This is a genomic window from Streptomyces sp. NPDC002845, assembly GCF_053591955.1.
On sequence record NZ_JBSFUU010000055.1, the window covers coordinates 1 to 57,671 of the forward strand.

Consider the following 57,671-nt stretch of genomic DNA (forward strand, 5'->3'; position numbering starts at 1 on the left):
CAGGAAGATCTTCGTCGATCCCCTGGATAGCAGAGGCCCCTCCCGCATCCCCCACTCTTGACACCGCCAACGGGTCCTTAACTTCGTGGCATTGGTCCAGCATCACGCGGTGGCAATAGCCCTCCGGCCGTCCGCCCCGCCCCTGAAGCCACGCCGGAACGGGCAGCAACGGCCGCAGGACCTGCCACTCGGCCTCCGTCAGGTCGGAGCCGTAACACCGCACCCGGTCCGGTCCGTCCGCCGCGTTGCCGAACCTGTGCGCGAGACAGTCACACGCAGGAGACGGCGCGTTGGACTCCACAGACGCAAGCGCGACAGACTGCGACAACAGGGCCTCCTGGTACCGCTCGGTTGGGATCGCAACCCCGAGCTACCAGAAGGCCCTGCCGCTATGCCCCGACCACCGAGAGATCACCCGAACAGGAACCCTGTTCGACTGATCAAGCCTGCCGAACGGTAAGCGGATGGCGTCTTAGTACTGCGATTGCGCTTGAGGTGACGAGGTCAGAGCTCCAGGGGGCTGTGACCTTGGCGTTGACTGAGGCGGGCTTGGTACTGCTGGCGTCGGCGCGCCCGCCCCGGTGAGGCGGCTGGACGGTTGAAGCGGCTCCTCGCCCGGACGCCAGTCCCGAGCGTCGAAGCTGTCACCGGACCTCGCGCAACCTGCCGGTGCGGACTTCGTAGACAAAGCCGCGGATAGCGTCCTTGTGGACAAGCAACGGGCTTTCCCGGATGCGGGCCATGGAGCGACGGACCTGCTCCTCCAAGTCGCTGAAGGCATGGAACTCGAACGGCACCTCAGTCCCTGTCTCGCTCTCTACCTGCCATTTCAGCGCGTCATCCTGGAACGTGAGCATCCCGCACTCAGTGTTGTGCATGAGCATGATCTCTCGCGTTCCCCCGACACGCTGGGAGATCACGAGCGACCGGATCATGTCCTCCGTAACCACCCCTCCGGCGTTCCGGATGATGTGCGCGTCGCCCTCTTCCAGGCCGAGCATTTTGTAGATGTCGAGCCGAGAATCCATGCAGGCGATGACGGCCAGGCGCTTTCTCGGCGGCCGCGGAGGATCGAGGTCCTCGTACGCCGCCGCGAACGCAGCGTTCTTCTCAAGCGCGTCGTCGATGGCACTCATCGCTCTTCCTCCAGGCGTACGCCTCGACACGGGCCCGGCCGTGCGCGGCACGGCCTTGGAGCCGGTCGTCACCAACGCCACGGCCTGCATCGCGAGACAGTAGGTGATATTCCACCCTATAAGGGACGGCCGGTGTGGCACTCGTACGTGGCGGCGACGTGCCGGGTGTGGGGTCCGCGTCGGTGACCTCGTGCGGGCCCATCTCAGTCACGGCCCGGTCCATCAGGCCGAGGCCGGGCACGAACAGGGGCCGGAGATCAGCCGTTGCTGGATGGCGCGGGCGAGGCGCCTCGCCTCGGCTCGGGTGGCGGCTGCGGTCTCGATGTCGATGCGCGGCCGGGTCGTGCGGCCGTCGTCTCCGCCGCCCAGACGGCGGATGCGTACGAAGGGCAGGCTCTCGGCGAGCTCACGGCCGGGCGGGAACCGGCTGCCGCAGGTGCCGAAGTCGGCGAGGGCGGCGAGGGCGGCGAGGGCGGCGAGGGCGGCGATCAGAAGATCTTCGATGGCGGGGAACGGCGCCAGATCGGGAACGAGACCGGCCACGGGTGGACCCTCCCCCGTTCCTCGTCACTGTGCGTAGAACGCCCGGAAAAAGGGCGAGGCCGGGTTCTGCCGGGTCCAACCCCGGGGTGAGTACTGTGTATCGACCCCGGCCGGACCGTCCTTCCTGCCGGTCAAGGCACTGATCGCGGTTTGCTCTCTCGGTATGTGAGAGGGGCTGAACCGGCGTGATCGCGGGGAGGTGCTGCAGACCCGCAGGAGTGCGGTGACCGGCGTGCTCGGCCAGCTGCCGACTGTTCTTGCGACCCACCGGGCCGATCAGGCCGTGCACGTAGGCGCGCATCCTCCGCCGCAAATCCACCCGGCCGAACCGGTGGCCGACCTCTCCCCCGGCCTCGGCACCGGCCCCCTGACCTGGCTCCTGACCATCCTGCACAACCACCTGCCGGACGGGCCCCTGGATGCCACCCTCCACGAGCAGCTCGTGGCCCTGTGCGGCAGCGACATGCTGTCCGTCCCGGCGGAAGCATCCGCGATCCTCGCCCGCGCCGGACACCAGCCGCCCTCCTCTCCGGGAACCGCGGCGCCATCCGACACTCGCACGCGCCATGACCGCCGTCTCCAGCACCGAGGACACGGCATGAAAGACCCTCGGCGATACGTGGCCCACCTCGTCGACCACTGTCTGGGCGCCCGCCTCGACGCCGCCGGCCACACTCCCGGGCTCCGCGAGACCGTCATCGACCTCGTGGCCGACGCCCTCCCCGAACACGTCGAGACGCTGACGGGCACGCAGCTGGACCTGCTGCCTCACCCAAGCCGCGCCCAGCTTCCCGACGCCTACCTCGCCGACCAGGCCGCCGCAGAGGACGCCCTGCAGCACGCCGCGGCAGGCCTGCGTGCCGTGCTCGCCCAAGCGGGACCTCGGCAATGCCCAGACCTTCGAACGCAACTCCGCCACGCGGCTCCGTGAGGATCCCCACGCAGCACTGCGGGCCGAACACCGCAGGATGGTTCGGGCTGTGCGTTCTCAAGGGTCACCGACGGAACTCTCTGGCCTTGGGCGATCCCACTCATAGCGAAGATCGGTTCCCACGCTGTCGCAGATCGCGCCCACTGTTCCGGCAGGGGTGGCGTCAGCCCAAAGCCGCCGCCACCAGCCTGCTGATGTCCTCATGGGACACGCTTCCACCGTTGACCAGCCTGTCGAAGACCAGGCCGTCCACACAGGTCAGCAGCGTGACGGTACGGTCCTCGGCGTCTGTGACACCTTGCCCGGCGAGGAAGTCGCGTACGGCTTGTCGCGCTGCGTTCTCGCGAGGCACCAGGATCTCCCGCAGCTCGGGGTGGCACACGCTGTCGATGGCGCACGCGTAGCGCGCGAGAGAGCGCCGCCGCCCGTCTCCTGCGAGCCGCTGCTCGACGAACGCGGCGATCCCAGCCGCCAGTTCCCCGCCGTCCCTCGGCACGGGTGTCTGCTCCCCGATCGCCTGGAGTTCGGCCTGGTCGAGTTCGACCAGGCGCCGGACCAGCGCGGTGAGCAGCGCCTGGCGTGTGCGGTAGTAGGCGGACGTGGTGCCGGGTGGCAGGTTCGCCGCCCGGTCCACCGCGCGATGGGTCAGTCCTCGCATCCCGGTCTCGGCAAGCACACCAATGGCCGCGTCGGCGAGGACAGTACGTCGGTCGGTGACCATCCCCCTTTTCTACACCCGTAGAGGCGCGGAGTACTCTCCTTCTACATGTGTAGAAGGATTGTGGCTTGGTGGACGGAGGAGGGCCAGGTATGGGCGGCAGTGCGGTGATTGTCGGCGGAGGCATCGGCGGGCTGGCAGCCGCGATCGGCCTACGCCGGATCGGCTGGGAGGTGACGGTTGTCGAACGCGCCGCCGCGCTCGCCGACGCGGGCGCGGGTATCTCCCTGCACGCCAACGGCATCCGCGCCCTGGACGTCCTCGGCGTCGGCGAGGCGGTGCGCGCAGCCGCGCGGCCCCAGTACACCGGAGGCACCCGCGTCCCGGGCGGCGGCTGGCTCGCCCGGATGGACGGAGCCGCGCTGGAGCGCGAGCTGGGTACGCCGATCGTCGGTATCCCCCGAGCCGTGCTGCACCACCTGCTGCGGGCGTCGCTGCCGCCCGAGTGCCTGGTCGTGGGGGCCGAGGTGACATCCGTCGACCGCTTTGACCCGCGCCGGGTGCGGATACCTCTCGGCGACACCGTCCTGGAGGCGGACCTGGTCGTGGCCGCCGACGGAGTGAGCAGCCGGCTGCGCACCCAGCTCTTCCCTGACCACCTCGGCCCGGCCTACAGCGGATCGACCGTCTTGCGCGCCATCACCGAGCGCCCGGTCGAGCTGGACACCGACTTCGAGCTGACCTGGGGGAAGGGCGCCGAGTTCGGTCACATCGCGTTCACCGACGGCCGGGCCGAGTGGCACGCGGTGCTCAACTCGCCGCCCGGCGTGCGGCATGCGGACGCCCTCGACGCGATGCGCCGCCGCTTCGGTGACTGGCACGATCCGATCCCCGAACTGCTGGACGCGACTGAGCCGGATGACGTCCTGCACCACGACATCCACGAGCTGGCGACACCGCTGCCCGCCTTCACAGCGGGCCGGACCGCCCTCCTCGGTGACGCCGCCCACGCCATGACCCCGAACCTCGGCCAGGGCGCCTGCCAGGCACTGGAGGACGCAGCCACGCTGGCCGCCGCACTCGCCACCGAACCCACCGTCGAATCGGCACTGGCCCGCTACGACGTCACGCGCCGTCCGCGCAGCCAGTCCGTCGCACGCGCCGGCCGCCGGGCCGGCCGGATGGGCCAGCAACTGACCCACCCCCTGGCCATCGCCGTGCGCAACACCGCCCTCCGGCTGGCCCCGTCCCGCGCGACCGTCCGCACCATCCTGCGGCACGCTGACTGGACGCCGCCGAGCCTGGGCTGACCGATCCCCCAGGGCTCGCCCCTCTGCCACAACGGAGGAACCTCCACCCGGCCCTGACCGCCGTCTCGTCTTCTCGTTGCCTGCGAGGCAGCGCAGTCCATGCGCCAGCACACAGGATGAGCACGTGCGTCGGCGCGCCTCCCCCAACCCCAGTGGGCCGCATCCGTCATGGCGAGCCATCGGTACTTGCAGACGATGGGCGACGGTCCTCGGAGCGGGGCTGTGATCCCCCTGAGGGCGCCGGGCCTCATCGACGACGCGACGCCCCGACCCGCGCGGTCGGCGTCATCGCGTTCTGCCTGGCCCTCCTTCGGCATCCCCACCGCGACCTCGGACGTCCGCGAGTACACCGAAAGCGCTCTTGCCTGATGGCCACCTCACTTCGCACCGTTCCCGGCTCGGGCGGCGACCCGCTCGCCGAGGCCATAGTGCTGACTCGGCGGCTCAAACTCCTGTACATCCGCCGGTCGTTGACCGACATCATCCCCACCGCCAGGGCACAACGCTGGGACGGCCGAGGTCGTCCGCGTCCTGCTGGCCGAGGAAGCCGCCGGACGCGACCGCGCCAACCTGCACACCCGCCGCCCCAGGGGGTGACGTTCGGCAGTTTCAGCTTGCTGACGAGGCGGACGTTCTGGCCGGTCGCCGGGAGGTGCCCCTCTGCGCCGACGTGCTGGTGGTCGTGGTCATGGGGAGGGCGCCGCTGTCGGCAGCGTCGTCCGCGACGAGGACGCCGTGTCCGTACGCGGTGCCGGTGAGGGCGATCGCCGTGACAAGGCTGGTGGCGACCCGTCCGTGGCCGTTGTACATGGTTCCCTCCACTCGGAGCCGGCCAGGTCCCCCGAGGCGCACGCCGGTTCGAACGACCGGCATCGCGCAAGGCACTTGATACTTGAAGGGAGCAAAGGCGGTCTTCGATGTGCCTGTATCGCAGGGAAGTTGAGGAGAGGACGTGCAGGGGAGCCCCGGGTGAGCGAAGAGCCGCAGCCCAGCCGCTCGCCCGACTGCCTCTTGCCGGACTCACTGCAGACGACCCGCGCGGTCAGCAGCCGGGCAGGGCGAACACGGACCACCCGGCACGCCCACCGAAGCGGTAATCCACCACGCTCATCGCCGACCGTGCCGCGGCCACTGACCGCCGACAGCATCGACACCGTCTACGAATCCGCCGACGACTGGAACCCACGAGGGCCACAACGGTCACGCCTCCGCGGCCTCCCGAGATACGGCGGCGAAGGCGACGCTGCACTGCCTGACGGGGTACGCGATCGGCGAGATCCTCGGCATGGTGATCGGCACCGTTTCTGTTCGGCTACTCGTTCACGCTGTTCGCCGTGCGCCGGGCCGGTCTGGACTTCAAGACCGCGATCAAGGTGGCGCTCGCCGCCGACACCGTTTCCATCGCCGTGATGGAGCTGGTCGACAACGGCATCATCGCCCTCACCCCGGGCGCGATGGACGCCCACCTTTCCGACGGGCTGTTCTGGTCGGCCCTCCTGGGCGGCTTCGCAGTCGCGTTCCTGATCACCACGCCCGTGAACAAGTGGATGATCGGCCGCGGCAAAGGCCACGCCGTCGTCCACGCCCACCACTGACAACCTGCCCGACCAACGCATCTGGGTGCGGCGAGAAGCCGACCGGTGATCATGCCATGTCCAGCTCGGCCACCGGGTCCGTCGCCAGGGTCTGGGCAGTCGACAGCGGGTCGAGCACATCCGCCGCGAAGTGAACACCCGGCTTCACATGGCCGGCGAGGACGTGATGGGCGGCGGTGGCGGCCAGAAAGCCGCTGAGTTCGTAGGAGTCCTCGGCGCGGAGGGTGAGGGTGCGGGTGGGCGGGCCGTCGTCCGTCCCGTTCCAGAGGCGGAACTCCTGCCCGTACCAGGAGCCGTGGCGGCGTACGTCAGCGTCCGCGGCCCGGACCAGGCCCGCCGTTTCCCTGCCGTCCAGGGCCCATGACATGGCCAGTTCTTCGGCGAGGTGCTCACCGCCGAAGACGGTGTACCAGTGCACCCGGCGGAGCCCAGCGGTCTGCGCGAGTCGGACCGCCTCGGTGGACAGGAAGGGGAAGGCGGTGACCGGCTGGGGGAAGGCGGGGAGCCTCAGGCCGCGCCGTGGTTCGAGAGCACGGTCGCGGGTCTGTCCGTCTTCCCAGGCCGCGGAGGGGATCCCGTGTTCGGGACCTCGGGCGAGCAGCACGTCTCCCGCGGCGGCTGGGGTGAGCGCTGCCACGCCGCCGAGGTATCCCTCCAGCCGGACCGGCCGTGCCGCCCGGCCCAGCAGGACGCGCGGAAGGAGCCCGGACAGTCCCGGCAGCGCTCCGGCGGAGAGGACGGCGGTGCGGTGTGCGGCCGCCCACTCATCGGCGTCGCCGTCCTGTGCGCTCAGCCGGGCATGGAGGGGGTCGTCGCCCGCCGCGTCCACGTAGTCCACGCCGTGGCGGAGTGCGGCCCGCGCCACCGTGTCCAGCACATGGTAGGACGGGCCCGCACAGTTGACGACGAGCCGGCAGCGGGCGAGGAACGAGTCCAGTGACGCGTCCCAGAGGTCGACGGCTCGGACACTGACAGCCGCCCCGGCCGCGCCGAGCGATGCGACGGAGGCTTCGGCACGGGCCCGATCCCGGCCGGCCACCAGGAGCGGGCCGATACCCGCGCGGTACAGCCGGCGTACTACTGCGGTTCCGACGGCTCCGTAGCCGCCGAGGATGCCGATGGCCGCGGTGGAGTCCATGAGTTCGCCCTTCGTCGTGGAAAGTTACACACCATCACATACAAATGAAAACTATTATCATTAAGCTCGGGCAGTGGATCCTGATCACTCTGGGCAGAGGAGAACGATGTCGTACGACGTAGTCGTGGTCGGTGGGGGCCCTGCCGGGCTCAACGCAGCACTGGTGTCGGGCCGTCAGCGCCGCAAGGTGCTGCTCCTGGACAGCGGTGAACCACGCAACGCACCGGCCGCCGAGATGCACATGTTCCTCAGCCGTGACGGCGCATCCCCGGCCGAGCTGCGCCGCACAGGCCGTGAGCAGCTCGCGGCCTACCCGAATGTGGAGATCCGAGAGGCGCTGGTGGCCACGGCCGCGGCGGAGGAGACGAACGGATTCACGCTGACGCTCGCCGACGGCACCAGGGTCGCGGGCCGCAAGTTGGTCCTTGCGACCGGACAGGTCGATGTCCTCGACCAGGTGGAGGGAGTCGACAAACTCTTCGGCCGGGGTGTCTACCACTGTCCCTTCTGCCACGGCTGGGAGACGCGGGGCATGAGCATCGCCGTTCTGGGCCGCGAGCTGCCGCAGGTGATGCAGGCGCTGTACATCGCCGACCGGTTCAGCGACGACGTGGTGGTGTGCACCGACGGGCATCCGGTGCCCGAGCAGGCGGCGAGCAGGCTCGCCGCCGCCGGGATCGTCGTCGACGAGACCCCGGTCTCCCGGATCGAGGGCAAGGAGGGCGAGGTGCGGCTGGTGCTGGAGGATGGACGGGTGCTGGAGCGCCAGGCCGTTTACCACCGGGCCCCCACCAGGCAGCACTCCGCACTCGCCGAGCAACTCGGCTGCGAGATGCTGCCCGACGGATGCATCCACGTGAACGAGTTTCAGCGCACGAGCGTGCCCGGCGTCTACGCGGCTGGTGATGCCGCCCGTCTGGAGGCACTGCCGGATGCGCTGACCTTTGTGATCACGGGGGCCGCCGACGGAGCGCGCGCCGCGATCTGGCTGGACCAGGAGCTCTTCCGCGAGGATGCGGGGCTCGCCGGCTGACCCGCCCCGCGGCGGGAGCGCCAGGGTGCTCCCGCCGCGGACGGTCGTCCGCCGGCAGCCTTCGCCGCGTGCGGTCATCCCGCGGCGGCCGGTCCGCCGTCGCGTACCGCATCGGCGAGACCGGCCACCGTGGATCGTTCGAGGAAACGGCGCGGCGTCACCCGCCCGACACCCTTGCGAGCCAGTACGCCGAGCATCCGGACCGCCAGCAGCGAATCCCCGCCCAGTGCGAAGAAGTCCGACGCTCTGTCGGTCACCGCGCACTCGAGCAGTTCGGCCCATTCGGCCGCGACGGCCAGCTCCAGTTCGTCGCGGGGAGGCCCGGGCTCCTCACCGGACACGTCTTGGGGCGGCGGGACGGACAGCCGTCCGCCGGGCGCCGTACGGACGGTGTCCGACTGCGGTGCGTCCCATGTGGTGGGCAGTGTGACCGGGGCCGACCACGCCTCCTTCTCCACCAGGGATTCGACGGTGCTCACCACGTCCTGGAACATACGGTCCACGTTCTCGGCGGCGAAGAGCTCCTCCACCAGCGAGAAGACGACGACGAGTTCGCCGCGCAGCTCGAACAGCCGCAGCTCCAGAGCAACCTGAGGGGTCCTCAGCTGCTGATGATGGCTGAGCAGATCGATCCGGCCGAGCGGACCTGCCTCATGAGGGACCTCGCTGCCCAGCGCCGCATCCACTCCGAGGGTGCTCTGGAAGACCACAGGGGCGACCGGACGCCGGGTGCCACGGCGGCGGCCCAGCTCCCTGGAGACCTCGACTCCCGAGACCAGGTGGTGCGCGAGCGCGTCCGAGACGGCCTGCTGGGCGCTGAACGCCAGATCGGAGAAAACGGGGTTCTCGGGCAGCTCGACCGGCATGAGCATGGTGGACGAGAAGGCTCCCACCAGCCGGGGCACGTCCGGATGCAGGGGCAGCCGGTTCAGCTGAAGGGTGTTGAGCAGGAAGCGCCGGTGTCCGCAGGCGCGGGCCACGGCGGCGGAGAACACGGCGAACATGGCTGCGGAGGGGGTGACACCGTGCTCGGCACAGTGAGCGCGCAGCGCGGCCCACCGCTCGGCGTCGAGCACGGCCTGCCGCGTGCCCATCAGCGTCGGCCGCACATCGGCCGGATCGGCCACCAGGGGCAGCGCCGGAGGCAGGGGGAAGTCGTCGAGGCGGTTCCACCACCAGTCCCGGTCCTGGCGCCACTCCTCGGTGCCGGGCAGGTCGCGCAGGCTCGTGACGTAGTCTCCGAAGTCGACCTCCAGCGGGGCGAGTACCGCGTTGTAGTCGGAGACGAGGGCGAACAGATCCCGGTAGAAGACTCCGGACGACCAGCCGTCGATGATCAGCAGACTGGTGGAGGAGTGCAACCGGGCGCGGTTTCCGGGAAGCAGGGTGAGCCGCATGTCGAGTCCACAGCCCACGGCCGGGTCGGGGCCCTCGGTGCTCATCTCCCGCCGGATCGCCGAGAGCGCGGTGGCGATCTCCTCCTCCCCCGCGGTGCTGAGATCGGTCACGCGCAGCCGCGGCATGGCCTCGGGGTCGTCGAGGGGCAGGATCCGCTGCCTGCCGTCGGGCAGGATGCGTGCGCGGAGCACCGACTGGTGTTCCGCGAGCCGCTCCAGCGCGTCCTGGAGTGCCTCGGCGATCTCTTCGTTGTCGATGTCCTCAAGGCCGATGTCCACATAATGGTGGGCGGAACGGTAGGACAGCTCCCAGGCATCCTGCTGGCCGACGAAGTAGCCCTGCTGGAGCGGCAGGAGGGGGAAGGGTGCGTCTGGATCCTTTCGCCGCTCAAGGTTCAGAGACAGACTGCGGGGAAGTCCGCCCGCGGTGCCGCGCTCGTGGAGGAGCGCCGCCAGATGTGCCGCGGTGTGTTCGACGCGTACGTCCGACAGGGCGAGGTTCACGCCCAGCCGCTTGCGGATCAGCGCTGCCATGCGCACGGCGAGCACGGAGTCTCCGCCCAGGCTCAGGAAGCTGATGTCGGCCGGTATGGACTCGGTGTCCGTCTCCAGGACGTCGGCCCAGACACCGCGCACGGCCTGCACGAGGTCGTCAAGGGCGTCAGGTGCGGGAACTGGGGGTGAAGAAGTCAACGGCTGGCTCCAGACGTGGTGGTGGACAGGACGCGGTCCACGGCGTGGACGCGTGCGGGACGGGCCGTTCCGGGCAGATGGGCGAGCGCCCGTGCGACGTGGCCCGGGTCGGGCCGGCCGTTGCCGGGTCGGGGGCGGCCCGCGACGACGTGCTGGCCCAGGACGGTCAGGGGATGCCCGTCGGGCGGCAGGGGCGGCAGGGGCCGGAATCCGGCCGCGTCCAGCTGCCGCACCCACTCCCCCTCGGTGAGGAAGACCCGGTCCTGACCGGCCCGCAGGTCGGTGAACCAGCCCTCCTCGTCCGCCTGCGGCGACATGAGCAGGTACATCGAGGTGAGTGCCTGGTAGTGCTCCCGGCAGGACTCGACGAGCACCAGCAGGCCGTCCGGCACCAGCAGTTCCCGCAGGGCGGCGAGAGCACGGCCGACGTGGCGCGCGTTGTGCAGGACGTTCGCCGCGAGGATCACATCGTGGGAACCGGGGGTGAAGCCCTGCGCCGTCGGGTCGCGGTTGATGTCGAACAGCGCCTGACGCAGGCCGGGACGGGTGCCGAAGCGGGTACGCGAGGTCTGAAGGAAGAACCGGGACACATCGGTGAACAGATAATCGACCGGAGTGGAGCCAAGGGCGCTCAGCACCGCTTCCGTCGTGCCGCCCACCCCGGCCCCTGCCTCCAGAACACGCAGCGGCCGACTGCCGCTTTCCCCTCCTTCTCGTCTGCGGGCCTCGCGCGCGATCAGGTCGGCGGCGGCGTGGTTGGCCCACCGGCTTGGCACGTTGTCGCGGTAGTTGCCTTCGGCCGTGTCCGTCTCGCCCTGAGGGAAGAGCACTTCCTGCAGACTCGTGCGGTCCTGGAGCAGGAGGGGGAGCCGGTCGGCCGCGGCGAAGAAGAAACGCGTCATGGACTCCGGGTAGCCCATGCCGCGGCGGGCCTCGTCGAGGGTGCGACGGGCACGGGCGTACTCCGCACGGCCGGGCGCGGTCAGGTCCCGGTAACGGCCCCTCGTCGGGTCCAGGGCGAGTCGGCTCTCGGCGGCCAGGGTGCGCAGCCAGCGCCGTACGATCCACGCGTGGCGGGGCGCCGTACCCAGCGCCGCCACGACCTCGGCGGCCGTGTGCGGTGCTCCGTCGCGGAAGAGACGGGTGCGGTCCAGCACGCGGGCCATGGTCAGCAGCGCGGTCTCGTCCAGCAGGCGCATCAGGGCCGGGAGTTCCGCGAGAGCGGTACCGGTCACGGCGGCGTCTCCGGAGGCGGCGGCGTCGACCACGGCCTGCTCGGCCCAGCCGGTGTCCGTGGCCCGGCCGTCTCCCCGTTCGCCGTCCACCGGACCGGCGACCAGCAGGGTGCTCCCCGCGCCTCCCGGCACGAGCTGCCAGGCGGCGACCTCGGGCAATGCGGACAGGACGTCGGCCATATCCGTCACCCTCATCGCGTCATCCCCGCCGACGCGTCGTCCACCACGATCCTCGGCGGCACCGTGCCGGGTGCGGAACGGCGGACATGGTCGCGCAGGACTTCCGGCAGCCGGCGCCGTACGAACGCGGGCAGCGGCTCGTGGGCCAGGCGGCCGACCGGTGCTCGGACCGGGCCGTGGGACGCCGCCGTGGCGCAGTCGGCGGGCGAGGACACGGCGAGCATCCGGGGGTCGCCGGAGTCGAGCAGTACAGCAGCGTCCGTACCGGCCAGTGCCTGTCGCAGGTCATACGGGGTGATGGCGTCCGGGGCCGTCACGAGGAGGGCGTTGGGGATGCTGTGCAGGACGACCGGCCCCGGCGCCAGCGCCGCGCGCAGGACCGTCGGCAGTTCCTCTCCCGCGAGCCCCTGCCACGGCAGCCGACGCGCCTCGGAGGCGTCCGGGAGGCCGGAGGCGGAGCCGACATGCAGGACGAGGTCGTAGCGGTACCGGGTGAGTTCGGTGTCCTCGGCCATGGTGCGGGCATGGACGCTCATCCGGACGGTCCGGGGCCGGCCGACCAGGATCTCGCGCACGGCCTCGGGGGCGAAGGACAGTTCCTCGTCCCCCGCCACGGCCGAGGCGACCCGCGCGGCGATGTCCGCGTCGGCCGCTTCGGGGTCGCGGGCCCTCTCCACCCGGTCGAAATGGTCTTCGAGCAGCCCGGAGTGGCGGATGTCGCCGACGATCACCGTGCCGCCGTCCTCGACCGCGGCCAGCGCGTGGTGCAGGAACGCCGTCAGGTATACGAGGTTGGGGAAGCACTGGGTGACGGAGTTCAGCAGGACGCAGTCGGGACGTACGCCGGGGGCGAACACCTGGTCCATCGCCCGCCGGACTGCGGGCGCCTGTGCCTCGTGGGCGGCCGCGCGCACGAAGGCCGTACGGGGCAGTCCGGCGGCGTGCAGCCGGTCGACCGCCACCTCGGTCACGTCGGTGCCGACATAGCCGTCCAGCCGAGTGTGCAGCCGGTGGGCCAACAGGCCCGTACCGCACCCGAGTTCGAGCAGCCGACGGGGCCGCTGGGAGAGGACGAGGTCGACCGTTCGGTCGACCCAGTCACGCATATGGGCGGCCGACAGCGGCTTTCCGGTGTCGGAGGAGCGCCAGCCGGACAGGTCCAGGTCATCGGCGTGCCGGCCCTCTCCCGTCTCGTACACCCATTCGTACACCTCCGCCCAGTGCGCGAGGTGCTCGCGGACCAGGGGTCCCGGCTCGGGAAGAACGGCTGTCGCGCTCGGATGGGGGGTGACCAGCAGGACTCCGCCGGGTGCGGGGCGCGCGTCGGCCACCCAGGGGTGGTCGGCGATCACAGCGGTTGTCCTGACTGCGTCGGTGGTGGGGTCAGTGGTCGCTTCATCGGACAACGGGAGGCTCCGTTCGTTCGGTGCTGGGTCGCGCGGGCGCGGCGGGCAAGTGGGCGGAAGGAACCGGAGAGCCGAGGGATGCCTGGGGAATCGCGAGGAGGCGGCCGTCCCGCAGCGCCAGCACGTCATCCGCACGGGCCGCCACGGCCGGGTCGTGGGTGACGGCCAGGATCGCGGTCCCTGTCGCGCGAATTCGGTCCAGCAGGTCGAGCACGGACCGGGCGGTGTCGGAGTCGAGGGACGCGGTGGGTTCGTCGAGCAGCAGTACGTCGGGGTGCGCGGCCAGGGCCCGGGCGAGAACCGCCCGCTGACGCTGGCCGCCGGAGAGCATGTGCGGGCGACGTGCCGCACTGCCGGGGGGCAGCCCGACGGCCGCCAGCACCGCCCGGGCCTCGGCAAGGGCAGCGGCCCGGTCCAGGCCGTGCAGCACGGTCAGCGGTCGGGACACAGCCCGGCCGACGCGCTGGGCGGGGTTGAGTTCGTCGACGGCGCTCTGTCCGACGAGTTGCACGGCGCGCAGCTGGTCCCGGCTGCGGTGCCGGGTGGCGGTCGGCAACGGTGTGCCGTGCAGCAGCAGCGTCCCGGCGGCCGCGGGACGGCGGCCCACGAGGGCGTGCAGCAACGTCGTCTTGCCGACGCCCGAGGTCCCGACCACGGCGGTCGCACCTCCGGCGGGCAGGTCGAGATCGCCGTCCTCCAGCAGCACCGCGCCATCAGGGGTGGTCAGCAGCAGGCCCCGGGCCGACAGGACCATGGCCTGCCTAGGCGCTGCGGTGACATGGGGCGCCCGTTGCCGCTCGGCGCTCCCGGCCCCGGAAGGTGCCTGGGTGGGGGAGCCGTCCCCTGCGAGAGGCGAGGATGTGGCCACAGGATCGCCGAGGCCGGCATGCGACAGCGTGGGAGGCACCCCTGGTGCAGACCGACCGGCCTCCAACGGCGTGCAGGGCTCACCGGCCGTTCGGGCCGGTGTGACGCGGACGGTCACGTCCGCCAGTTCGTCGAAGAGGCGCTCATCGTGGGTCACCAGGACCACGCAGCGCCCCGGTGAGCCGCGCCGGGCCGCGACGGCCCGCCTCACCAGGGCCGCCGTGGCCGGATCCATGGCCGATGTCGGCTCGTCGAGGACGAGGAGAGCCGGGTCCGCGACGAGCGCGCGGGCCAGCGCCACCCGCTGGGCCTGGCCACCGGAGAGTTCACCCGCGCGGCGGGAAACGATCTCGGGCGGCAGCCCCAGGAGGTCGAGTTGCTCAGCGACGCGTGCCGCTCGGGCACCGCGGTCGCCGACGAGGTCCTCGCCGATCAGGCGTCCGACGCGCCACAGCGGATGCAACGCGGCGCCGGGGTCCTGACCCAGTCGGCCGCAGCAGGTACGGCGCCATCTACGGGCGGGGCGGCCCTCCTTCAGGAGCGTGCCCTCCCAGCGCACGGTTCCGGCCGACCTGCGCAACCCGGCCGGGAGGGAGTCGAGGAGAGCGTGCAGCAGAGTGGTCTTGCCTGCCCCCGAGTGGCCGGTGATGACGACGACCTGTCCGGATTCGGCCCGCAGATCGGTCGGTGGCAGGACGAGGGCACCGTCCGTCGCCCGTTGCACGGTCAGCCCGTCCGCCGCGAGCAGCGGTGATTCGCTCTCTGGGGTGGTCATGGGCTTCCGTCCCTTCCCGGCCCTGCCCGGTGTGCAGCGGCGGCCAGGGCCCAGGCACAGCCGGCCAGCAGCACGGCGGGTGCCAGCAGCGCCACGGGATTGAGCGCGGCACCCGGAAGGTTCTCGCTGAGCATCAGCGCCCAGTCGGGTTCCGGCGGCTGCGGGCCCAGTCCGAGGACAGCGAGCGCCGCGGCGATCTGCAGTGCGGTCACCAGCCGGAGTCCGGCGTCCGCCGTCACCAGGCCGCGCAGTGCGGGCAGCACCTCGCGGGCGAGGACGGACGGTACCGTCTCGCCCCGCTCCAGGGCCGCGTGCACATGGCCGCTGGTGCGCAGCCGGGCCGATTCGCCGGCCACCACACGGGCGGTGAGCGGCGTGCCGCTGAGCACGGACGCTGCCACCACCGCCGTCCCGCCCGGTAGTGCGACGGCCAGCACCAGGGCAAGGACGAGAGCGGGAACCGCCAGCAGCAGGTCGCAGAGCCAGGCCACCGCGCGGGCGGTGCGCCCGCCTGCCCACCCGGCGGCCAGGCCGAGCACGGTGCCGCAGCTCACGGCCACCACCGCGGCGAGCAGCGAGACGGTCAGCAGCTCGGTGCCCCCGTGCAGCACCCGCGACAGCACATCGCGTCCGAGGCCGTCCGTCCCCAGGGGAGCCGCCGTGCCCGGCGGTGACCAGGGCAGGCCGATCTGCTGTTCCGGGTCGTGCGGGGCGGCGTACCGCCCCAGCAGTACCAGGAGTGCGACGACCCCTGCTGTGACCGGGGCAGCGGCAACCAGGCCGGTCATGAAGGAGCGCATCAGGCTCGCCCTCCGACAGCCGCCGCGACGGCTGGGCCCCTGCCGTAATCGGTGGAACCGCTCCGCCCCGAGTGGCGCACGGACAGGCGGTCGGCGACGAGCATGCACAACAGCAGGACGACGACCGGGGGCAGCGCGGCGGCCTGCACCACGGGTACGTCACGCACGGTGACCGCGGACACCAGCAGGCTGCCGGTACCGGGATAGCCGAACATCGTCTCCACCAGAGCCGTACCGGCCATCAGTCCGCCGGCCACCAGAGCGGTCACCCGCATCGCCGGAATCAGCAGGAAGGGCAGGACGTGCCGGACCAGCACGAGGGTCGGCGGCACGCCTCGCATGCGGGCGTCGCTCACATGGGGCCGACGCAGGGTGTCGACGAGCGTTCCCCGCAGCAGCGCGGTGGCGTACGCCGCCGAGGGCAGCGCCAGAGTGACGCCGGGCAGCACCAGCGCCTGAGGCGCGTCGAACGGCGAACCGCCGGGCGGCAGCAGGGACACGGCCGGCAGCCAGCCCAGCATCCCGGCGAAGACCGTGCCGAGTACGGTCGCATGGACCGACTGCGGTACGGCGGCCAGCCCGGTCGCGAGGGCACCACCGCGGCCGCCGCGCAGAAACGCGACGGTCAGGGCAGCCACCGTCAGCAGCACGGTGACGGCCAGTGCGAAGACGACGAGGGCGGCCGTGGCGGGAAGCCGCTCGGCGAACAGGCCGGTCACGGTGCGGCCGCTCACCAGGGACCGTCCGAGATCGCCGCGGACCGCACCGTACAGCCAGTCGAGATAGCGGGCCACGGCCGGCCGGTCGAGGCCGAGCCGGTCGCGCTCGTCCGCGATGTCCTGCTCGGACGCCCGTCCCGCGCGCCGGATGTCGCCCGCGTCGCCGGGCAGCAGCGCGGTGGCGGTGAAGACGACAGCCGTCGCCGCCACGGTCAGCAGGAGCGGCCGCAGAAACGGGCGGAGGGTCACTTCGCCATCCACACCTGGTCGATGAACATCCGCTGAAAGCCGGGGCCGTCGGGCAGTCCGGCCACGCCGCGGGCGGCGAGATCCAGCCCGTCGCCGGTGCCCCACACGACGTAGCCGCCGTCCTTCCACAGGTCCCGCTGGATCCCGGCGAGCAGAGTGTTGCGCCGGTCGGCGTCGAGCGTTCCCATGGCCCGTGTGAAGCCGGCGTCGAACTTCTTGTTCTTCCAGGCGATTTCGTTGGTCGGGGAGGTGGAGAGCAGGCCGACCCGCACCAGGTCGGGGAAGGAGATGCCGCCGTAGTAGCCGGTGTAGAACGCCTTCTTGGCGTACACGGCGGTCCAGTAGGTGTCGGCCGGTTCGACCTTGACCTCGGCCTTCACACCGATCTCGGACAGCTGCCGCGCGTACAGGGTGGCCGCGGTGTCCATACCGGGGTAAGCGGTCGTGGTGTGCAGGGTGATGTTCAGCCCGTCGGCGTGACCCGCCTGCTGGAGAAGTTCTTCGGCCTTCGCGACATCGCGGCCGCGCTGCGGCAGATCGCCGGGGTATGAGGGGTCGTACGGGGTGGGCAGGTCGTTGGCGATCTGCCCGTAGCCGAGGAAGACCGTGTCGACGAGGGCCTTGCGGTCCGTGGCCAGACGGAACGCCTCCCGGACCCGCGGATCGTCGAAGGGCTTGGTGTCCATCCGCATGATGAACGGATACTCGGTGACACCCTTGCGCCGTACGACCTGGAGGCCGCCGCTGTTTCCCGCGCTCTTGACGGCGGCGGGGCTGACGCTTCCGGCGACGTCGGCCTGCCCCGAGGTGACGGCGTTGGCGCGGGCCTGGGGGTCGGCCACGGCCTGGATCTCGATACGGTCCAGATGCGGGCGCGGCCCCCACCAGCGGTCGTTGCGGACCAGTACGGCCGTCTGTGCCCCGGAGGTCCGCACCTTGAAGGGACCTGAGCCGGGGACCGTCTTCGAGAAGTCCTTCGTACCTTCGGGGACGATGAAGCTGACGGATTCCAGGGCCTTGGCCGCCTGAGCCATGGGCGCGCGCGTGGCCAGGACCACGGTGTGGTCGCCGTCGGCGCTGGATGCCTTCATGTCGAAGTCGGCGAGACGGCCGTAGTTCTCGGCCGACTTGTCCGCGATACGCCGCAGGGAGTACAGCACGTCGGCGGCTCGCACCGGGCGGCCGTCGGTGAACCTCGCGTCGTCCCGGAGCGTGAACGTCCAGCGGTTCATGGCCTTGTTCGGTTTCCAGGAGACGGCCAGTCGTGGCTCGGGTTCACCGTCCTTGCCGGGGACGGTCAGCACGTCGTAGGCGAGGGCGAAGCGCAGCAGGTCGGATTCGTTGCCGAGACCGCCGTGCGGGTCGTCGCTCGCCGTGGCGGGCGAGCCGGTCACGGCGTAGCGGAGGGTTCCGCCGTCGACGGGCTTCCCCGTGGGCGCGGCCGCGTCACCGGTGTCGTCGGACGACGAGCATCCGGTCAGCAGCAGGGCCCCGGCCGCGGCCACGGCGAGGAAAACGCGGCCCGGCCGGATCGCGTGGAGGAAATCCGGTGTCCGCAAGGGCGTGGTGAGTCTCATCGTTCGTTCCGTGCTTTCCGTGTGAGGAGGCGGGATGTCCGACGCGGCCGGCCGGCTCAGCTGTTCGCGAGCGGCCCGGCGGACACGGCGGCGAGCGCCCTGTCGGTCAGGGCGGCGATCCGGGCTGCCGCCTGCCCGGTCAGCAGCGAGTAGTGGTGTCCGTCGACGGCCACCTCGTCGACCGGGCCGGACACATGGGGCCGCCAGCCCAGGCAGGCGAGGTCGGGGACGTCGTCGACTCCCATGCCGACTCCGGCGTTGCTCGGGGACGGCTGGGTGGCGCGGAACAGCAGCAACCGGGTGTCGGGGTCGGCGAGCCGGCCCGCCTTGTGATCGCCCAGGGCACGGAGGTGGCGTTCGAAGACCCCCAGGCGTACCTCGGCGGTCTCCCGGGGGCCGACCAGGCCCGCCTCACGCAGCCGTGCGGCCACGACGGACCGGGCGTCGGGGGACGGCGTACGGAGCAGCCGCACGGCTTCGTCCTGACCGAGGCCGAGGTCCATGTCGAGGAACGCCTCCAGCGACCGCAGATACCGCACGGCCGCGATCGTCGCGTCCTCGTCGGGTCCCGCTCCGCCGAGTGGCGTGATGCGGTCCGGCACATTCGAGTCGATCATCAGGAGGAGATCGGTGCGCTCTCCCCGGCGTTCCAGTTCGCAGGCCATGGCATGGGCGAGGGTGCCGCCCATGGACCAGCCGCCCAGGAGGTACGGCCCGTTCGCCTGGTACGGGCGCAGGGCCGCCAGATACCGGTCGGCCATACCGGCTATGTCCTCGGCCGCCGTTCCTCCGGTCAGTGCCGGATCGGCGAGCGCCACGACGCGCCGCCCGTCCGTGAGCAGCCTGGCCAGTTCGCTGTAGCACAGCACGTCGCCACCGGACGGGTGGACCAGGAACAGCGGCCGGTCGGTGTTGCCGTCGCGCAGTAGCAGTGCGGTGTCGAGATCATCGGGACTGTTGTCGGGACTGTTCAGGAAAGCGGTACCGGCCGGCTGCCGCCTCGGTGGCTGCGTCGCCGCGCGACGTTCCGGGGCGGCGGGCGCCTGCCGCCTGCCTGGTTCGGCACCCGCCGGCCGCCGCGCGTCGGCTTCCCAGGCGGCCCGGCTCTGTGCCAGGCGGCGTATGCGTGCGACGTACGAGGAGAACGCCCTGTCCGCCTCGTCGGCGGGCAACTCGCTTTCCAGCACGTCCCACTGGAGCAGCAGCGCGCCGTGCTGTTCGAGCACCTGATGGTCCAGCCAGGTCTGCGGGGTGCTGCTCACCCCGTACACCGGAGTGCCGGCCCAGTCCAGGTCGTGGCCACCGCCGAGCGGACCGGACAGGCCGAGGGCACTGGTGAACACGACGGGCACGGATTCGGTGCGCCCGGTGCGGGTGGACTTCTCGGCGAGCAACTCCAGCGCGGAGAACTCCCGGTGGTCCAGATCCTCGAAGAGCGAGCGCTGTGCACGGGTGGCCGCATCGGCGAAGGAGGTGTCGTTCGACCTGTCCACCGTGTGGAGCATCAGGGAGGTGAAATCGCCGACGACCTCGTCCGCGCCGGGCAGATCGGACGGCCGGTCGAACAGAGTGAGCGTGAGGGCGAACCTGTCCTGTCCCGACCAGTCGGCGAGAGCGTCCCCATAGGCAGCGAGCAGGACGGCGGTCGGGGTCAGGCCGCGCCGGGCCGCCTCGGCCTTGAGTGACGCCCAGTCGTCCGGTTCGAGCCGTGCGCTGCGGCGCCCGAAGCGGGGACGCGTATCGGCCTCCGGGGCGTGCAGCGGCAGCGCGGGGGCACTCGGCATGCTGTCGATCCGTGCCCGCCAGTAGGCCGCGGCGCGGGCGCGTTCCGGGGACTCGGCGCGCTGCTCCAGCGCGGCCACACACTCGGCGAACGTGGTGCGTACCGGTGGGAGCCGGAGTTCCGGGTCCCGGTAGAGGGAGCACAGTTCACGGTCCCAGATCAGGTAACTGGCGGTGTCGCACACGAGGACGTCCACGTTGACGAACAGGCGCACGATGTCGCCGGGCAGGCGGGCTGCCCTGATGTCGACCAGTGGCCAGCGCCCGGGACGCGGCTCCCGGCGGACGAGGCGGGTACGGATCTGTTCGAGCTTGTGGGCGCGCTCCTCCTCGCCCAGCGCGCTCAGGTCCTGGACGCGGATGCGGTAGCGGGGCACCCGGTCCAGTACCCGATTGCGTCCCTCGGGGGAGATGACCGCGCGGAGCATCGGGTGGCGGGCGATCACACGGTTCCACGCCTCCTCGTAGCGCGCGGTGTCCAGGCCCGGGCAGTCGTACTCCAGGTGGAACGAGCACGGCACGTCGCCGAGCCGGTAGCCTCCCGAGCCGCCGACCCAGTAGGCGTGCTGCACCCGGGTGAGCGGGAACTCGCCCGCGGCACCGGTCGGTTGCTCCGGCGCGGTGCGGGTTTCGTCCTCCGGTGGTACGGCCGACGCTACTGGCTCCTCGCCGGCGGGGTCCGCCGCTCCGCCGGGCGCGGGTATCAGGGGGGCGAGTGCCGCGACCGTGGGACGCGTCAGAAGGTCCTGCAGACGCAGTCCGGCTCCCCGTTCGTCGCGCAGCCTGGCCAGCATGCGGGTGGCCAGCAGGGAATGACCGCCGAGGGCGAAGAAGTCGGCGTCGCGGTCGGTCACGGGGAAGCCGAGCAGCTCGGACCACAGAGCGGCGAGCAGCTCCTCGGCGGCGCCCTGGGGCGCGGACCCTCCCTGCTGCGGGGTGCCGCCCGGTGCCTCCCCGCCCGGTGCGACGGTCGGGACGCCTGCGGTACGGCCGGCCAGATCCGCCGGAGAGACCGCCAGGGACGCGGGGGCGCGGCCCTCCTCGGCGAGATCGAGCAGCCGGTCCACGGAACGCATACCGTCCCGCAGGCCGATCGAGTGGCGTGAGGCGACCACCCGTTCGGTGCCGCCGGGGCCTATCCGCCAGCCGTCCCACGCCACACTGATCCAGCGGGTGCCGTCCCGCTCGCCGACTGCCTCCTGCTCGGCGTCCTCCCGTTCGGCCAAGGCGTCGAGAAAGCGGTTGACCGCGGCGTACGGGGCCAGCCCCAGGCCGCCGACGAAGGTGGTGGCCGACGACATCAGCAGGACGTTCGCGGGGCGCAGGTCGTCCGGCAGCCCGCGCAGGGCGGACCGCAGCGCCATCGCCGCCGACACCTTCGCCCGGGCGTGCGCTCGCACGGTCTCCTGCTCCACGGCGCGCAGGGGGGCCACCGCGGCGGAGGCCACGACACCGGCCGCGTGCACGACCAGGTCGAGTGGGCCGTACTGCTGTGACACGTTCCGCAGAAGGTCGGCCGTGGCGTCGGGGTCCGCCGCGTCGACGGCCCGTACGTCCAGTTCGACGCCGTCCTCCCGCAGCCGTCGTACGGCCTCGGCCCGCTCGGCCTGCGGGGTTCCCGGCGCCGGGTCGGACGGCAGTCCGTCACGGCCGGTGACCACGACCCGCCAGCCGTTGCGTACGAGATGGGCGGAGAGGGCCATGCCGACGTCGCCGAGTCCGCCGATCACAACGGCACTTCCGCCGGGCCGCGCCCGTTCGGGTGCCGACGGGTGCCAAGGCGTGACGCCGCGGACCCAGCGGTGTCCGCCGCGGTATGCGGCCTCCACACCGCTCGGCCCGCCGTGAGCGAGGGCACCCGCCTCCGTGCACACCCTCCGGACATCCTCGCCGCGTGCCGGTCCGGCCGGAAGGTCGAGGGTGCGCCAGCGCAGACCTGGAAACTCCTGGGCGAGGACGCGGGGCACGGCCAGCGATGCGGCGCCCTCCGGTATCGGACGGTCGCCGCTTTCCACACAGTGCGCGCCCACGCTGACGTGGAGCAGGCATGCGCTGCCGGCCCAGGGGGCGGCGGCCCGGGCGAGCCGCGCGTACCGCAGCACCGATTCGGTGACCTGCCCGGCCGGATCGGCGGACGCCTCCTCGTGGGCCCGGTCGTCCGTGTGCTCGCCGTCCTCGCCGTGTGAGTCGACCAGGACCAGGCCCACACAGGGCAGCGACGGTTCGGCGGCTGCCTGCGCGAGGGTGACGGGCCGGGCCCCGGCGGCCGCGAGCTCCTCGCGGACCTTGCCCAGCAGCGGGGAGTCCGGGGCGCCTTCGACGAGCCAGCGGCCCTCCAGTCGCGGGGATATGCCGACGGGCGACGTCCGGTGCCACACCGGCATCTGGAACGGCTCCTCCTCGTCGGGCTCGGCAGCGGTCGCGTACGGCACGGGCGAGTGACCGGGTCGTACGTCGTCGGGCTCGTCGATCCACAGGCGCCGCCGGTCGAAGGGCAGACCGGGCAGGGCGATCCGGCGCCGGCCGGGCCGGTGAAGGGCCTCGGGGTCGAGCCGGATGCCATGGGTCCACAGTTCGCCCGCGGCCGTGAGCAGGGCGGACCGTGCTCCGCGGCGCTCGTCGCGCCCCGGCACGGTGGGCAGGGTGGCGACGACGTTCGCCGCCCCGTGCTGGCGGACGAGCTGCAACAGGCCGCTGCCGGGACCCACTTGGACCACGACCGCCGGTCCCGTGCCGAGCGCAGTGGTCAGGGCGTCGGAGAACCTGACGACGGACCGCAGATGGGGCACCCAGTGCTCGGCCCCGGGCGGGGTCAGCAGCAGTTGTCCGGTGAGCGTCGTGGCGAGCGGCACGGCCGGTACGCCGGGTACGGTCGCCTCGGCGGCGGCGCGCAGCGCCGGAAGCACCGGATCGACCAGCCGCGAGTGGGCGGCCGCGTCCAGGTGGAGCCGTACGGTGTGGACGCTCTCGGCGGCCAGCCGGCGCTCGAGAACTGTCACCGCCTCGACGGGTCCGGAGACCACACAGGACCGCGGGGCGTTCACCGCGGCCAGGTCCAGCTCCGGATGGTCGCCCAGCAGCTTCACGACCCGGTCCTCGGGCAGCGCCACGGTCAGCATCGCGCCTCCCCCGGCGGTACGGGACATACCGCGGGAGCGCACGTCGACCAGGGTGACGGCATCCGCCAGCCGGAGCGCTCCGGCAGCGACGGCGGCCGCGTATTCGCCGAGGCTGTGGCCGATGAGCGCGTCCGCCTCAATGCCCCAGGAGAGCAGCGTGCGCGCCGTGGCGAGCGAAACGGTGAACAGAGCCGGAAGCCCGTGCACGGGATCCCGCAGCAGCTTCCCGGCCTCCTCGTCCGAGGGAGCTGCGGCCAGGAGCGGGACAAGACCGGGGCCGGTGCCGTCGCCACGCCCGTCGAAGAGCGCGGCACACTCCTCGACCGTGCGGGCGAACTCCGGCTCTTCGGTGAGGAGTTCACGCCCCATGCCCGGGTACTGGGCGCCGCCCCCGGGGAAGGCGAAGACGATCCTCGGCCTCGTGGGCGGGACGGCGCGCCGAGGTGCGGAGGCGATGACACGGGGCGTGTCGCCGGGCGTCTCACCGAGCACCGCGGCGGCCCGGTGGGCCTGTTCACCGCGGCCGGTGTGCAGGGTGTACGCGGCGTCGGCCGTGTCGACGTCCCGCTGGTCCAGGGCGGTGGCCGTGGCGTCGGCCAGGCGTTCCAGAGCGTCGTCGCGATGCGCGGACAGCAGGACCAACTGGGGACGGCCGTCCGCGGGGGCCACGGGGCGCTCCGGCGCACTGCCCAGCACGGCGTGGCAATTGGTGCCGCCGATACCGAAGGAGCTGACGCCCGCGTAGCGCGGTCCCGCCCACGAGTCGGCCTTGTGCTCCACGGTGAACGGGGAGTTCTCCAGTTCGAGATCGGGGTTCAGGGGCAGGGCTCCGAGGGAAGGGGGAAGCACTCCGTGGTGCAGCGCGAGCACGGTCTTGGCGAATCCGGCGATGCCGGCCGCCGAGTTGGCGTGCCCGATGTTGCTCTTGACGGAGCCGAGGGCGCACCACGCGGGGCCGGTCTCGCCGAAGACTTTCTTCAGAGCTGCGAGTTCGACCACGTCGCCGAGTCGGGTGGCGGTTCCGTGGGCCTCGACGTAACTGATCATCCTCGGTGTGACGCCGGCGAGGGCGAGGGCCTCGAAGATCGCGCGTGCCTGTCCGCGCGGGGACGGCGCCGTGAAACCGGTGCGGTCCCCACCGTCGTTGTTCACCGCGGACCCGTGCAGGACGGCGAGGACCGGGGCGCCGTCGGCGAGGGCGTCCGCGAGGCGGCGCAGCACGGCGACGCCCACGCCCTGGCTGTGCACGATGCCGGTGCCCTCCGCGGAGAACGGACGCACCCGCCCGTCGGCCGAGAAAATGCCGTCGGGGACGTGGAGGTAGCCCCTGCCCTGCGGGACGATCAGCGAGGAGCCGCCGGCCAGGGCGGTGTCGCACTCCCCCGCCAGCAGGGACTGCGCCGCCAGATGGACCGCCACGAGCGAGGTGGAGCAGGCGGTGCCGACCGAGATCGCCGGTCCGGTGAGGGCCAGCCGATGGGCGACGTGCAGCGGCAGGTAGTCGCCCACGCCCGAGATCGCCGCCTGGAGGCTGCCCACCGGGTCGGCGGCGGAGTCGGCATAGCGGCGGGCGAGGTGATGCGTCAGGTAGTCGCTGTGGGCCGCACCGGCGAAGACTCCCACGGCACCTGCCCCGACGCCCGATCCGTGCCCGGCCCGTTCCAGGGCCCGCCAGCACGCCTCCAGGAACAGCCTCTGCTGAGGATCCATCAGGGCGGCCTCGGCATCGGTGAGCCCGAACGGCTCCGGGTCGAACAGGTCCTGGCCGTCGATCAGTCCGCTCACCGGCACATGCGCCGGATTGCGCCGCAGCCGGGCCGGCAGACCGCTCTGGGCGAGTTCCTGCTCGGTCTGCCGGGTCAGCCCGCTGCGTCCCGCCACGAGCAGGTCCCAGAAGGACTCGGTGTCCGGGGCACCCGGGAAACGGCAGTCGAGGGCGGTGACGGCGATCAGTTCGTCGTCTCCCCGGTCCACCGCCTGCGACGGGTAGGTCCGATCAGGGGACTGGGTCATCCGGCGGTCTCCCGGGCAAGGGCACGCGCGGCGACCCGCGAGGCCCGGCGTGTCTGGGGTACGAGGTCGGCGGTACCGGCGTCCGAGGGCGCCGTTCGACTCGCGCCGTCCCGGGGGTGCGGGGCGAGTGCGCGGGGGTGCGGTCCCTGCGCGTGCAGTTCGCCGATCCGGGCGGCGAGTGAGCCGACGCCGGCGTGCGCGAACATGTCGCCCAGCGCCAGGCGTGGGGCGGTGCCCTGGCGGAGCCGGCGATGCGCCAGAACCAGGGTGAGCGAGGTCGCGCCCAGGGCCGTGAAGGTGCTGTCGGCCTGGACCGGGGATCCGGTGAGATCCGCGAAGACGGACATGACTTCGTCGAGCACGGCCTGGTCCCGCGCCGGGTCGGCATGATGCGCGACGGGCGGGAGGGAGACGTCGGCGTCCCGCACGGGGTGGGCAGGGGCGGTGGAGGCCGTGGCGCCCGGAGATGGGGCCGGCCCGGCGACTGCCGTGGCCGGGGCAGCCGGACGGTGGACGATCTCGGCCAGTCCCCCGGCAGCGAGCCTGGCTTCGAGGCGGGACGGCCCGGCGAGTCGCCGCACCCGTCGCAGCCAGTACGCGGTCGCCTCCAGCGCCTGGTCGGGGGGAAGCACGCCGGGCCTGAGGACGATCGCGGCTTCGAGTCCGAGCGCGGCGGCTTCGTCGAGCGCCTCGGCGGCCCACCCGGTACCGGTTTCTTCCGGCGGCGCCTCGGCTGCGACCACCGGTTCCGCGGTCTGGGACCGGCCGTCGCTCCGGTCCTCCTGCACCGGGTACGGGCTCGTGAGGGCCGCATGGTCGATCTTGCCGTTGGCGGTGACCGGCAGCTGGTCCAGGACGACGAACCGGCTGGGGATCATGTACTCGGGCAGCCGCTCACGCAGCGCGGCCGCCAAGTCCTCGGGAGACGGAGCCCGGGCGGTTCCCTTCGGTGACAGATGGGCGACGAGCCGCGGCCGCCCGTCAGGTCCCCGCACGGACGAGGCGACACACTGCCGCACGCCGGGATGCCGCCCCAGCACCGCCTCGATCTCGCCCAGCTCGATGCGATGCCCGCGGATCTTCACCTGCCGGTCGGCGCGGCCGAGGAATTCGATGGTCCCGGCCACCGTCCACCTGCCCAGGTCACCGGTGCGATAGAGACGCTGCCCGAGAACCGGGTGAACCGCGAAGCGCTCGCCGGTCTGGACGGGATCGCCGACGTAGCCGCGTGCCAGTCCGTCACCGCCGATGAACAGTTCACCGGCTTCACCGACCGGGCACGGCGCACCCTGCTCGTCCAGTACGTGGAAGGACTGGCCGCGCAGGGCCCGGCCGTAGGGAATGCTGCGCCAGCTCGGGTCGGTGCGTCCGACGGGGTAAGTGATGGACCAGATCGACGCCTCGGTGGCGCCGCCCAGGCTCATGAACTCGGCCTGAGGGGCGAGCCTGCGCAGCCGCTCGGGCAGGGTCAGGGGAATCCAGTCGCCGGACAGCATCACCAGGCGCAGGGTGCGCAGGGCCTCGGCGGCTGCGTCCGGTTCCAACTCCGCGTACTCGACCAGCATCTCCAGCAGGGCCGGGGCGGTGTTCCACACGGTGACACCGTGACGTCCCGCCTGCTCCAGCCAGTGCTGCGGGTCACGCTGCCGGGCGGGGTCGGGGAGTACCAGGGAGCCGCCCGCGCCCAGGACTCCGTAGATGTCGAAGACCGAGAGGTCGAAGCTGAGGGCGGACAGGGCGAGTACGCGGTCGTCGGCGTCGATGCCGAACCGGTCCACGATGTCGTCGATGGTGGTGCGGGCCGCGCGGTGCTGGATCTCGACACCCTTCGGGCTGCCCGTGGAGCCGGAGGTGAAGATCGTGTAGGCGAGGTCGTCCGGACTCGGCGTCTTCGAGGCGACGAGGTCTTCGGGGACGGCACGGCGTGCGGGCGTGCCCATGGCGGTCAGGCGGTGCACGGTGACACCCGGTGGCCAGGCGATCTTCACTCCGCGGCCGACCAGCGCGTGCCGGACACCGGCCCGTTCGCAGACGGCGGCGACCCGGGCGTCGGGCCAAGTGGGCTCGATGGGCAGGTAGCCCGCCCCGACGGTGCTGACCCCGAGGACGGCGGTGATCTGCGCGACGCCCTTCTCGCAGGCCACGGCCACAAGATCACCGGGGCCGGTCCGATGGGCGGTCAGGAGCGCGGCCGTGGTGGCGGCGTTCTCCGCGAGCCGGCCGTGCGTGACGGCACCGGATGCCCCGTGCAGGGCGGGCCGCTGCGCGTGTCGGCGGGCGGCTTCCTGAACCGGCGAGTGCAGCAAAGGGCCCGCGTCGGGGAAGGGCGCGACGTCGAGGGGCTCCTCCGGACGGAAGGTCGGGTCCCAGCCCAGTGCGGGATCCCGCCACGCGGCGCTCTCCGCCAGTCTGCGCAGCAGCCGGACATGGGCGTCGAGCAGGGCCTGTACATAACCGGCCGGGAACGCGCCGTCGACCCAGTCCCAGGCGAGCCGGAGCCGGCCGCCCTCATCCCACACGATGTGGTCCAGGAGGACCTGAGGGGTCTGGGAGATGCCGTAGACCTCCTCGCCGATCCACGCGGCGGGCGGCTCGTCGTCACCGCAGAGGCCCACCCCACTGGTGAACACCACCGGGTAACGGGGAGCGGGAGCGGTGCCGGAGCTCCGTGCGGGGACGTGGTCCCTGAGCACCTCCACCCCGGAGACGGAGCGGTGGTCCAGGTCTTCCCAGAAACATCTGTTGACCTCTGCGGCGTAGCCCGCGAATCCCTCCCAGCGGCCGGGCGTGAAGGGAGGTGTGCCGACGAGGGCGGTGGTGGTGAAGTCGCCCACCGCATCGGCCGCCTCACCCGATGTCTCGGGCCGGTCGAACAGGGTGGTGTTGAGGCATATTCGGTCACCGGCTCCCCAGCGGCCCAGCAGGGCGGCGAAGGCGGCGAGCAGGGTGGCGGTCGGGGTGACGCCGAATTCGGCGCTGCGGGCGCGGACGGCGGCCCACGTCGGCGCGTCGAGGGCCGCGGCGCTCCGGACGAACCGGGGAGGCGTGGTGTCCTCCCCCTCGCGCAGCACAGGAAGGCGCGGGGCGTCGGGGAGTCGGGGAGCCCGCTCCGACCAGTAGGCACGGTCGCGTGTCCGCCGTGCGGCCCATTCCGGATCAGTCGTACGGGCCCGCTGCATGTGCGCGAAGTCCGTTTCCGGAACCGGTAGTTGTGCGGTGGGATCGGTGACGAGCCGGCCCCACTGGCTCATCAGGAGCATCCAGCCCGCGAGGTCGGTGACGAGCACGTCCACACCGACGTGGAGCCGTGTCCTGCCGTCCGGCAGCAGCGCCGCGTGGATGTCGAAGAGCGGCCAGGTGCCGGTCGGCCTCACCTGGTGGGAGCGCTCGTGGCGAAGGCGGGACAGCGCGAGGTGGGCGTCGTCCGGGGAGGCGTTCCGCAGGTCGGTGGTGCCGATCCGGTAGGGGCCGACGTCGGCCAGGATGCGCTGCCGGCCGCGTTCGTCCACGGTCATACGGAGCATCGGGTGGTGCTCGATCAACCGGTTCCAGGCTGCTTCCAGGCGCCCGAGATCCGCGAGGGGGTCCTCGGCGACGCGGTCGTACTCGTAGTAGTAGAAGGTGGCCACCCCTCCGAGGGGCAGCCCCTCCTGTCGGCCGACGAAGTAGGACGCCTGAATGGGCGTCAGGGGGAAAGGCCCGCCGTCGTCCTGCGGACTCCCTGCGAAGGCGTCGGCTTGTGTGCCGCCCGGGGCCGCTCGCTCCCCCGGTCCTCCAGCCTGTTCGTGAGCAGGTGCCTCCTGCACTTCGGCGGCGAGCCGGTTCGCGATGTCCTGAGCAGTGGCGCCGTCGAGGAAGGTCGTGAGGGGAAGGTCGGCGTCGGTGCGCTCGCGGATCCGGCGCCGCAGCCGCACAGCGGTGAACGACTCCAGTCCCAGAGCCGACAAGGGTGTGTCCGGCGTGATCAAGTCGCTCTGCATGCCGAGGACTTCGCCGATGCATTCGATGGTGCTTGCGAGGACGTCATCGGCAGGGACGAGCTGACTCATCCGGCCTCCGCTCCGTGGAAGATGTGGACGGTGTGGTGGGTCGTTTCGGACAGCAGGCGTTACTCACCCGGGCGCGTGAGGAGGTGCAGCCCGAGGTCGGGCTTCCCTACGGGCCGCATGGCCAGCCCGGCTTGGGCGGCCTCCTCGGCCAGTTGGTTCTCGCTCGCCACCCACCAGCGGTAGTCGACCGTGACCTCGGACAGCGGCCGGCCGTCCCGCAGGACGCGGTAGTCCATGCGCCAGGTGATCTCGTCCTCCCCCGAGGGCTCCGCGGTGGCCCACCCCTCGTAGTGGAGGGCGCCCACGTCCGCCGAAGCCATCCGGGTGCGCGGAACCTGCTCGGGTGCGAAGGGCGGAGTGATACTGACGATGAGTGCGCCGCCGGGTGCGAGACGGCGTGCGGCGCTCCCCCACAGGGCCCGCCGTTCGGCCGGCGGCAGGTGTCCCAGCACGTTCACCGCGACCATCGCGCGCAGCCCGTCAGGGAACGAGGCGTGTACGGCATCTTCCGCCAGCACCGTGACCCGCTCGCGCAGTTCAGGGTCATCGTGGACGCGCGCCAGCAGCACGGCGCGCATGGCGGAAGAGGGCTCGACGGCCAACACGGGGTGATCGCCCGGAAGGGCTGCACAGATCACTTGCACTCCCCGGCCGGTACCGGCCCCGACATCGACTACCGGTCCGGGCCCCGCTTTCACCTGCTGGAGCGCTTCGGCCAGCGCCGGGCCAAGGGACTGCCATGTCCCGGCGATCATGAGGTCGAGGTACTCGGCCGAGCGTTCGTACGGATCCAACACGGCAACTCCCGGAACTAGATAAATACGATTGTCATTTTCATCTAGGTCGCGACGTGGGCGCAAGGCCAGGCGTGCTGTCACTCTTGACCGAAACACAGGACAGGCGCCCATCACGGCGCCAACTACGCCACATACGCACCTTTTGGTCGCTCTACGGCGGGGCGCATGACGAATTTTTTCAGACATAAGAGCGACTACGGACCGGGAGCGGATGGCTGAAAATCGACCCAGCGGCAGGAACATCGGCGGCCCGACGGCACCAGCCCGCCGCCACTCTTCGCCGAGCTGCGAGACGGGCCGCCTCGTCGCGTCCGGCTCCCCTACGGATCCGAGCCTTGGCCACTGACCCGCCACACGGACGTATGGGCCGCCCTCGCGCACCCGGGCCTCAGCCCCGACTCCCACAATCCGGGTCCGCCCCGGGTTTCGCGGCTGCCGCCCGGACCCAGTCAGGTGTCGTTCCTGCGCATGGACGATCCCGACCACGGACGCCTCCGGCGCGCTGTCACCCCCGATCAGGCCCGCGATGAACACCCCGGCGATGAGGAGGTTCTGCACGACCAGACTCCGGGCGCGGCGGGAGAAGGTGATCACGGGAACGGTGGCGAGTTCATGGCGGGCGATCACCGCGTCGGCGGTCTCCGAGGCGAGGTCGGATCCCGCGCGGCCCATGGCGACGCGGGTGTGGGCGCACCGTTGACCCCGTCTCCGACGACCACCACCTTGCGTGAACTGCCGACGGCCGCCCGACGGGAAGTCGGGCGGCCGTCGACATGGCGTCGCATCGCGAGTGCGGCACGTGGGGGTCCTTGCACTATGAGCGCAAGGACCCCCTATTCCTGCTTATTCCTGCGCGTGCCGGATGGCGTCCAGCACGATGTGTGCCACATGGTCGTCGATCAGGCTGTACTGCGTCTCACGGGCCTGACGCCGGGCCGTGACGATCCGGGAGGTCCGCAGCACCCTCAGATGCTGAGAGACCAGCGGCTGACTCACGCCCAACGCTGTGACCAGTTCATGGACGTACTTCCCGCCCTCGGCCAGTTCACGGACAATGCCCAGCCGCACGGGTGAGGCCAGGGCGCGCAGCAGGTCACTGGCGGCCTGCAAGGTCTCCAGCGGCTCGCCCGCAGGGGGAGGGGAAGTCATCGCCACATGCACACATTAGCATATGACAATGATTCCCAACGGCGTTCGCCTGCCGCAGCGCCACAGGAACGTGCCGTCAGTGGTCATCCCAGTGTCCTTCATGGGCGGCGTGGCGGTGGCCGTCATGCAGGTAGTCGGTGTGGTCCTCGTGCGGCACGGCAGCATGCCCACAACCTTCGCCGTGCTGGTGGTCGTGGCCGTCGTGGGTGGCGTGACCGACAGGGGTGCACTCGTCGACATGGTCGCCGTGAACCCGGTGGATGTGACCGTCATGCGCGTAGTCGGTGTGGTCGCCGTGCGGGAAGGCGACGTGGCCACAGCTCTCGCCGTGAGCGTGCGTGTGACCCTCGTGGGTGCGGTGATCGGTGGCGGTGGTCATAGGGGGACTCCTTGCTTGCCTCTCTGGTCGCCCATGGCTCTCGTCTCGGACGACGTATTGCGACATTAGCATATAGCGATTCCTGCATGGATCGCGGAGCCCCCTCCACCGTCCACACCAGACCACCACAACTCCACTTGAGCCCCATCCCAAGTGGGCGACGGGCGCGCATCCGCCGCTCAGCTCATCGCAGGACGCCGCCGAGAACCACAGCGCCTCGGCGTTACCCCTGCCATTGCGGTACGACACCGGCGCCTCGGGGCGTAAGAGAGCGCATGGGAGGGAAAGGTGCTATACGGCGAACCGCGGGACGAAGTGTCGGCCGCGCTCGGCATGCCGGACCTTGGCATTCTCAGGGAAGGGACACGCATGGGCAGGCCCTTGTATCTGGAACCACGACTCGGTCCCCGGTTGCAATCCCTGCTGCAGTCCCCCGACTTACTGCACATGCTCACCGACGCGCTGGGATCACCGCTCAACGTGCTCGTGCCCGACCAGATCGCGGAGAACCTCGAGCGGTTCCGGTCCGTGTACCGCAGGCACCACCTGTCCGGCCAGGTCTTCTTCGCCCACAAGGCCAACCGGTCAAGTGCCCTGGTGCGGCGGCTCGCCGCCACGGACGCGGGCGTGGACGTGGCGTCGCTGGGCGAACTGCAGCACGCTCTCGGCGCCGGTTTCGTGTCCGACCGGATTCTGGCCACCGGGCCCAAGAACCCGGAGTTCCTGTGGCTGGCCGCCCGCGCCGGGGTGACCGTCAGCGTCGACTCGGTCGGCGAGCTGGAGCAGCTCGCCGGGCTCGTCCGCAAGCACGCCCTCCCCCGGGCCCGCGTCCTGCTCCGGTTGTCGGGGTTCGAGGCATCCGGCGTGCGGGTGCTGAGCCGGCGCAGTCGCTTCGGCTCGCCCGTACCGGAAGTGGACGGCCTGTTGGAGGCGGTCGAACGGCACGGCGACACGGTCGAACTGCACGGCGTGGCCTACCACTTGGACACCACCAGTCTTACCGAGAAGGCAACCGCCCTGGAGGGCTGTCTGACTGTCCTGGAGGCGTGCCGGAGCCGTGGCCTGCGGCCGCGGGCCGTGGACGTCGGAGGCGGATTCGGCGTCAACTACCTCGGCGACAGCGAGCAGTGGGAGCGGTACACCACAGAGCTCACGGGCGCCGTTCTGGGCAGGCGACCTCCCCTGACCTGGCGGGGGCACGGCTACGGGCTGCGCAACGAGGGCGGCACGCTGCGCGGGACACTGGGGTTGTACCCGGCTCACCGGCCGGTCGCCGGGGAACGGTATCTGGACGAACTGCTGGCGCACCCCGCCGCTTCGCTGAATGGCCGGCCGCTGGCCACGCTGCTGCTGGAGCACCTGTACGACCTGTATGCGGAACCCGGGCGAGCCCTGGTGGACCAGTGCGGGATCACGCTGGCGACGGTCCTTGAGGTGCGCGACCCCGGCACGGGTGGTGCCCTGCTGGTACGGCTGGCGCTGAAGGCCGACGACGTGGCCCTCGAAGAGCACGGGGTGCTGATGGACCCCGTGGTCATCCGCGAGGACGGCGCCGGGGTCCGTGCCGACGCGGCACCCGTCGGTGTCCATCTCTTCGGCAGTCTCTGCCTGGAGACCGACATGATCACCCGGAGGACGGTCTTCCTGCCACACCGGCCCGAGCCCGGCGACCTGATGGCCTTCGTGAACACCGCCGGCTACGCCATGGACTTCCACACCGGCCACGCACAACACCAGCCCGTCGCCCGCAAGGTCGCCGCCTGGCAGGACGGCGGCTCATGGCGTTGGAGCCTCGACGAACAGTACTGGCCGACGACGCCCTCGGGGGGACACCAGTGAGGTACGACAGCATCACCGAGGTCATAGGCAACACCCCCCTGGTGCGCGTCGACCCGGCCGTCACCGGTCTGCGGAACATCGACCTGTTCGCCAAACTGGAGATGCTCAACCCCTTCGGCTCGGTCAAGGACCGGACCGCCTGGAACATGGCGCGCCCCCACCTCGCCGACGCGGCCGAACACGCAAGCCAGATCGTCGAACTCTCCAGCGGCAACACGGCCAAGGCCCTGGCCGTCATCGCCGGAATGCACGGACTGACCTTCAAGAGCGTCACCAACCGCATGCGGGTGCCGGAGATCAAGGAACTGCTCCTGCTGCTGGGCGCTCAGATCGAGGAACTGCCGGGACAGAGCGAATGCCTCGACCCGACCGCGACCGACGACCCGCTCACCCTGTTCCACCGCACCCTCGCCGAGGCCGGCAGCGCCTGTCTGCACACCGACCAGTACTTCAACCCCCGTAACACCGAAGCCCATCTGACCGGCACCGGCCCGGAGATCGTCAAGGACCTGGACGGCCGGGCCCCGGACTGGTTCATCGCCTGCGTGGGCACCGCCGGCTCCTCCACCGGCGTGGCCAGGGTGCTGCGCGAGCACGACCCGAACGTACGGGTCGTCGGGCTGGTCGGGGCCAAGTCCGACTTCATACCGGGCATCCGCACGATCGACGAGGTCCACGAGGTCGGCCTGTTCGACCCGGACACGTACGACACGATGGAAACGGTGAGCGCCGACGAGGCCATCGAGGGGATGCTCACCCTGGTCCGCCGCTGCGGAATGCTCGCCGGGCCCACCGGCGGGGCCGCCTACTACGGGGCGGTCCGTCATCTGCGCGAGGTGGACGCTCAGCTCACGGAGCGTCAGACGGCCGTCTTCATCGTCTGCGACCGCGTCGAAAGCTACCTGAGCTACGTCCGGCAGCGGCGGCCGGACCTGCTGGGCCGGCCCCGCCGGAAGAACTCCGTGGCCGACCTGTCCCCCGCCGAAGTGAGCGCCGCCCCGGCCATCGGTGTCGAGGACGCCCAGCGGTGGATCGCCACCGACGGGCCGCTCGTGGTCGACCTGCGCAGCCCGTTCGCGTACGCGGCGCTGCACATCGACGGGTCGGTCAATATCGTCGACGAGCTGTTCGACGATCTCCTGCGGGGCGGCCTTCCTTTCAGCCGGAGCCGGCCGGTGCTGCTGGCCTGTCCGGTGGGCGAGAAGTCCGCCCGGTACGCGGCCCTGCTGACCCGCATGGGGCATCCGGACGTCCGCAGTCTCGCCGGCGGCATCGTCGCCTGGCGCGACCACGGCGCGCCGCTGGTAAGGGACTGACATGACCGTCACCTCGGCCCGGGGCAACGGCATGGTACTCCCCGACGACCTGCGGGACTGGCAGGACGAACTGCGCGCCCAGTTCCCGATCATCACGGCCCATCCGGAGCTGGCCTACCTGGACAGCGCGGCCACGGCCCAGAAGCCGCAGGCCGTGCTGGACGCCGCCCAGACCTACCTCACCACCACCAACGCCAACGCGGGCCGCGGCACCTACACCTGGGCCAACCGCACCACGGAACTCGTGGAAGGAACCCGGGACCGAGTCAAGGAGTTCCTGGCCGACCCGGCTCCGGAGCGCTCCGTCGTGCACTTCACCAGCGGCACCACCGAGGGACTGCGCACCATCGCGCGCGATTGGCTGGCCTCGTACCTCACTGACGGGGACGAGATCGTCGTCCCTGTGGCCGACCACCAGGCGAACATTGCGCCCTGGCTGGAGACGCAGCAGATCTTGGCCGGTCAGGGGGTGCGCATCCACGTCCGTCCGATGCCCTACCAGCCCGGTTCCCACGACTACGACCACGTCGCGCTCGAACAACTGGCCGGACCCCGGACCCGGTTCGTCGCCGCCACCCATGTGCACCACGTCTACGGCGGGAACATGAACGTCCACCGCATCCGTCAGGCAGTCGGCCCGGAGGCGGTCATCTGCCTCGACGCCGCCCAGAGCATCGGCCATCTGCCGGTGTCGGTGGCCGACCTGGACGTGGACTTCGTCGTCTTCTCCGGGCACAAGGCACTGGCCCTGCCCGGTACGGGCGCGGTGTGGGCCCGGCAGGCGCGCGGACCGGACTTCGCACCCGGCGGATGGAACGGCACTCCGAACACCATCGGCATCGTTTCCCTGGCCGCCGCGGTCGACTGGCTGGAGGCCGCCGGCACCGACCGCATCGAGCGATGGACGGTGGCCCTGGCGGCTCGGCTCACGGAAGGGCTGCGCCACCTGGACGCCTACGAGATCCTCGGCTGCCACCTCAGCCTGGCCGCCGACTCACCCGTACAGCAGCGCCAGGGCATCGTCACCTTCCGGCACCGCGACATCGATTCCGGAGACCTCGGCTTCATCCTTTTCAGCCACGGCTTCATGGTGCGCTCCGACAACCACTGCCAGGGCAGGGCGGGCGAGAAGACCGGCTCGGTGCGCGTCAGCCCGCACGTGTACAACACTCCAGAGGAAATCGATCGGTTGCTGTCCGTACTCGCCACGCTGCAGTAACACGCAAGTAGATGTGAATGGGAACCGTTTTCACCTGTAGGGTGCCGTGTTCAGGAAGACAGGTGCGAACGACGAGGGCGGCGCGACCGGATGGGACTGAGCATGGCGACGGCCGAGCTGTGGGTGGAACGCTGGGAACGCCAGCAGCAGCGGTACGCCGTCGGCCGGGAAGAGCGGTTCGCTGTGATCGCCGACGTTGTCGACCTCGTCACGGCCGGCAGCGCGGCCAGGCCCCTCGTCCTCGACCTGGGCTGCGGGCCCGGCTCGCTGGCAGCGCGCCTGGCGCGGCAGTTGCCGGACGCGGACATCGTCGCAGTGGACATGGACCCGTTGCTGCTGGAACTGGCCCGCACCCACCACGGGACCGCCGCCCGCTACGTCGAGGCGGTCATCGGCGAGCCCGGCTGGATCCAGGCGCTGGACCTGGACCGCCCGCTGGACGCGGCCGTCTCCACGACGGCCCTGCACTACCTCGCTCCGGACGCCCTGAGCCGCACGTACGAACAACTCGCCGCGCTCCTGCGCCCCGGCGGCGTCCTCGTCAACGGCGACCACCTCGCGCCCGAGAACGACTCAAGGACCGCGGAGATCGCCGACCACATCGGACTGCGCTGGGCGCAGCGGCAGAGGGTCTTCGCCCACGAGGACTGGCACGCCTGGTGGGCAGCCGTGGCCGACGACGCGGAGCTGGCCGACCTCCTCGCCGCACGCCACCACCGGCCACGCAATGGCACGGGCGGTGGAAACGGCCCCGGCCTGCCCCTGTCCGCGCACGTACGGCTGCTGCGGCAGGCAGGGTTCACGGACGCCGGTCCGGTCTGGCAGTACGGCAACAGTTACGTGGTGGTGGCCACCCGTTAGGCAACGTGACCCGCCGGGTCGGCCCCATCCGGGCGTTGGACCAGCTTCGTGAGGAGCCCGTGACGGGGAGCCAGGCGCCAGGTGACGGCGAACAGACCGGTGCGGACCACGACCACCGAGCCTCCCGCGGCGAGGTCGCAGGCGTACGAGACGTACAGGCCGGCGGGGGTGATGAGCAGGGCGAGGACGAGGATGTTGCCGACCGCCTCCGGGGACATCACGATCGTCGTGGTCACGACGACATACAGGGTCAGCGACTTACCGACATCACCAGCAGAGTCGTGGCGATGTCGGGCAGCGGGTCGGCGGGCAGCATGATGCGGATCGTCGCCTCGTCCGGGCCGTAGTGCAGCCGGATGGTGCTGCGCGATGTCTTCGGCGGAGAAGCCCAGGCGCAGGACATTGTCGGCGTAGGGCGGCAGGTCGAGGTAGCCGCGCAGCCAGTCGGTTCCGACGGCCCGCGCCTCCTCCGCGTCCGCGCAGAGGATCACCGTCTGTTCCACGAGTACGCGCGCGCCGTCGCCGACCTCTTCGCGGGTACGCCGGGTGTGCTCCGGGGTGATGAGGTACGGATGGACTCCCAGGGCCCGCTTGGCCGGCACCGGTGGCCGCGCGGTGTCGACGCCGTCGAGGAAGGTTTCCATCGCCGCCGGCGGCCGGCGGTAGCGACCGGGCTCGGACGCGTCGACCACGGAGGCGTTGCGTGGACCACGGCACCCGTACTGTCCACGCTGAGCTCAGGCGTCGCGAGCGACGCGGAAGCCGGTGTTGCCGCTGGTGCTGTCCGGGGTGTTACTGGTCCGTGCGGCCACCCGGTACCGGTTGCAGTAGCTGTGGTGGCACAGGTAGGAGCCGCCGCGCACGACGCGGGAGCCGCCCCGTTCGGTGTCCCGCTCCGGGCCCCGCGGATTCACGGCGCATCCGGCGCCGGGGTACTCGATGCTCCACCAGTCGGCGCACCACTCCCAGACGTTTCCGACCACGTTGTACAGGCCGAAGTCGTTGGGCCGGTAGGCGTCCACCGGTGCCGTCCCGCGGTGGCCGTCCTCGGCGGTGTTCTTCACCGGGAACCGGCCCTGCCAGATGTTGCAGCGGTGCTCGCCGCCCGGGGTGAGCTCGTCACCCCACGGGTAGACCCGCTGTTCCAGGCCGCCGCGCGCGGCGAATTCCCACTCGGCCTCCGTGGGGAGCCGGGTGCCCGCCCACTGGCAGTAGGCATGTGCGTCGTGCCAGGACACGTGGACCACCGGGTGGTTCTCGCGGCCTTCGACGGAACTGCCCGGCCCTTCTGGTGCCGCCCACAACGCGCCTTGGACGCCGCACCACCAGGGCGTGACCTCCGGTCGTGGGGAAACGCGGCGCAGTTCGGCAGGCAGGAAGCCTGCGAACACGTACGACCACCCGAACCGCTCGGCGTCGGTACGGTAGCCGGTCTCGGTGACAAAGGCGGCGAACTCGGCGTTGGTGACCGCGTGGGCCGACAACTGGAACGCATCCACCCGCACCGGGCGGACCGGACCCTCACCGTCGGTGGGAAACGCGTCGGAGCTGTCGGTTCCCATGAGGAACTCCCCGCCGGGAATCGGCACCAACACCGAGCACGGTCGATCCCGCACGGCCGGAGCGAGTGTCGGTCGTGGCTGGTCCGTCGTGACCTGGCCGCGGGGAGGGGCGCAGCATCGAGCTCTCTTCACCGCACGCCTCCTTCCACCAGTGATCGCTTGTCCGGGACCGCGTCGAGGCGCTCCCGCACGTACGACCCCCGGTGAGTATCGCCCGGCTGCGTGCCGCGTTCCCGGAGCCAAGTGGTGCCGGCGAGCGGCTCGCGCAGGAACACGGTCACGGGTTCGGGGGCGAACAACTCGGGCTCGATCTGGTCGCGTTCGGCGAAGACGGTCCGCTGTGCCATCTGCGCTTCCCTTCGGTTGCCGGACAACGGCCGATCAGCCGACCCGCTCGGACCGCACGGGCTCGCCCGGCGCGGGCAGGTCGACTCCGGGGATCCGGGGGTCATCGCGTTCCGGCAGGGTATCCGCCGTTTCGACGAGCCACCGCAGCAGGGCTTCCGACAGCCCGGTCTCGACCTCGGCCGACTCCGGACGGCCGGCGAGGTTGTGCGCCTCGTCCGGGTCGGCCGCCCGGTCGTAGAGTTCGGCCGGCTCGTACAGCCGCCAGACGTAGGTCCAGCGCTGGTCGCGGACCGCGACGGCCTTGCCGACGGCACGGGGCCGGTCGTGCTGCAGGGCGCACTTGCGGTCGTAGGGGAACGGCGAGTGCTCGAACTTCGGCTCCTCCTCCGCGAGGAAACCGCCCTCGGTGAACGCGTACTCGCGGTGGCCCGCGGCCGGGTCGTGCAGCACGGGCAGCAGGCTCCGGCCGAAGTGCCCGTAGCCGGGGTCGATCCCGGCGATGTCGAGCAGGGTGGGGAAGACGTCGATCAGCTCGGTCATCGCGTCGACCGTTCCGGCCGCGGGCAGGCCGCCGCCACTGATGATCAGCGGGTCGCGCGTGATGCAGCTCTCCAGCCCGGACGGCCACTTCTCGATCACGCCGAAGTCGCCGAGGTACTCGCCGTGGTCGGAGAAGAACACCGTCACGGTGTCGTCGGCGGCGCCCGCCCGGCGCACCGCGTCGAGCAGCCGCCCGACGTGGTGGTCCAGCCGCGAGACCATGCCGTGGTAGGTGGCGGCGACCTCGCGCCACATGTCCGGGGTCACGCGGTCGGTGCCGTAGTAGTCGCGGATCCCCTGCAGATAGGCGGGTTCGGGACCGGTGCCGGACACCGGCTCGGGCATCGCGTCCCGGTCGTGCAGGGAGAACCACGGCTCGGGTGCCTGGAATGGACAGTGTGGCGCGACCAGCGGGGCGAACAGCACCCACGGCTGCCCGGGTGGCTCGGCGAGCCAGTGCTCGGCGGTGCGCACGGCCGCCTCGTCGAAGTCGATGTCGTCGGGGTCGAGGATCTGTCCCCGGTAGAACAGCCGGCTCCACACCTCGTCGTCGGCGCCGGGCAGCTCAGGCCGCCGGGCCGCCGCCGGGGCCGCCGCCCAGCGCCCGCTGGTGGGCTTCGTCGTGAACCCGTGCTCGTGCACGGCCAGTTCGGTGGCGCCGGGGCCGAAGGTGTCCCCGCGGTCGCCTGCCCACGTCACGTGGTAGCCGTTCTCGCGGAACGCGCGCAGGAAGTTCGGCTCGTCGGCCCGCAGGGGTGTGCCGAACGAGCGGTGGCCCGCCGTGTGCGGGTACCAGCCGGAGAGGAACGACGCACGGCTGGGCGCACACACCGGGTGCTGCGCGAACGCGTTGGTGAACACCGTGCCCTGCTCGGCGAGCCGGTCGAGGTGCGGCGTGCGGGCCAGGGTGTTGCCGAACGCGCCGAGCGCGTCGGCCCGCAGCTGGTCGGCCACGACGACCAGGAAGTTCGGCCGGTCCCTCATCGTTGTCTCCTCGTCTTCCTGCCATCTGAGTCTTCCTGCCACCTGACCAGGTGATTCGCCACTCGGCCCGATCGACTGCGTCCAACCCCTTGCACCTTACTGAGTACTCGGTAAGGTAACCGCCATCACATGGAGTGGCAAGGAGGAGCTCGTGTCAGAAGCGCCGTCGGTGCGTAACCGCCGACCCCCCGGAGTGCGGCGAGAGCAGATCCTCGCCGTCGCCACCGAGATGTTCGGCGACAGCGGCTTCCGGGGCGTGGCTCTCGCCGACATCGCCGCGCGCGTGGGCATCTCGCAGCCTGGCCTGCTTCACCACTTCAAGAGCAAGGAGGAGCTGCTGATCGCCGCGCTGGAGCGGCGTGACGCCGACAGCAGCCAGTACGTCGCGGAGATGTTCCGCACCTCCTCGGTGGTGGACGCGTGGCTGTCGCTGTGCCGCCACAACATGGAGAACCCTCAGTCCATGCGACTGTTCGCGGTGGAGTCCGCCGAGAGCATCGAGCCCGGCCACCCGGCCCACGAGTTCTTCCGGCGCCGGTACGACCGGCTCCGTGAGGCCACGGCCGGCCGCGTCCGCCGCGACCAGGCCCTGGGCCGGCTGCCGGCGGAGCTCGATCCGGCGGCGTTCGCGGCCGAGCTGCACGCGGTCATGGACGGGTTGCAGGTCCAGTGGCTGCTGGACCCCTCCTTCGACATGGCCGGGGTCCTGGCCGCCTACCTCGAGCGGTTCCGACGTCCGGAGGGCGAGTCGCGTTGAGCCGTCATCTCGAAGAGCACCTCGACGCGCTGGTCGGCAAGCTCGACCTGTCGCGGAAGGTCCGGCTACTGACCGGTGCCACGCACTCGCACACCTGCGCGGAGCCGGCGGTGGGACTGCGGGCGATGACGTTCTCGGACGGCCCGGCAGGGGTCCGCGGACCCTCGTGGGACGACGAGGAACCGTCGGCCTGCCTGCCCTGCCCGACAGCCATCGCGGCGAGCTGGGACACCGGCCGCGCCGCGGACGCGGGACGGCTGCTCGCGGCCGAGGCCGTGCGGAAGGAGGTCGACGTGGTCCTCGCGCCCACGGTCAACCTGCACCGCAGCCCGGTAGGGGGCAGGCACTTCGAATGCCTTTCCGAGGATCCACTGCTGACCGGCCGGATAGGCGCCGCGCTCGTCGGCGCCCTGCAGGAACACGGCGTGGCGGCGACGGTCAAGCACTACGTCGCCAACGACTCGGAGACCGACCGGTTCTCCGTCGACGTGCGGCTCGGCGAGCGTGCGCTGCGGGAGCTGTACCTCGCGCCGTTCGAGGACATCGTCCTGACCGCGCGGCCGTGGCTGCTGATGGCGGCGTACAACGGTGTCAACGGCATCACGATGACCGAGCACGAGCTGCTCGGCGACCCGCTGCGCACCAAGTGGGGCTTCGACGGTGCGGTCGTCTCGGACTGGCGCGCCACGCGCTCCCTCGCCGCCGCCTCGGCCGGGCTCGACCTGGCCATGCCAGGGCCGGAGGGACCGTGGGGCGACGCGCTGCGAAAGGCCGTCGAGGACGGCGCGATCCCCGAGTCCACCCTGGACGTCAAGGTCAAGAACCTGCTGCGGCTGGCGGCGCGCGTGGGCGCCCTGGAGTCCGTGCCCGCCGAGCGCCCGGCCCCTGTGCACACAGGGGGCGACGTGCGCGCACAGCTGCGCGCCGCCGCGGCCGACGGGACCGTACTCCTGCACAACGCGCGCGCCGCCCTGCCCCTGCCGCTGGACCGCATCCGGCGCGTCGCGGTGATCGGCGAGCCGGCCGAGCACCCCCGTATCCAGGGCGGCGGCAGCGCCGAGGTGTGCCCCGCCCAGGTGGTGTCCCCGCTCCAGGGGCTGAGGTCCGCGCTGCCCCCGGAGGTCGAGGTCACCTACACCGCGGGCAGCTACCTCGACGGCGACCCCGGTCCGCTGCCCGCGGCATCCCTGCGCGGGGAGAACGGTGACCGGACCGTGCGGGTCCGGTGGCTCACCGACGCCGGTGAGGAGTTGCGGACCGAGAGCCGGGACACCGGCGAGCTGGTCCGGTTCGGCAGCGACGTGCCGCAGGGCGCGGCCGCCGTCGAGCTGACCGCCACGATGTGTCCGGACCTGACCGGTTCCTGGCAACTCGGCTTCCGCGGCGCGGGCCGGGTCACGTTCGAGGCCGACGGGCGGACTCTCCACGACGGGGACGTCCCGTCCGAGCACGACGGGCCGGGCGCGGACCTCCTCACCCCGCCCGTGCGGACGTTCGAGGTCGAACTCACCGCAGGCCGTCCCGTGGAGCTGCGCGTGCGGCAACGCATCCCGGCCGGCGGCTTCGCCCTCTCCTTCCGGGCCAGGCGTCCTCGCCGGTCACCCGCCGACGAGCTCGCCCGCGCGCGGCAGGACGCCCGGGCCGCCGACGTCGCGATCGTGGTGGTGGGTACGAGCTCGCAGATCGAGAGCGAGGGCTTCGACCGCGCGCACCTCTCCCTGCCCGCGGGCCAGGACGACCTGGTGCGGGCCGTGGCCGAGGAGAACCCGAACACCGTGGCCGTGGTCAACGCCGGGGCACCCGTGCTGCTGCCGTGGCGCGGCGACGTCGCCGCCGTGCTCGTCACGTGGTTCGCCGGCCAGGAGGCCGGTGCCGCGCTCGCCGACATCCTCACCGGCACGGCCGAGCCGGGTGGGCGGCTGCCGATGACGTGGCCCGCGCGCACCGAGGACGTGCCCGTGCTCGACACCCGGCCCGTCGACGGCCGCCTGCCGTACCGTGAGGGCATCCACGTCGGCTACCGCGCATGGCTTCGCGAGAGCGTCGAGCCCGCGTACCCGTTCGGGCACGGCCTCGGCTACACGACCTGGGAGCTGGTGGACCTGCACCCGCCCGCGGCCGTCCGGCACACGGACGACCCGGGCAGGCCCGCGACGGTGATCACCGCAAGGGTGCGCAACAGCGGCGGCCGACCGGGAAAGCAGGTCATCCAGGTCTACCTGGCACGCCCCGGATCGGGCGTCGAACGGCCCGTCCGCTGGCTCGCAGGGTTCGCGACCGCCCACGCCGGTCCCGGCGAGACGGTCGAGCTGGACATTCCGGTGCCGTGGCGCGCGCTGTGGCACTGGGACTCGCAGGCGGGCGAGTGGGCCGTCGAGACGGGGACCTTCGACGCCCTCGTCGGCTTCTCCTCGGCCGACCTCCACAAGACGACCACGGTCGACGTGCCCGCCGGCACGGAGGCCAACCCTGGGGGAACAACCAAATCCCAGCACGCGGGGTCAACCCGCGACCAGTAAGTAACGAGGTGGTCCAAAGATGTACCCCACAAGACGATCCTCCTTCGACTCGGCAGTGTCGCGTCGGGCACTCCTCGGCGGGCTCTCGGCCCTCGGGCTGGCGACCGTGGTCGGCTGCCGCTCGGCGGCCGAGGAGGCCGAGGAGGGTGGCGCGGGCAGCGGAGCGGCGACGCCGGTCCGCGGCGGCACTCTCGTGACGACGGTGAACGCGGCGCCGGTACCCGGGGCCTACTTCACCGGCCGGCCAGGCAACATCTTCTGGTGCCGCAACGTCCTCGAAACCCTTCTGCTGATCGACACCGACGGCAAGAGCCGGCCGCTGCTGGCCACCGACTGGTCGCTGTCCAACGGCAACAAGACGTTCACCGCCCAGCTGCGCGAGGGCGTGACGTTCCACTCCGGACGGCCGTTCACGGCCGACGACGTCGTGTTCTCCCTCGAACGCAACATCGCGGGTGACGGCCTCGCCTCCCTGAACGGCGCGATGAAGGACTGGCAGATCAAGGCGACGGGCGAGCACGAGGTGACGATCGCCTCGCCACGGCCCCTGCAGGAAACAGTGCACAGCATCCTCGACGCCACACCGATCATCGACCGGGAGAGCCAGAAGGGGCTCGAGGACGGGTCGAAGGTCGTCGGCACGGGCCCGTTCGTGTGGTCCGGCTACCAGGCCGGCACCAAGATCGAGATGAAGCGCAACGACTCCTACTGGGCGGACGGCCTGCCCTACCTGGACGGCATCGAGATCACGGTGATCGCCGACTCGACCGCCCAGCTGGCGGCGCTGCGCTCGGACCGGGTCCAGATAGCGAACGGTCTCAGTACCCAGGACGCGAACACCGTCGTCGACGACAAGAAGTTCCACCTCGACCTCAACCAGGGGCTGGTCTACGGGCTGGGCCTCACCGTCGACGAGGCACCGTTCGACCAGGTCGAGGTGCGCCAGGCAGTGGCCTACGCGATCGACCGCGAGCGGATCAACAACCAGGTCATGGGTGGCCTGGCGACGACGGCGAGCCTGCCGTGGGGCGAGGGGGCGACCGGCTACCCGGCGGACCTGGCCAAGACGTACACCTACGATCCCGACCGGGCCCGGCAGCTCATCAGGTCCGCCGGGGCCACGGGCGCGCAGTTCCGGATGGCGATCCACAACCTGCCGATTCCGCGCAGGGTCTACGAGATCATCGCGCGCGACCTGTCCGATGTGGGCCTGAAGCCGTCGCCGCTGGAGCTGTCGATCGCGGACTACGGGCCGCGCCGGGCCGCGGGCCAGCTCGGTCCCGCGTTCCTCAGCTGGACCGCGGTGGGCGACATGCCTCCCGCGCTCATGCTCGACGCCCACCACGAACTGCGCCCGGCCAACAACGCGGAGCACTACACGGACAAGGAGTACCAGCGCCTCGCGCAGGCGCTGATCGAGAGCCCGGACAAGAGCACCACCGCAGCGCGGTTGCGATCCCTGTCGCAGAAGCTGATCGACGACGCGTTCTTCCTCCCCTTCGCCATCTCGCCCTCGACCTCGGTCCGCGCCGACTCCCTGCGGGGCGTCGTCACGGGCCGCTACGGCCGCACCATGCGTGCCGCCTACATCGCAGAGTGAGCCTTCGATGACCCGCTTCCTCCTACGACGCCTGCCGTCCGTCGCGCTCGTGCTGCTGGCGACCACGGCCATCGCGTTCCTGCTGCCGCGGCTCGCGCCCGGCGACCCCGCGGCTGTCGTCGCGGGGCCCGAGGCCACGGCTCAGCAGATCGCCGCGATCCGGGTCGAGATGGGGCTGGACCGGCCAGTGGTCGAGCAGTACCTCCACTGGCTGGCCGGCCTCGTCACCGGAGATCTCGGCGAGTCGTACCAGTTCCACCGCCCGGTCTCCGAGCTGATCGGAGACCGGCTGGAGAGCACCGTCGAGCTGACGATCGCGGGCGCGCTCATCATGATCGTCGTCGGGATCGGTCTCGGCGTCTTCGCCGGCTCGGCGCGCTCGCGGCTGTCGCGGTTCACCGCGGACGCGACGAACACGATGCTGCTGGCGATGCCGCCGTTCCTGGCCGGGCTGCTGCTGGTGATCCTCCTGGGCGTCACCTTCCGGGTGCTGCCGATCAGCGGCGAGACGGCGGTGCTGGACGACCCCGTGATCGGGCTGCAGTACCTGATCCTGCCCGCTGTGGCGCTCGCGGTGCCGATGTCCGGCAGCATCGCCATGCTGGTGCAGTCCTCGATGGACAACGCCTGGCGACAGGACTACGTGGACCTCGCGGTCGCCAAGGGCGTGGGAAGGCAGCGCATCGCCCTGCGGCACGTGGTCCGCAACAGCCTCGGCCCCGCGGTCGTGGCGATCGGCATCCGCTTCGGCGACATGCTGGCCGGCGCCGTCGTCATCGAGATGATCTTCGCGAGGAACGGGCTCGGGCAGCTGGCCGTGTCCGGCGTGCAGAACGCCGACTACAACGTCGTGCAGGTGCTCATCGTCGGCGCGGTGGTGATCGCGGTGGTCGTGCAGTTGCTCACCGAGATCGCGATGGCAACCCTGGACCCGCGCGTCCGGTTGGGAGTGTGACGCTGTGACCACCGACATCGACACCGCGAGCGCCCCGGCTCCCGGCACGGTGCGCCGAGGCGGCGGAGGCGCGTTGCGGCGCTACCTCACCGCGCTGCGCACGCCGCGGGGCGCGATCGGGGCCGGTCTGCTGGGTCTGCTGGCGCTGCTGGCCGTCCTGGCGCCGGTACTGTTCCCCGGCGGGTACGACGCACAGAGCGGCAACGCGCTGGCCGGCGCGTCGGGCAGCCACTGGATGGGCACCGACGAGCTGGGCCGCGACGTTCTCGCCCGCACGGTCTACGGCCTGCGAACCGACCTCAGCCTGCTGCTGACCGCCGTCCCGGCGAGCGCGGTCATCGGGACCCTGATGGGGCTCGCCGGGGTGATCTCGCGGTGGCTGGGCGCCGGCGTGCAGCGGCTGCTCGACATCATCCTCGGGTTTCCCGGGATGGTGCTCGGCATGTGCGTCGTGCTGGTCATCGGAACCGGCTGGCAGGCGCTGTTCGCGTCCATCCTGATCATCGGCCTGCCCCTGTTCGGGCGCCAGGCCAGGGCGGGTCTGCAGGTCGAGCAGGAACGCGAGTACGTGCTGGCCGCCCGGGTGCTCGGAGTCCGGCGCCGTACCGTGATGGTCCGGCACGTGCTGCCGAACATCGTCGACCCGATCCTGGTCAACGCCGCCGTCTACATGGTGGTGGCGATCTTCATCGAGGCCGGCCTGAGCATCGTCGGGCTCGGCATCCAGCCTCCGATCCCGTCGCTGGGCGCGATGCTCAACACCGGCGCCCGCTACATCGAGGTCCACCCCGCGTACGTCATGGGACCCGGCCTCGTGCTGCTGCTGCTCACGCTGTCCTTCACCCTCCTGTCCAACGCACTGAACAAGGCGGTGCTTCGCCGGTGAACACCGTTCCACAGAACATCACGAACGAGACGAAACGAGACGGGACGAGCGCCCTGCTCGAAGTGCGCGGACTGCGCACCGAGTTCGCCACCGGCGCCAGCACCGTGCGCGCCGTGAACGACGTCAGCCTGACCGTGCGGCGCGGCGAGATCCTCGGCGTGGTCGGGGAGTCAGGCTCGGGCAAGTCCGTGACCGCCCGCTCCATCCTGCGCATGGTCCCCGAGCCGGGCCGCGTCGTCGGCGGCGAGATCCTGTTCGACGGGCGGGACCTGCTCGGGCTGTCCGAACCGGACATGCGCGCCATCCGGGGCAGCGAGATCGCGATGGTCTTCCAGGACCCGCAGTCCGCGCTGAACCCGGTACTGACCGTCGGCTACCAGATCGCCGAGGCCCTCATCGTGCACGGCATGGACCGGCGGACGGCCCGTCGCCGGGCGGTGGAGCTGCTCGATCAGGTGGGTATCCCGGACGCCGAGCAGCGGCTCGACGACTACCCGCACCAGTTCTCCGGCGGCATGCGGCAGCGCGTCGTGATCGCCATCGCGCTCGCCGGCTCGCCGTCGCTGCTGATCGCCGACGAGCCGACCACCGCGCTCGACGTCACGATCCAGGCGCAGATCCTGCGGCTGCTCGGCCGCCTGCGCGACGAGCTGGGCATCTCCGTACTCATGATCACCCATGACATGGGGGTGGTCGCCGAGATGTGCGACGACGTGGTGGTGATGTACGGCGGCCGGGTCGTCGAGCAGGGCCCCGTCGAGGTGATCTTCGCCAGGCAGGAGCACCCCTACACGGCGGACCTGCTCAAGGCGATGCCGCGGATGGACGAGAACGGCGGGAACCGGCTGCCCGCCATCCCCGGAGCGCCACCCGACCCGGCGGCGCTGCCGTCCGGGTGCGCGTTCCATCCGCGCTGCCGCCTGGCCGAGGACCAGTGCCACACCACCGTGCCCGAGCTGCTGCCCCGGGCCGCCGAGGAGCAGTCCGCGGCGTGCTGGGTCACCGCGCGCGGGGCGGCGATTCCGCCGCTGGACCGGGTGCCCGCCGACGTCCGCGACCGGCCGGACGCCGGCCGCACACCGCCGCTGTCGGTGGAGAACCTGCGCGTGAACGTCGCCTCGGGCGGCAGGAGCCTGTTCGGCCGGCCCGACCCGGTGTACGCGGTGGACGGGGTGAGTCTGTCCGTCGCGGGTGGCGAGACGCTCGGCCTCGTCGGCGAGTCGGGCTGCGGCAAGTCGACGCTCGCGCGCACGATCGTCGGGATCAACCGGCCCACGGAGGGCGTCGTCCGGGTCGGCCCGCAGGGCGTGGACGCGTTCACCGGCGCGGGCGCCCGTACGCTCCGGTCGACCGTGCAGTACGTGTTCCAGGACCCGTACGCCTCGCTCAACCCGCGCCGCACCGTCCGCCAGTCGCTCGACGAGGCTCTGGAGATGCGCGGGATGCCGCGCGGCGAGCGGGCCACCGCGGCGAGCGAGCTGATGCGCCGGGTCGGCCTGAACGAAGGGCACCTCGACCGGTACCCGCACGCGTTCTCAGGCGGGCAGCGGCAGCGCATCGGGATCGCCAGGGCGCTCGCCGTCGAGCCGAAGGTACTGATCTGCGACGAGCCCGTGTCCGCGCTCGACGTGTCCATCCAGGCGCAGATCATCAACCTGCTGGAGTCACTGCGCGACGACCTCGGCCTCGGCTACCTGTTCATCGCCCACGACCTCTCGGTGGTCCGGCACCTCTCCGACCGGGTCGCGGTGATGTACCTCGGCAGGATCGTCGAGACGGGACTCGTCGAGGCGGTGTACTCCTCGCCGCAGCACCCGTACACCGTGGCGTTGATGTCGTCGTCGCCCGTGCCCGAGACCGCGGCCCGCGACCGCGAGCGGATCGTGCTCACCGGAGACCTGCCCAGCCCGAAGAACCCGCCGTCGGGCTGCCGGTTCCGCACCCGGTGCCCCATCGGGCCGCTGACCCACCCCGAGCGGAGCATCTGCGTGGAGGAGGAACCGGTGCTGACCGAGACCCCGACCGGCCAGCTGGCGGCGTGCCACTTCGCCGGCGAGATGGTGACGCTGCCGTCGGCGGCGACCGACGAGCGGCGCGGATAGGGGGATACGTATGCGACTGCATACCCGTACCTGGGGTGACGGCGAACGGACCGCCGTCCTGATCCACGGGATGATGTCGGACTCGCGCACCTGGCACCGGGTCGCTCCGACGATCGCCGAGCGCGGCTACCGGGTGATCGGCGTCGACCTGCCCGGGCACGGAGCGAGCGGCCGCGGCCACTACCGGCCTCAGGACTGGGCCGATGCCCTGGTGCAGACCTTGCCGTCCGAGGTCGACGTCGCGATCGGTCACTCGTTCGGTGCGGTGGCGCTCGCGCTGGCCGTCGACCGGCTGCGCCCCGGCCGTGCGGTCTACGTCGATCCCGCCTGGCTGCCCGACGGCCGCAGGGTCGGGACGGATCCCGTCCGGATCAAGCGGTTCAAGCAGGCGACGCGGGAGCAGATCGCCGAACTCAACCCCCGGTGGCACCCGGAGGACGTCGACGTGGAGCTGGCGACACTGCGCGACTGGGATCCGGACACGGTGGACGGCGTGGCACTGCTCGGCGGAGTCGAGATCGCGCCGCGCAGTCCGAGCGTGCCCTCGCTGGTGCTGTTCGCGGGCGAGGGCCCCTTCTGCTCCGAAGCGACCGTCACCGCGATGCGGCAGCGCGGCCTCGATGTGCGGGTGGTACCCGGCGCCGGCCACACCATCCACCGCGACGACTTCGCCGCGTTCCTCGGTTCCCTGGAGGGCTGGATCTGATGCGGATCATCTACGTCGACGTCGACACGCTGCGTGCCGACCACACCGAGCCCTACGGCTATCAGCGGCCGACCACGCCGAACTTGCAGGCCCTGGCCGAGAAGTCCGTGGTCTTCGACCGCTACTACTGCTCCGACTCGCCGTGTCTGCCGTCGCGGACGGCGCTGACCAGCGGCCAGTTCGGCATCACCAACGGCGTCATCGGGCACTTCGGCGAAGCCGCCCGGTTCCGGCTCGACGCCGGGCACGGGCCCGACCCGCACCGGCCGCTGCTCGGCCAGCAGCTCCAACGCCACGGCTACTACACGGCGGCGGTCTCGATGTTCGCCGAGCGGCACCGCGCGTACCACTTCTGCGGCAACTTCCGCGAGATGATCCGCGCGACCGGCGAGACCAACGACGAGCAGGCCCACGACATCAACCCCGTGGCCATCGACTGGCTGCGCACCCACGCCGACGAGGACGACTGGTACCTGCACCTGACCTACTGGGAGCCCCACACCAACTACCTCACCGGTCCGGAGTGGACACAGCGGGCCGCGGCGTCCGGCCCCGCGCCCGCCTGGCCGGACCAGGACACGATCGACGCGCACGCGGAGATCTACGGGCCGCGCAGCGCGCTCGACCTGCACTACTTCGCGGGGCCGAGAAAGTCGTCCGTACCGGACACCATGCCCGACGCCATCCGGACCCGCGCGGACTTCGAGCACCTGATCAACGGGTTCGACGGCGCCATCATGTACTGGGACCACTACTTCGGACAGCTGCTCGCGACGCTGGAGGAGCTGGGCATCGCCGACGAGACGGCGATCATCGTCAGCGCCGACCACGGCGAGTCGTTCGGGGAGAACGGCTCCTACGCCGAGCACGGGCTGGCCAACGAGCCCACGCACCGCCTGCCGCTCGTCGTCTACTGGCCGGGCGTCACCGACGCGCTGCCCGCCGAGGCCCGCCGGTGCGACTCCCTGCTGTACAACATCGACCTGGCACCGTCCCTGTGCGAGCTGCTCGGTATGCCGGTGCCCGACGGCTGGCAGGGTGAGTCGTTCGCCCCGGCGGTCCGCGGGGAGCGCATCGGCTCCCGCGAGTACCTGGTGTTCGGGCATGGCGCGCACACCTACCAACGGGCCGTGCGGACACGGGATCACCTCTACATCCGCACCTACCATCCCGGCGCGTTCCGGGCGGAGTGGGAGCAGCTGTTCGACGTCACGGCCGACCCGTATCTGACGCGCGACCTGCTGCGCGACGAACCGGACCTGGCCGCGCGGATGCGCAGCCACCTGGCCGAGTGGTGGGAGTACTACGCGGGACGGCCGGGCGCCCTGCCCGACCCGATGCTCACCACTCTCCAGACCGGACCGACCTACTACAACGACCCGGTGCGCTATGCGGGCCACCTGCGCGAGACCGGGCGCGGACACCTGGCCGACGATCTCGAACAGCGGCTTGCCGCCACCACGCCGGTCACCCCCGTGTCCTGGCACACGCCCGACGTCGCGTGGCCACCGGGCCGCTTCGAACGGCTGTCCCGGAGGCTGGGAGGCAAGCAGTGACCGCGAAGCGTCCCCACATCGTGCTCGTGCTCGCCGACGACCTCGGCTACTCGGATCTCGGCTGCTACGGCAGCGAGATCTCCACACCCCACCTGGACGCACTCGCGGGCGACGGCGTACGGCTGACGCGGTTCACCACGACGGCCCGGTGCAGCCCGTCCCGGGCGTCGCTGCTGACCGGCCCGCACCCGCACCAGACCGGGATCGGCGAGCTCACGGCCGACGACGGGCCCGGCGGGTACCCGGGCAACCTCAACGACCGGTGCGCGACCGTCGCCGAGGTGCTCGGCGCGAGCGGCTACGTGACGTACATGAGTGGCAAGTGGCACGTCTCCCACGAGAAGGAGCGGCCTTCGGCGGCGTGGCCGACCCGCCGCGGCTTCCAGCACTTCTACGGCACGCTCGACGGCGGCGGCACCTACTACGCGCCGAAGGGGCTGCACCGCGGCGAGCAGGACGTGTCCCACGAGGCGCGGGACGATCCGGACTTCCACTACACCGACGCCATCACCGACACAGCCGTCGGCTACGTCCGCGACCACCAAGTCCGGTACGGAGACCGGCCGTTCTTCTGCTACGTCGCCTACACGGCCCCGCACTTCCCCCTGCACGCACGCGAGGAGGACGTAGCCCGGTACACGGGGCGCTACCGCGAGGGCTGGGACGTCGTGCGGCAGCGCCGGGTCGAGCGGATGCGCGAGCTGGGGATCCTCGGCGAGAAGGCCGAGGCCGCGCCACGGGACCCACAGGTGCCCGCGTGGCAGGACGCTCCGGACCAGGAGTGGGAGCAGCGGCGGATGGAGGTCTACGCGGCCATGGTCGAGGCGATGGACCGCGGAATCGGCCGCATCGTCAGCGAGTTGCGAGCCACGGGGCAGCTGGACGACACCGTGTTCGTGTTCCTGTCCGACAACGGCGGGTCCGCCGAGGAGGTGCCCCCGAGGCTCGGCAGCGACCGGGACTCCCCCGGCCCGAAGACGATCCCCGCCGCCACGACCGACGGCGGGCCGGTGTACGTCGGGTGGCAGCCGGAGCACCCACCCGGAGGTGAGGACACGTTCGCGTTCTGCGGCCCGCACTGGTCCCATGTGTCCAACGCGCCGTTCCGGCTGCACAAGCGGTGGGTGCACGAGGGCCCGGTTTCGCCTCGCCGTTCATCGTGCACTGGCCGCGCGGGCTCGGCGAACGTACCGGAACGCTGTGCGAGGCCACGCACTACCTGCCGGACGTGCTGCCGACGCTGCTGGAGATCACCGGCTCCGGGTATCCGGGTATCGATCGGGACGTGCGGCCGCTGGAGGGCACGAGCATGCTCGGCTCCCTGCGGGGAGCGCCCGGCGACGGCGAGCGCTGCCAGTTCTACGAGCACCTGGACAACGCGGCGGTACGGCGCGGTCAGTGGAAGCTCGTGCGCGAGTACCCGGACGACTGGGAGCTCTATGACGTGGCGTCCGACCCCACGGAGCTGCACGACCTGGCGGGGCAGCGGCCGGAGCTGGTGCGCGAGCTCGGCCACGCCTGGGCGGAATGGTCGGCGCGATGCGGCGTCGTGCCCCGGGAACGCATCGTCGAACTCGCCCGCTGGGGCATCACGAAACCGGAGTGAGCCGCGTACCTGTTCAACCGGGTGAGAAACCCGGCCGTTCACGGCGTCGACAACGAGGAGAGCCATGCCGAGCCAGGGAGACCAGCAGCCCACGAACGTGATCTGGATCGTCACCGACCAGATGCGGGCACACGCGACCGGGTACGCGGGTGACCCGAACGTGTACACGCCGCACCTGGACCGGCTGGCGGCCGAGGGCGCGAACTTCACGAGGGCCGTTTCGGGTTCGCCACTGTGCTGCCCGTTCCGGGGCGCACTGGTCACCGGACGGTACCCGCACAACAACGGCGTGGCCGGGTTCCGGGATCCGTTGCCGGAGGGCACCCGGACGCTGGCGCACGCGTTCAACGACGCCGGGTACCGGACGTGCTACATCGGCAAGTGGCATCTCGACGGCGACCGGCCCGGCGTCGGCTCCGGCTGGGACAACGACCAGGCGAGGATGATCCCGCCCGAGCGGCGCGGCGGATTCACCGACTGGTGGGCCTACGAGAACCGCAACCGTGCCTTCGACTGCCAGATGCACACCGACCAGGGCCGCGTTCCCGAGCCCATGCCGGTGATCGACTCGGCCGAGGGCATGGAACGGTTCCGGGTGCCCGGGTACGAGACCGACGGGCTGACGGACATCCTCCTCGACTGGCTCGGCGAGCAGAACCGGGAGCGGGCGGGGCAGCCGTTCTTCGCGGTGCTGTCGGTGCAGCCGCCGCACAACCCGTACACCGCGCCGGCCGAGGACATGGCCCGGCACACGCCCGGCGAGGTGCGACTGCGGCCCAACGTGCCCGACATCCCCCAGGTCACCGAGCGGGCACGGCGGGACCTGGCCGGGTACTACGCCGCGATCGAGCGGGCCGACCACAACGTCGGCCGGATCCGGGCGGCGCTCGACGAGCTCGGGCTGGCCGACAGCACGTACCTCGTGTTCCTCAGCGACCACGGCGACATGCACGGCTCGCACGGGCAGTGGCACAAGACCGCGCCGTGGGAGGAGTCGATCCGCATCCCGTTCCTCATCGGCGGGCCCAGCCGCGAGCACCAGAAGTCCAACCGGCCCAACGTGCCGGTCAACCACGTCGACATCGCGCCGACGACGCTCGGCCTGTGCGGCGTGCCCGTGCCGCCGGAGATGGAGGGCACGGACTACAGCCGTCTGGCGACCACGCCCGGCATCCGCCCGCCCACGTGGGACGGCCCGCCGGACGACGCCTACCTCAGCATGCCGGTGCCGACGGGCCATCCGCAGAGCGTCGACCGCGCGTGGCGGGGTGTCGTGACCAGGGACGGCTGGAAGTACATCTGCATGGAGGGGCAGCCCTGGCTGCTGTTCCACCTCGACGAGGACCCGTACGAGCTGGTCAACCTCGCCCACGACCCCGCGTACCACGCGATCCGGACCGACCTGCACAAGCGGCTCCGGTACTGGATCGACCGGACCGGCGACACGTTCGCCCTTCCCGAAGGCTGACGACCAGGGCGTTGCCCGTGCAGAGCGTGGCCCGGTGCTTTGGGATGATCGGTGCCCTCGATCCACGACTCCAGGAGATACCCCGTGCCCGTCCGCCCCCGCATTCTGTATGTCACCGATCTCGCCTATCAGGCCCGAGGGCGGCGCTACTGCGACGAGGACATCTTCCTGTCGTCCCGGCTGCGGAACGACTTCGACATAGCCCTGTGCCACCCGCTCGACGCCGCCGTGCTGATGGACGGCTTCGACGCGGTCGTGGTCCGCAACAGCGGCCCCGTACTGCACTACCAGAAGGAGTACGACGCCTTCCGGGACCAGGCGGCAGCGCGCGGGACACGGATCTACAACCCTCAGACCGGCCGGGCCGACATGGCGGGCAAGCAGTACCTGCTGGATCTGACCGCGGCCGGATACCCCGTCATCCCCACCATCGACCGGCCCCAGGACCTCGGACAGCTCCCGGAGAGCGACCAGTACGTGGTCAAGCCGAAGGCCGGAGCGGACTCCATCGGCCTCGATTTCGTATCACGGGACAGGCTGGACGGCCTCTCCTACGGCGGCGTCCTGGTCCAGCCCCGCATCGACTTCCGCTACGAGGTGTCGTTCTACTACGTCGACGACGCCGTCCAGTACGCCCTCCACGCCCCCGACCCCGGCCGCCGCTGGGCTCTTGAGCCCTACCAGCCCACGGAAGGCGACCTCGCCTTCGCCCGGCGCTTCATCGACTGGAACACCCTCGCTCACGGCATCCAGCGCGTGGACGCCTGCCGCACTCAGGACGGAGACCTCCTCCTGGTCGAGCTGGAAGACCTCAACCCCTACCTGTCGCTGGACCACGTCGACGCATCCACGCGCGACGCCTTCGTCACCAGCATGACGGTCTCCCTCCACCGGTTCCTGGAGGCCTCCCCCCGCACCTGAAACGGCAGAACCCCGGTCACCTCAACGGGAGGGTGTGTCAGTTGATCAGACACTCCCAGGAGCGAACAGGGCGGGGCAGGCCGGTAGTCCGGTCCGGCCCCCGCCCTGGGTGTCGCCGGGTCAGGGGCAGGAGACCTTCACCAGCTTCCACTGCTGGTTGGTGCCGCCGGTGGTGACCACTGGTCGATGGCCGAGCCGTCGGTGGTCGAGGCTCCGGCGACGTCGAGCTTGTAGCCGTTCGAGCGTGACTCGATGGTGTAGGCGCCGTTGTCGGCCGGGGCGATCAACCACTGCTGGTTGGTGCCGGTGTTGGGGGGGCCACAGGGCCAGCTGGGTGCCGGGCCAGGTGGTGACGTTGGGGATGTCCAGTGCCTTGCCGCTGGCGACGCCGGTGATCGTGTAGTAGCCGGCGCTGTTCTGGGCCAGTTTCCACTGCTGGTTGGTGCCGCTGTGGTCGGTCCACTGGAGGATGGGCGTGCCGTTCGCGGTGCCGCCTCCGGAGGCGTCGAGGGCCTTGCCGCTCTTGGCGTTGACGATCTTGTAGGTACCCGAGCGGTCGTGCGGCGGTACTGGTGATGGCCGCCGGTGCCCGAACAGCGGCAGGCCCGCCGCCCGGGGCGGCGGGCCTGTCACCCTCGGCGAGGTGATGTCCGGTCGGCGTGTCAGGCGATAACGTCAGGACGGCGTCGCCCAATTCAGGCAGGCCGTGGTCCGACATGATGACGATGATCCGCAGGTCTCCGGCAGTCGGCCTCGGCCTCCGATCACCACATATCGCCGAGCAGATCGGTCGATCGTCCGGGAAGTGATCCAGGTCAGGGCAGGGGGAACAGTTCGAAGCGGTCGAACGCCATCCAGTGGTTGCTGGACGAGGCGTGCTTCCCGACGACCTTGAATTCCAAGGTGTGCTGACCGGCGGTGAGCGGGAGGTGGCCGAAGGTGGTTCGGTAGTACTCCGGGCTGGTGCCGTACTCGTCCTGTGGCGGGCCGAATACCTTGCCGTCGACGTAGAGCTGGAAGAAGCCCCGGTTCGTCAGCTTCTTGAGATAGGCGCTGAGCTCATAGCGCGCCGTGGCAGGCACGTCGACCGTGTAGGTCACGGACTGGCCGACGGCGGTGGACTCCAGGGCGCTGGCCTGGCCGGCGCTGGCTTCCTCCTCGGCGAAGTTGCGGCGCACGACGCCCGGGGTCGAGGTGACGGGCAGCGACTCGGCCTCGTAGACCGTCTTGGGGCTGCCCGCCACGACCGGGCTGACGTCGAAGCGCAGCGAGGCACTGGCCGGGAGCGCGGGCAGGGTCACCCGTGCCGTGTTGCCGGTGACCGCGTAGTCGCCCTCCAGGACCTTGACCGGGTTGGTCAGCTGCCCGAGGTCGTCGAAGCGGGTGGCCCGTAGCCGGATCTTGCCGTCGCGCTGCAGGGCGGTGGGGATGTTGCGCAGGTCGAGGGTGACCGTGTGCGTGCTGGTGTTCTGGTTGCCGATCAGGCCGGTGGAGCGGCGCTGGGTGGTGTCGACGGCGGTGAAGGCGTCCACGGTGGTGGCGGAGGAGGACGTGGTGCGCACGAGCCGTCCGGTCATGTCCTTGTAGGTGTTGTAGTTCCACCACACGCCCCGCGGCAGGTTCGCACCACGAGTCGTGGCGTTGCCCAGGGTCGCTACGAAGTCCGGGTTGTCTCCGACCCACTCCCAGGCGGAGTAGAGCCCGTCGGTCAGTCCGTTGGGCACGCTGCGTTCGAACTGGGCGAGGTACCGGACGTTGACGCCCGCGTCCCATGCGTCCGCCTTGCCGTACCCGGTGCCCTGGTACTCGGTGATCGCGATGGGCATCGGGGTGATGCCGTTGTCGATCATCCACTGCTTGATCTGGGCGGTGTGCCCGGGGATGTCGGGTGCGCCCCCGGTGAGTTCGTGCCAGGCGAGCACCTCGGGCAGGCAGTCGTTCTGCTTGCAGTAGGTGAGGAACTGGGTGAGCCGTGAGAAGTTGTAGCCGGACAGTTCCGGGGCCTGCACCTTGAGCGCGGGGTCACGGGCTTTCAGGGTGTCGTAGGCGACCTTGTGCGCGTCGAGGTAGCTGGTGAAGGGCCGCGAGGTGGAGTTCCACTGCAGGTCCGGTTCGTTCCAGGTGATCCAGGAGTCGACCTCGTAGCCGCCCGCCTGGGCCTCGTCGTAGACGCTGTTGACGATGCTCCGCCAGCGGTCCTGGTCGCCGCCGTCCCCCGGCCGGTAGTTGCGGTCGGGGTGGTTGGGGTCGCCGATGTAGTAGTAGACCCCGACCTGCATCCGGGCTCCGGTGGCCTTGACGCGGTCGTAGGTGGGGCGGTCGAACAGGCTGGGCAGGTTCTGGTGGTGGTCCGCACCGCGGATCGCCCGGACCTTGACGCCGTCGACGAGGTACTG

Annotated in this window: 41 protein-coding genes and 6 pseudogenes (1 of these 47 running past the window's edge); 21 read left to right on the forward strand and 26 right to left on the reverse strand. The window is 71.3% G+C overall.

Annotated features, from left to right (window positions below; genetic code table 11):
• Window positions 1-644: 644 nt before the first annotated feature.
• The 3 genes and pseudogenes from ACWD3C_RS32135 to ACWD3C_RS32145 form a co-directional block, all read right to left on the reverse strand.
• A complete protein-coding gene (locus ACWD3C_RS32135; protein WP_451149693.1) occupies window positions 645-1,136 on the reverse strand; it encodes a beta-class carbonic anhydrase in 492 nt (163 codons plus the stop codon).
• A gap of 222 nt (window positions 1,137-1,358) precedes the next feature.
• Window positions 1,359-1,679: a hypothetical protein gene (locus tag ACWD3C_RS32140; RefSeq protein WP_451149745.1), complete on the reverse strand. Its 321-nt coding sequence runs from the start codon at window positions 1,677-1,679 to the stop codon at window positions 1,359-1,361.
• A gap of 196 nt (window positions 1,680-1,875) precedes the next feature.
• Window positions 1,876-2,073: pseudogene (locus ACWD3C_RS32145) on the reverse strand (hypothetical protein); the annotation flags it as partial.
• A 204-nt stretch (window positions 2,074-2,277) separates the two neighbouring features.
• On the opposite strand from ACWD3C_RS32145, the gene ACWD3C_RS32150 reads away from it, so the two are divergent.
• On the forward strand, window positions 2,278-2,610 hold the full coding sequence (locus ACWD3C_RS32150) for a hypothetical protein (RefSeq protein ID WP_451149694.1): 333 nt from the start codon (window positions 2,278-2,280) through the stop codon (window positions 2,608-2,610).
• Between the two features lie 163 nt (window positions 2,611-2,773).
• Here ACWD3C_RS32150 and ACWD3C_RS32155 read toward each other — a convergent pair whose 3' ends face one another.
• Complete coding sequence (locus tag ACWD3C_RS32155; RefSeq protein WP_451149695.1) at window positions 2,774-3,331, reverse strand: TetR/AcrR family transcriptional regulator; 558 nt, start codon at window positions 3,329-3,331, stop codon at window positions 2,774-2,776.
• An 89-nt stretch (window positions 3,332-3,420) separates the two neighbouring features.
• Here ACWD3C_RS32155 and ACWD3C_RS32160 point away from each other — a divergent pair, with 89 nt between their 5' ends.
• Together ACWD3C_RS32160 and ACWD3C_RS32165 are read left to right on the forward strand one after the other, a co-directional pair.
• Window positions 3,421-4,578, forward strand: coding sequence for an FAD-dependent monooxygenase (locus tag ACWD3C_RS32160; RefSeq protein WP_451149696.1), 1,158 nt, complete (start codon window positions 3,421-3,423; stop codon window positions 4,576-4,578).
• A 368-nt stretch (window positions 4,579-4,946) separates the two neighbouring features.
• Window positions 4,947-5,169, forward strand: a pseudogene (locus ACWD3C_RS32165) (ATP-binding protein); the annotation flags it as partial.
• 18 nt (window positions 5,170-5,187) lie between these two features.
• On the opposite strand, the gene ACWD3C_RS32170 reads toward ACWD3C_RS32165, so the two are convergent.
• On the reverse strand, window positions 5,188-5,388 hold the full coding sequence (locus ACWD3C_RS32170) for a hypothetical protein (protein ID WP_451149697.1): 201 nt from the start codon (window positions 5,386-5,388) through the stop codon (window positions 5,188-5,190).
• Between the two features lie 373 nt (window positions 5,389-5,761).
• Here ACWD3C_RS32170 and ACWD3C_RS32175 point away from each other — a divergent pair.
• Window positions 5,762-6,173, forward strand: a pseudogene (locus tag ACWD3C_RS32175) (DUF4396 domain-containing protein); the annotation flags it as partial.
• Window positions 6,174-6,222: 49 nt separating this feature from the next.
• Here ACWD3C_RS32175 and ACWD3C_RS32180 read toward each other — a convergent pair.
• On the reverse strand, window positions 6,223-7,311 hold the full coding sequence (locus ACWD3C_RS32180; RefSeq protein ID WP_451149698.1) for a saccharopine dehydrogenase NADP-binding domain-containing protein: 1,089 nt from the start codon (window positions 7,309-7,311) through the stop codon (window positions 6,223-6,225).
• 106 nt (window positions 7,312-7,417) lie between these two features.
• On the opposite strand from ACWD3C_RS32180, the gene ACWD3C_RS32185 reads away from it, so the two are divergent.
• Entirely contained in the window at window positions 7,418-8,344 is a 927-nt protein-coding gene (locus ACWD3C_RS32185; RefSeq protein ID WP_451149699.1) for an NAD(P)/FAD-dependent oxidoreductase, read from the forward strand.
• A gap of 74 nt (window positions 8,345-8,418) precedes the next feature.
• Here the strand turns inward: ACWD3C_RS32185 and ACWD3C_RS32190 are convergent, their stop codons facing one another.
• The 13 genes and pseudogenes from ACWD3C_RS32190 to ACWD3C_RS32250 all read right to left on the reverse strand — a co-directional run bounded on the left by ACWD3C_RS32190 (window position 8,419) and on the right by ACWD3C_RS32250 (window position 31,530).
• Window positions 8,419-10,434 carry a condensation domain-containing protein gene (locus ACWD3C_RS32190; RefSeq protein ID WP_451149700.1) on the reverse strand — a complete coding sequence of 672 codons (2,016 nt, stop codon included), beginning with the start codon at window positions 10,432-10,434 and terminating at the stop codon, window positions 8,419-8,421.
• Entirely contained in the window at window positions 10,431-11,864 is a 1,434-nt protein-coding gene (locus tag ACWD3C_RS32195; protein WP_451149701.1) for a class I SAM-dependent methyltransferase, read from the reverse strand. Before ACWD3C_RS32195 ends, ACWD3C_RS32190 begins: the two co-directional genes overlap by 4 nt.
• The gene (locus ACWD3C_RS32200) at window positions 11,861-13,255 is read right to left on the reverse strand and encodes a class I SAM-dependent methyltransferase (protein ID WP_451149702.1); all 1,395 of its coding nucleotides are present in this window, start codon (window positions 13,253-13,255) and stop codon (window positions 11,861-11,863) included. Before ACWD3C_RS32200 ends, ACWD3C_RS32195 begins: the two co-directional genes overlap by 4 nt.
• The gene (locus ACWD3C_RS32205; RefSeq protein ID WP_451149703.1) at window positions 13,245-14,897 is read right to left on the reverse strand and encodes an ABC transporter ATP-binding protein; all 1,653 of its coding nucleotides are present in this window, start codon (window positions 14,895-14,897) and stop codon (window positions 13,245-13,247) included. Before ACWD3C_RS32205 ends, ACWD3C_RS32200 begins: the two co-directional genes overlap by 11 nt.
• Complete coding sequence (locus tag ACWD3C_RS32210; protein WP_451149704.1) at window positions 14,894-15,697, reverse strand: ABC transporter permease; 804 nt, start codon at window positions 15,695-15,697, stop codon at window positions 14,894-14,896. The genes ACWD3C_RS32205 and ACWD3C_RS32210 overlap by 4 nt, the downstream gene beginning before the upstream one ends.
• Entirely contained in the window at window positions 15,697-16,665 is a 969-nt protein-coding gene (locus ACWD3C_RS32215) for an ABC transporter permease (RefSeq protein ID WP_451149705.1), read from the reverse strand. The genes ACWD3C_RS32210 and ACWD3C_RS32215 overlap by 1 nt, the downstream gene beginning before the upstream one ends.
• Window positions 16,662-18,242 carry an ABC transporter substrate-binding protein gene (locus ACWD3C_RS32220; RefSeq protein WP_451149706.1) on the reverse strand — a complete coding sequence of 527 codons (1,581 nt, stop codon included), beginning with the start codon at window positions 18,240-18,242 and terminating at the stop codon, window positions 16,662-16,664. The genes ACWD3C_RS32215 and ACWD3C_RS32220 overlap by 4 nt, the downstream gene beginning before the upstream one ends.
• Before the next feature lie 56 nt (window positions 18,243-18,298).
• Window positions 18,299-25,156, reverse strand: a complete 6,858-nt coding sequence (locus ACWD3C_RS32225) for an SDR family NAD(P)-dependent oxidoreductase (protein WP_451149707.1) — start codon at window positions 25,154-25,156, stop codon at window positions 18,299-18,301.
• Window positions 25,153-29,205 carry a non-ribosomal peptide synthetase gene (locus tag ACWD3C_RS32230; RefSeq protein ID WP_451149708.1) on the reverse strand — a complete coding sequence of 1,351 codons (4,053 nt, stop codon included), beginning with the start codon at window positions 29,203-29,205 and terminating at the stop codon, window positions 25,153-25,155. The genes ACWD3C_RS32225 and ACWD3C_RS32230 overlap by 4 nt, the downstream gene beginning before the upstream one ends.
• A 59-nt stretch (window positions 29,206-29,264) precedes the next feature.
• Window positions 29,265-30,002 carry a class I SAM-dependent methyltransferase gene (locus ACWD3C_RS32235; RefSeq protein ID WP_451149740.1) on the reverse strand — a complete coding sequence of 246 codons (738 nt, stop codon included), beginning with the start codon at window positions 30,000-30,002 and terminating at the stop codon, window positions 29,265-29,267.
• 498 nt (window positions 30,003-30,500) lie between these two features.
• Window positions 30,501-30,736 (reverse strand): annotated as a pseudogene (locus ACWD3C_RS32240) (heavy metal translocating P-type ATPase); the annotation flags it as partial.
• A gap of 109 nt (window positions 30,737-30,845) precedes the next feature.
• The gene (locus tag ACWD3C_RS32245) at window positions 30,846-31,151 is read right to left on the reverse strand and encodes an ArsR/SmtB family transcription factor (RefSeq protein ID WP_451149709.1); all 306 of its coding nucleotides are present in this window, start codon (window positions 31,149-31,151) and stop codon (window positions 30,846-30,848) included.
• A gap of 76 nt (window positions 31,152-31,227) precedes the next feature.
• Window positions 31,228-31,530, reverse strand: a complete 303-nt coding sequence (locus ACWD3C_RS32250) for a hypothetical protein (protein WP_451149710.1) — start codon at window positions 31,528-31,530, stop codon at window positions 31,228-31,230.
• 369 nt (window positions 31,531-31,899) lie between these two features.
• On the opposite strand from ACWD3C_RS32250, the gene ACWD3C_RS32255 reads away from it, so the two are divergent.
• The 4 genes from ACWD3C_RS32255 to ACWD3C_RS32270 all read left to right on the forward strand — a co-directional run bounded on the left by ACWD3C_RS32255 (window position 31,900) and on the right by ACWD3C_RS32270 (window position 36,765).
• Window positions 31,900-33,369: a Y4yA family PLP-dependent enzyme gene (locus ACWD3C_RS32255; protein WP_451149711.1), complete on the forward strand. Its 1,470-nt coding sequence runs from the start codon at window positions 31,900-31,902 to the stop codon at window positions 33,367-33,369.
• On the forward strand, window positions 33,366-34,685 hold the full coding sequence (locus ACWD3C_RS32260; RefSeq protein ID WP_451149712.1) for a pyridoxal-phosphate dependent enzyme: 1,320 nt from the start codon (window positions 33,366-33,368) through the stop codon (window positions 34,683-34,685). Before ACWD3C_RS32255 ends, ACWD3C_RS32260 begins: the two co-directional genes overlap by 4 nt.
• A gap of 1 nt (window position 34,686) precedes the next feature.
• Window positions 34,687-35,904: an aminotransferase class V-fold PLP-dependent enzyme gene (locus tag ACWD3C_RS32265; protein ID WP_451149713.1), complete on the forward strand. Its 1,218-nt coding sequence runs from the start codon at window positions 34,687-34,689 to the stop codon at window positions 35,902-35,904.
• A 90-nt stretch (window positions 35,905-35,994) separates the two neighbouring features.
• Window positions 35,995-36,765 carry a class I SAM-dependent methyltransferase gene (locus ACWD3C_RS32270; protein WP_451149714.1) on the forward strand — a complete coding sequence of 257 codons (771 nt, stop codon included), beginning with the start codon at window positions 35,995-35,997 and terminating at the stop codon, window positions 36,763-36,765.
• Here the strand turns inward: ACWD3C_RS32270 and ACWD3C_RS32275 are convergent.
• The 4 genes from ACWD3C_RS32275 to ACWD3C_RS32290 are packed head-to-tail and all read right to left on the reverse strand — an operon-like array spanning window position 36,762 to window position 40,199.
• Window positions 36,762-37,457, reverse strand: a complete 696-nt coding sequence (locus tag ACWD3C_RS32275; RefSeq protein ID WP_451149715.1) for a hypothetical protein — start codon at window positions 37,455-37,457, stop codon at window positions 36,762-36,764. The genes ACWD3C_RS32270 and ACWD3C_RS32275 overlap by 4 nt on opposite strands.
• Window positions 37,458-37,502: 45 nt before the next feature.
• Window positions 37,503-38,483 carry a formylglycine-generating enzyme family protein gene (locus ACWD3C_RS32280; RefSeq protein ID WP_451149741.1) on the reverse strand — a complete coding sequence of 327 codons (981 nt, stop codon included), beginning with the start codon at window positions 38,481-38,483 and terminating at the stop codon, window positions 37,503-37,505.
• Window positions 38,456-38,674, reverse strand: coding sequence for a hypothetical protein (locus tag ACWD3C_RS32285; RefSeq protein ID WP_451149716.1), 219 nt, complete (start codon window positions 38,672-38,674; stop codon window positions 38,456-38,458). The genes ACWD3C_RS32280 and ACWD3C_RS32285 overlap by 28 nt, the downstream gene beginning before the upstream one ends.
• 34 nt (window positions 38,675-38,708) lie before the next feature.
• Window positions 38,709-40,199, reverse strand: a complete 1,491-nt coding sequence (locus tag ACWD3C_RS32290) for a sulfatase-like hydrolase/transferase (RefSeq protein WP_451149717.1) — start codon at window positions 40,197-40,199, stop codon at window positions 38,709-38,711.
• Window positions 40,200-40,350: 151 nt separating this feature from the next.
• Here ACWD3C_RS32290 and ACWD3C_RS32295 point away from each other — a divergent pair, with 151 nt between their 5' ends.
• From ACWD3C_RS32295 to ACWD3C_RS32350, 12 genes and pseudogenes are all read left to right on the forward strand, one after another.
• Window positions 40,351-40,956: a TetR/AcrR family transcriptional regulator gene (locus ACWD3C_RS32295; protein WP_451149718.1), complete on the forward strand. Its 606-nt coding sequence runs from the start codon at window positions 40,351-40,353 to the stop codon at window positions 40,954-40,956.
• A complete protein-coding gene (locus ACWD3C_RS32300) occupies window positions 40,953-43,475 on the forward strand; it encodes a beta-glucosidase (RefSeq protein ID WP_451149719.1) in 2,523 nt (840 codons plus the stop codon). Before ACWD3C_RS32295 ends, ACWD3C_RS32300 begins: the two co-directional genes overlap by 4 nt.
• A 19-nt stretch (window positions 43,476-43,494) precedes the next feature.
• Window positions 43,495-45,075: an ABC transporter substrate-binding protein gene (locus ACWD3C_RS32305; RefSeq protein WP_451149720.1), complete on the forward strand. Its 1,581-nt coding sequence runs from the start codon at window positions 43,495-43,497 to the stop codon at window positions 45,073-45,075.
• 7 nt (window positions 45,076-45,082) lie between these two features.
• Window positions 45,083-46,030, forward strand: a complete 948-nt coding sequence (locus ACWD3C_RS32310) for an ABC transporter permease (RefSeq protein WP_451149721.1) — start codon at window positions 45,083-45,085, stop codon at window positions 46,028-46,030.
• 4 nt (window positions 46,031-46,034) lie between these two features.
• Complete coding sequence (locus ACWD3C_RS32315) at window positions 46,035-46,916, forward strand: ABC transporter permease (protein WP_451149722.1); 882 nt, start codon at window positions 46,035-46,037, stop codon at window positions 46,914-46,916.
• Entirely contained in the window at window positions 46,913-49,018 is a 2,106-nt protein-coding gene (locus ACWD3C_RS32320) for an ABC transporter ATP-binding protein (protein ID WP_451149723.1), read from the forward strand. Before ACWD3C_RS32315 ends, ACWD3C_RS32320 begins: the two co-directional genes overlap by 4 nt.
• Window positions 49,019-49,028: 10 nt before the next feature.
• Window positions 49,029-49,724, forward strand: a complete 696-nt coding sequence (locus ACWD3C_RS32325) for an alpha/beta fold hydrolase (protein WP_451149724.1) — start codon at window positions 49,029-49,031, stop codon at window positions 49,722-49,724.
• The gene (locus ACWD3C_RS32330) at window positions 49,724-51,280 is read left to right on the forward strand and encodes a sulfatase family protein (RefSeq protein ID WP_451149725.1); all 1,557 of its coding nucleotides are present in this window, start codon (window positions 49,724-49,726) and stop codon (window positions 51,278-51,280) included. The genes ACWD3C_RS32325 and ACWD3C_RS32330 overlap by 1 nt, the downstream gene beginning before the upstream one ends.
• Before the next feature lie 20 nt (window positions 51,281-51,300).
• Window positions 51,301-52,221: pseudogene (locus tag ACWD3C_RS32335) on the forward strand (sulfatase-like hydrolase/transferase); the annotation flags it as partial.
• Window positions 52,222-52,439: 218 nt separating this feature from the next.
• Window positions 52,440-52,886, forward strand: a complete 447-nt coding sequence (locus ACWD3C_RS32340; RefSeq protein ID WP_451149742.1) for a hypothetical protein — start codon at window positions 52,440-52,442, stop codon at window positions 52,884-52,886.
• 64 nt (window positions 52,887-52,950) lie between these two features.
• Window positions 52,951-54,354 carry a sulfatase family protein gene (locus ACWD3C_RS32345; protein ID WP_451149726.1) on the forward strand — a complete coding sequence of 468 codons (1,404 nt, stop codon included), beginning with the start codon at window positions 52,951-52,953 and terminating at the stop codon, window positions 54,352-54,354.
• A gap of 84 nt (window positions 54,355-54,438) precedes the next feature.
• Window positions 54,439-55,275: a hypothetical protein gene (locus ACWD3C_RS32350; protein WP_451149727.1), complete on the forward strand. Its 837-nt coding sequence runs from the start codon at window positions 54,439-54,441 to the stop codon at window positions 55,273-55,275.
• 137 nt (window positions 55,276-55,412) lie between these two features.
• Here the strand turns inward: ACWD3C_RS32350 and ACWD3C_RS32355 are convergent, their stop codons facing one another.
• The 3 genes and pseudogenes from ACWD3C_RS32355 to ACWD3C_RS32365 form a co-directional block, all read right to left on the reverse strand.
• A complete protein-coding gene (locus ACWD3C_RS32355) occupies window positions 55,413-55,562 on the reverse strand; it encodes an RICIN domain-containing protein (protein WP_451149743.1) in 150 nt (49 codons plus the stop codon).
• 43 nt (window positions 55,563-55,605) lie between these two features.
• Window positions 55,606-55,908, reverse strand: a pseudogene (locus ACWD3C_RS32360) (RICIN domain-containing protein); the annotation flags it as partial.
• 182 nt (window positions 55,909-56,090) lie between these two features.
• Window positions 56,091-57,671, reverse strand: partial view of a carbohydrate-binding protein gene (locus ACWD3C_RS32365; RefSeq protein WP_451149728.1) — the 3' portion only. It continues 180 nt past the right edge of the window; the window shows 1,581 of its 1,761 coding nt (coding positions 181-1,761); its start codon lies off the right edge, out of view; it ends in the stop codon at window positions 56,091-56,093.

Bases quoted from the DNA above. Each gene is read 5' to 3' on its own strand.
- ACWD3C_RS32195 (WP_451149701.1), bottom strand. From the start codon at position 11,864: ATGAGGGTGACGGATATGGCCGACGTCCTGTCCGCATTGCCCGAGGTC.
- ACWD3C_RS32270 (WP_451149714.1), top strand. From the start codon at position 35,995: ATGGGACTGAGCATGGCGACGGCCGAGCTGTGGGTGGAACGCTGGGAA.
- ACWD3C_RS32205 (WP_451149703.1), bottom strand. From the start codon at position 14,897: ATGACCACCCCAGAGAGCGAATCACCGCTGCTCGCGGCGGACGGGCTG.
- ACWD3C_RS32155 (WP_451149695.1), bottom strand. From the start codon at position 3,331: ATGGTCACCGACCGACGTACTGTCCTCGCCGACGCGGCCATTGGTGTG.
- ACWD3C_RS32150 (WP_451149694.1), top strand. From the start codon at position 2,278: ATGAAAGACCCTCGGCGATACGTGGCCCACCTCGTCGACCACTGTCTG.
- ACWD3C_RS32245 (WP_451149709.1), bottom strand. From the start codon at position 31,151: ATGACTTCCCCTCCCCCTGCGGGCGAGCCGCTGGAGACCTTGCAGGCC.
- ACWD3C_RS32345 (WP_451149726.1), top strand. From the start codon at position 52,951: ATGCCGAGCCAGGGAGACCAGCAGCCCACGAACGTGATCTGGATCGTC.
- ACWD3C_RS32210 (WP_451149704.1), bottom strand. From the start codon at position 15,697: ATGCGCTCCTTCATGACCGGCCTGGTTGCCGCTGCCCCGGTCACAGCA.
- ACWD3C_RS32265 (WP_451149713.1), top strand. From the start codon at position 34,687: ATGACCGTCACCTCGGCCCGGGGCAACGGCATGGTACTCCCCGACGAC.
- ACWD3C_RS32290 (WP_451149717.1), bottom strand. From the start codon at position 40,199: ATGAGGGACCGGCCGAACTTCCTGGTCGTCGTGGCCGACCAGCTGCGG.
- ACWD3C_RS32255 (WP_451149711.1), top strand. From the start codon at position 31,900: ATGGGCAGGCCCTTGTATCTGGAACCACGACTCGGTCCCCGGTTGCAA.
- ACWD3C_RS32325 (WP_451149724.1), top strand. From the start codon at position 49,029: ATGCGACTGCATACCCGTACCTGGGGTGACGGCGAACGGACCGCCGTC.
- ACWD3C_RS32230 (WP_451149708.1), bottom strand. From the start codon at position 29,205: ATGAGTCAGCTCGTCCCTGCCGATGACGTCCTCGCAAGCACCATCGAA.
- ACWD3C_RS32305 (WP_451149720.1), top strand. From the start codon at position 43,495: ATGTACCCCACAAGACGATCCTCCTTCGACTCGGCAGTGTCGCGTCGG.
- ACWD3C_RS32180 (WP_451149698.1), bottom strand. From the start codon at position 7,311: ATGGACTCCACCGCGGCCATCGGCATCCTCGGCGGCTACGGAGCCGTC.
- ACWD3C_RS32330 (WP_451149725.1), top strand. From the start codon at position 49,724: ATGCGGATCATCTACGTCGACGTCGACACGCTGCGTGCCGACCACACC.
- ACWD3C_RS32220 (WP_451149706.1), bottom strand. From the start codon at position 18,242: ATGAGACTCACCACGCCCTTGCGGACACCGGATTTCCTCCACGCGATC.
- ACWD3C_RS32135 (WP_451149693.1), bottom strand. From the start codon at position 1,136: ATGAGTGCCATCGACGACGCGCTTGAGAAGAACGCTGCGTTCGCGGCG.
- ACWD3C_RS32310 (WP_451149721.1), top strand. From the start codon at position 45,083: ATGACCCGCTTCCTCCTACGACGCCTGCCGTCCGTCGCGCTCGTGCTG.
- ACWD3C_RS32250 (WP_451149710.1), bottom strand. From the start codon at position 31,530: ATGACCACCGCCACCGATCACCGCACCCACGAGGGTCACACGCACGCT.
- ACWD3C_RS32160 (WP_451149696.1), top strand. From the start codon at position 3,421: ATGGGCGGCAGTGCGGTGATTGTCGGCGGAGGCATCGGCGGGCTGGCA.
- ACWD3C_RS32225 (WP_451149707.1), bottom strand. From the start codon at position 25,156: ATGACCCAGTCCCCTGATCGGACCTACCCGTCGCAGGCGGTGGACCGG.
- ACWD3C_RS32185 (WP_451149699.1), top strand. From the start codon at position 7,418: ATGTCGTACGACGTAGTCGTGGTCGGTGGGGGCCCTGCCGGGCTCAAC.
- ACWD3C_RS32285 (WP_451149716.1), bottom strand. From the start codon at position 38,674: ATGGCACAGCGGACCGTCTTCGCCGAACGCGACCAGATCGAGCCCGAG.
- ACWD3C_RS32170 (WP_451149697.1), bottom strand. From the start codon at position 5,388: ATGTACAACGGCCACGGACGGGTCGCCACCAGCCTTGTCACGGCGATC.